Source organism: Massilia sp. DJPM01, from assembly GCF_030348125.1.
GTDB lineage: Bacteria > Pseudomonadota > Gammaproteobacteria > Burkholderiales > Burkholderiaceae_D > Telluria_A > Telluria_A frigida.
The window spans coordinates 1-48,618 of sequence record NZ_JAQOZV010000057.1 but is presented as its reverse complement, the minus strand read 5'-3'; the positions used below and the strand labels follow the sequence as shown (position 1 = coordinate 48,618).

Annotated in this window: 41 protein-coding genes; 24 read left to right on the top strand and 17 right to left on the bottom strand. The window is 64.9% G+C overall.

Features of this window, described 5'->3' with window-relative positions; genetic code table 11:
* The coding region (locus tag PO883_RS27655) for a TonB-dependent receptor domain-containing protein (protein ID WP_289312624.1) at positions 1-654 on the top strand (654 nt) is incomplete at its 5' end.
* Positions 655-669: 15 nt separating this feature from the next.
* Here PO883_RS27655 and ppnN read toward each other — a convergent pair.
* Complete coding sequence (gene ppnN, locus PO883_RS27650) at positions 670-2,040, bottom strand: nucleotide 5'-monophosphate nucleosidase PpnN (protein ID WP_289312623.1); 1,371 nt, start codon at positions 2,038-2,040, stop codon at positions 670-672.
* A gap of 193 nt (positions 2,041-2,233) precedes the next feature.
* On the bottom strand, positions 2,234-2,362 hold the full coding sequence (locus PO883_RS27645) for a hypothetical protein (RefSeq protein ID WP_289312622.1): 129 nt from the start codon (positions 2,360-2,362) through the stop codon (positions 2,234-2,236).
* Between the two features lie 15 nt (positions 2,363-2,377).
* On the opposite strand from PO883_RS27645, the gene PO883_RS27640 reads away from it, so the two are divergent.
* Positions 2,378-3,832, top strand: coding sequence for a peptide MFS transporter (locus PO883_RS27640; protein ID WP_289312621.1), 1,455 nt, complete (start codon positions 2,378-2,380; stop codon positions 3,830-3,832).
* A 48-nt stretch (positions 3,833-3,880) separates the two neighbouring features.
* On the opposite strand, the gene PO883_RS27635 is transcribed toward PO883_RS27640, so the two are convergent.
* Complete coding sequence (locus PO883_RS27635; RefSeq protein ID WP_289312620.1) at positions 3,881-4,783, bottom strand: LysR substrate-binding domain-containing protein; 903 nt, start codon at positions 4,781-4,783, stop codon at positions 3,881-3,883.
* Positions 4,784-4,905: 122 nt separating this feature from the next.
* Between PO883_RS27635 and PO883_RS27630 the strand changes: the two genes are divergently transcribed.
* The 11 genes from PO883_RS27630 (at position 4,906) to serB (ending at position 22,756) form a co-directional block, all read left to right on the top strand.
* The gene (locus PO883_RS27630; RefSeq protein WP_289312619.1) at positions 4,906-5,817 is read left to right on the top strand and encodes an NAD-dependent epimerase/dehydratase family protein; all 912 of its coding nucleotides are present in this window, start codon (positions 4,906-4,908) and stop codon (positions 5,815-5,817) included.
* A gap of 174 nt (positions 5,818-5,991) precedes the next feature.
* On the top strand, positions 5,992-8,340 hold the full coding sequence (locus tag PO883_RS27625) for a penicillin-binding protein 1A (RefSeq protein ID WP_289312627.1): 2,349 nt from the start codon (positions 5,992-5,994) through the stop codon (positions 8,338-8,340).
* Positions 8,341-8,483: 143 nt separating this feature from the next.
* Positions 8,484-10,466 carry an OPT family oligopeptide transporter gene (locus tag PO883_RS27620; RefSeq protein ID WP_289312618.1) on the top strand — a complete coding sequence of 661 codons (1,983 nt, stop codon included), beginning with the start codon at positions 8,484-8,486 and terminating at the stop codon, positions 10,464-10,466.
* 129 nt (positions 10,467-10,595) lie between these two features.
* Positions 10,596-11,324: a hypothetical protein gene (locus tag PO883_RS27615; RefSeq protein WP_289312617.1), complete on the top strand. Its 729-nt coding sequence runs from the start codon at positions 10,596-10,598 to the stop codon at positions 11,322-11,324.
* The gene (locus PO883_RS27610; protein ID WP_289312616.1) at positions 11,321-12,925 is read left to right on the top strand and encodes an MFS transporter; all 1,605 of its coding nucleotides are present in this window, start codon (positions 11,321-11,323) and stop codon (positions 12,923-12,925) included. Before PO883_RS27615 ends, PO883_RS27610 begins: the two co-directional genes overlap by 4 nt.
* Positions 12,926-13,061: 136 nt before the next feature.
* Positions 13,062-15,233: a DUF4157 domain-containing protein gene (locus PO883_RS27605; RefSeq protein ID WP_289312615.1), complete on the top strand. Its 2,172-nt coding sequence runs from the start codon at positions 13,062-13,064 to the stop codon at positions 15,231-15,233.
* A 253-nt stretch (positions 15,234-15,486) separates the two neighbouring features.
* Positions 15,487-16,275 carry a PP2C family serine/threonine-protein phosphatase gene (locus tag PO883_RS27600; protein WP_289312614.1) on the top strand — a complete coding sequence of 263 codons (789 nt, stop codon included), beginning with the start codon at positions 15,487-15,489 and terminating at the stop codon, positions 16,273-16,275.
* Between the two features lie 140 nt (positions 16,276-16,415).
* The gene (locus tag PO883_RS27595) at positions 16,416-17,417 is read left to right on the top strand and encodes an HDOD domain-containing protein (RefSeq protein ID WP_289312613.1); all 1,002 of its coding nucleotides are present in this window, start codon (positions 16,416-16,418) and stop codon (positions 17,415-17,417) included.
* On the top strand, positions 17,417-18,355 hold the full coding sequence (locus tag PO883_RS27590; RefSeq protein ID WP_289312612.1) for a 5'-nucleotidase: 939 nt from the start codon (positions 17,417-17,419) through the stop codon (positions 18,353-18,355). Before PO883_RS27595 ends, PO883_RS27590 begins: the two co-directional genes overlap by 1 nt.
* 86 nt (positions 18,356-18,441) lie before the next feature.
* Positions 18,442-21,897 (top strand): transcription-repair coupling factor, encoded by a 3,456-nt coding sequence (gene mfd / locus PO883_RS27585; RefSeq protein ID WP_289312611.1) that lies wholly within the window; start codon positions 18,442-18,444, stop codon positions 21,895-21,897.
* A 16-nt stretch (positions 21,898-21,913) separates the two neighbouring features.
* Entirely contained in the window at positions 21,914-22,756 is an 843-nt protein-coding gene (gene serB, locus PO883_RS27580; RefSeq protein ID WP_289312626.1) for a phosphoserine phosphatase SerB, read from the top strand.
* Positions 22,757-22,760: 4 nt separating this feature from the next.
* Here the strand turns inward: serB and PO883_RS27575 are convergent, their stop codons facing one another.
* Positions 22,761-23,291 carry a GNAT family N-acetyltransferase gene (locus PO883_RS27575; RefSeq protein ID WP_289312610.1) on the bottom strand — a complete coding sequence of 177 codons (531 nt, stop codon included), beginning with the start codon at positions 23,289-23,291 and terminating at the stop codon, positions 22,761-22,763.
* A gap of 247 nt (positions 23,292-23,538) precedes the next feature.
* Between PO883_RS27575 and PO883_RS27570 the strand changes: the two genes are divergently transcribed.
* Together PO883_RS27570 and PO883_RS27565 are read left to right on the top strand one after the other, a co-directional pair.
* The gene (locus PO883_RS27570) at positions 23,539-25,203 is read left to right on the top strand and encodes a hypothetical protein (RefSeq protein WP_289312609.1); all 1,665 of its coding nucleotides are present in this window, start codon (positions 23,539-23,541) and stop codon (positions 25,201-25,203) included.
* Positions 25,200-26,216 carry a serine protease gene (locus PO883_RS27565; RefSeq protein ID WP_289312608.1) on the top strand — a complete coding sequence of 339 codons (1,017 nt, stop codon included), beginning with the start codon at positions 25,200-25,202 and terminating at the stop codon, positions 26,214-26,216. Before PO883_RS27570 ends, PO883_RS27565 begins: the two co-directional genes overlap by 4 nt.
* Positions 26,217-26,314: 98 nt before the next feature.
* Here the strand turns inward: PO883_RS27565 and PO883_RS27560 are convergent, their stop codons facing one another.
* Positions 26,315-27,541 carry a hypothetical protein gene (locus tag PO883_RS27560; protein ID WP_289312607.1) on the bottom strand — a complete coding sequence of 409 codons (1,227 nt, stop codon included), beginning with the start codon at positions 27,539-27,541 and terminating at the stop codon, positions 26,315-26,317.
* Positions 27,528-28,352, bottom strand: coding sequence for a hypothetical protein (locus PO883_RS27555; RefSeq protein ID WP_289312606.1), 825 nt, complete (start codon positions 28,350-28,352; stop codon positions 27,528-27,530). The genes PO883_RS27560 and PO883_RS27555 overlap by 14 nt, the downstream gene beginning before the upstream one ends.
* 317 nt (positions 28,353-28,669) lie before the next feature.
* Here PO883_RS27555 and PO883_RS27550 point away from each other — a divergent pair, with 317 nt between their 5' ends.
* Positions 28,670-30,223, top strand: coding sequence for a sigma 54-interacting transcriptional regulator (locus PO883_RS27550; protein WP_289312605.1), 1,554 nt, complete (start codon positions 28,670-28,672; stop codon positions 30,221-30,223).
* 10 nt (positions 30,224-30,233) lie between these two features.
* Here PO883_RS27550 and PO883_RS27545 read toward each other — a convergent pair whose 3' ends face one another.
* On the bottom strand, positions 30,234-30,857 hold the full coding sequence (locus PO883_RS27545; protein WP_289312604.1) for a hypothetical protein: 624 nt from the start codon (positions 30,855-30,857) through the stop codon (positions 30,234-30,236).
* Positions 30,854-33,010, bottom strand: a complete 2,157-nt coding sequence (locus PO883_RS27540; RefSeq protein ID WP_289312625.1) for a serine/threonine-protein kinase — start codon at positions 33,008-33,010, stop codon at positions 30,854-30,856. The genes PO883_RS27545 and PO883_RS27540 overlap by 4 nt, the downstream gene beginning before the upstream one ends.
* Before the next feature lie 177 nt (positions 33,011-33,187).
* Between PO883_RS27540 and PO883_RS27535 the strand changes: the two genes are divergently transcribed.
* Positions 33,188-33,568, top strand: coding sequence for a hypothetical protein (locus PO883_RS27535; protein ID WP_289312603.1), 381 nt, complete (start codon positions 33,188-33,190; stop codon positions 33,566-33,568).
* A 17-nt stretch (positions 33,569-33,585) separates the two neighbouring features.
* On the opposite strand, the gene PO883_RS27530 is transcribed toward PO883_RS27535, so the two are convergent.
* A complete protein-coding gene (locus tag PO883_RS27530; protein WP_289312602.1) occupies positions 33,586-33,984 on the bottom strand; it encodes a GFA family protein in 399 nt (132 codons plus the stop codon).
* A gap of 129 nt (positions 33,985-34,113) precedes the next feature.
* On the opposite strand from PO883_RS27530, the gene PO883_RS27525 reads away from it, so the two are divergent.
* Positions 34,114-34,368 (top strand): hypothetical protein, encoded by a 255-nt coding sequence (locus tag PO883_RS27525; protein ID WP_289312601.1) that lies wholly within the window; start codon positions 34,114-34,116, stop codon positions 34,366-34,368.
* A 112-nt stretch (positions 34,369-34,480) separates the two neighbouring features.
* Positions 34,481-36,676, top strand: coding sequence for an ATP-binding protein (locus PO883_RS27520; RefSeq protein WP_289312600.1), 2,196 nt, complete (start codon positions 34,481-34,483; stop codon positions 36,674-36,676).
* Here the strand turns inward: PO883_RS27520 and PO883_RS27515 are convergent.
* Positions 36,642-37,430: a DUF72 domain-containing protein gene (locus tag PO883_RS27515; protein ID WP_289312599.1), complete on the bottom strand. Its 789-nt coding sequence runs from the start codon at positions 37,428-37,430 to the stop codon at positions 36,642-36,644. The two genes, PO883_RS27520 and PO883_RS27515, sit on opposite strands and share 35 nt — an antisense overlap.
* Positions 37,431-37,527: 97 nt before the next feature.
* Between PO883_RS27515 and trxC the strand changes: the two genes are divergently transcribed.
* Positions 37,528-37,971 carry a thioredoxin TrxC gene (gene trxC / locus PO883_RS27510; RefSeq protein WP_289312598.1) on the top strand — a complete coding sequence of 148 codons (444 nt, stop codon included), beginning with the start codon at positions 37,528-37,530 and terminating at the stop codon, positions 37,969-37,971.
* 75 nt (positions 37,972-38,046) lie between these two features.
* Positions 38,047-38,424, top strand: coding sequence for a hypothetical protein (locus tag PO883_RS27505; protein ID WP_289312597.1), 378 nt, complete (start codon positions 38,047-38,049; stop codon positions 38,422-38,424).
* A gap of 149 nt (positions 38,425-38,573) precedes the next feature.
* On the opposite strand, the gene PO883_RS27500 is transcribed toward PO883_RS27505, so the two are convergent.
* The 4 genes from PO883_RS27500 to phaC form a co-directional block, all read right to left on the bottom strand.
* Positions 38,574-39,734 carry a cystathionine beta-lyase gene (locus tag PO883_RS27500; RefSeq protein ID WP_289312596.1) on the bottom strand — a complete coding sequence of 387 codons (1,161 nt, stop codon included), beginning with the start codon at positions 39,732-39,734 and terminating at the stop codon, positions 38,574-38,576.
* A gap of 61 nt (positions 39,735-39,795) precedes the next feature.
* Complete coding sequence (gene rimO, locus PO883_RS27495; RefSeq protein ID WP_054267831.1) at positions 39,796-41,175, bottom strand: 30S ribosomal protein S12 methylthiotransferase RimO; 1,380 nt, start codon at positions 41,173-41,175, stop codon at positions 39,796-39,798.
* Between the two features lie 172 nt (positions 41,176-41,347).
* Positions 41,348-41,902 (bottom strand): polyhydroxyalkanoate synthesis repressor PhaR, encoded by a 555-nt coding sequence (gene phaR, locus PO883_RS27490; RefSeq protein ID WP_099879662.1) that lies wholly within the window; start codon positions 41,900-41,902, stop codon positions 41,348-41,350.
* Positions 41,903-42,112: 210 nt separating this feature from the next.
* The gene (phaC, locus tag PO883_RS27485; protein WP_289312595.1) at positions 42,113-43,891 is read right to left on the bottom strand and encodes a class I poly(R)-hydroxyalkanoic acid synthase; all 1,779 of its coding nucleotides are present in this window, start codon (positions 43,889-43,891) and stop codon (positions 42,113-42,115) included.
* On the opposite strand from phaC, the gene PO883_RS27480 reads away from it, so the two are divergent.
* Complete coding sequence (locus tag PO883_RS27480) at positions 43,890-44,291, top strand: hypothetical protein (RefSeq protein WP_289312594.1); 402 nt, start codon at positions 43,890-43,892, stop codon at positions 44,289-44,291. The genes phaC and PO883_RS27480 overlap by 2 nt on opposite strands.
* Before the next feature lie 11 nt (positions 44,292-44,302).
* On the opposite strand, the gene pgeF is transcribed toward PO883_RS27480, so the two are convergent.
* Positions 44,303-45,091 carry a peptidoglycan editing factor PgeF gene (gene pgeF, locus PO883_RS27475; RefSeq protein ID WP_289312593.1) on the bottom strand — a complete coding sequence of 263 codons (789 nt, stop codon included), beginning with the start codon at positions 45,089-45,091 and terminating at the stop codon, positions 44,303-44,305.
* Positions 45,091-46,107, bottom strand: coding sequence for an RluA family pseudouridine synthase (locus PO883_RS27470; RefSeq protein ID WP_308606356.1), 1,017 nt, complete (start codon positions 46,105-46,107; stop codon positions 45,091-45,093). The genes pgeF and PO883_RS27470 overlap by 1 nt, the downstream gene beginning before the upstream one ends.
* 98 nt (positions 46,108-46,205) lie before the next feature.
* Here PO883_RS27470 and PO883_RS27465 point away from each other — a divergent pair, with 98 nt between their 5' ends.
* A complete protein-coding gene (locus PO883_RS27465; protein WP_289312591.1) occupies positions 46,206-47,048 on the top strand; it encodes an outer membrane protein assembly factor BamD in 843 nt (280 codons plus the stop codon).
* Positions 47,049-47,214: 166 nt separating this feature from the next.
* Here the strand turns inward: PO883_RS27465 and yaaA are convergent, their stop codons facing one another.
* Positions 47,215-47,985: a peroxide stress protein YaaA gene (gene yaaA, locus PO883_RS27460; RefSeq protein ID WP_289312590.1), complete on the bottom strand. Its 771-nt coding sequence runs from the start codon at positions 47,983-47,985 to the stop codon at positions 47,215-47,217.
* A gap of 37 nt (positions 47,986-48,022) precedes the next feature.
* Here yaaA and PO883_RS27455 point away from each other — a divergent pair, with 37 nt between their 5' ends.
* Complete coding sequence (locus tag PO883_RS27455) at positions 48,023-48,484, top strand: putative toxin-antitoxin system toxin component, PIN family (RefSeq protein WP_289312589.1); 462 nt, start codon at positions 48,023-48,025, stop codon at positions 48,482-48,484.
* Positions 48,485-48,618 lie beyond the last annotated feature (134 nt).

The window sequence follows — 48,618 nt, the reverse complement described above, 5'->3', positions numbered from 1 at the left end:
TTGAATCCGTTCACCACCTACGTCGATGCGCAAAACCTCAGCCGGGGCAATCCCGGCCTCAAGCCGCAGCTTCTGACCTCATGGGAGATCGGCGCCAACGCGGACATGGAGCATCTGAGCGGCAGTGTGAGTACCTTCTACCGAACCAGCCGCGATACGGTGGCCGATGCGCGCAGTTTCGCCGACAACGTGCTGGTCACCTCAAAGCAGAATGGCGGGCAGGCGCGCTCGGCAGGCGTCACAGGCTCTCTCGATTGGACCCCTGATGCGAAGCTGAGTCTGGGCATGGATGGCGGCGCCTATCGCGTGGTGCTGTCCACCCCCGATTTGTATGGTGCTGTGCGCCAGGACGGCATCGCGGGCTATATCAACCTGAGGGCAAGTTACAGCGCAGGACCAGACAATCTGTCGCTCGACGCGCATGGCCAGTCGTCGGCAATCACGCCACTCGGCCGGCATGGCGCGACCAGCAATGTGAACCTGAGCTGGAAGCGCCAGTTGAGCAAGACGCTCAGCCTGACGGTCAACGCCAGCGATATCTTCGATGGCAGCAAGCGCACCTACCGCACCGATGCGAGCACCTTCCGCCAGGACGGCTACGATCATTTCCTCGCACGGCGCATCTACCTGGGCTTTGTCAAAAAGTTCGAGTGACGCGCACCATGCAGCTTAGGTAATCACACGGTAACAAGGCGTATAAGCCTTGCCCGGCAATTTCATCCGGCTTTGCGCGACGAACGACGACAGCAGCGCATCCATCGGTCCCATGATGGCGGCGTCGCCGTGGATTTCGAAGTGCCCGAATTTCTCGATTGCGCGGATGCCCTCATCCTTGACGTTACCCGCCACCACGCCCGAAAACGCGCGCCGCAGGTTGGCCGCCAGCAGATGCTTTTCCTGGTTCTTGTGCAGGGAGAGGTTACGCATGTTTTCGTGCGTCGGCCGGAACGGACGCTGGAATTCCTCGTCGATCTTGAGCAGCCAGTTGAAATAATAGGCATCGCTGCGCGATTTGCGGAATTCGCGCACCTGGCGGATCCCCAGCTGCATCTCCCTGGCCACCATTTCCGGATCGTCGATGATGATCTTGTAGCGTTTCTGCGCTTCCTCGCCCAGGGTATCGGCGATGAACTGGTTAATCTGGATGAAATAGTCGCGCGCCGTCTCCGGTCCCGTGAAAATGAGCGGATACGGCATGTCGGCATTGTCCGGATGGAGCAGGATGCCGAGAATGTACAAAATCTCTTCGGCGGTGCCGGCGCCGCCCGGGAACACGATGATCCCGTGTCCCGTGCGCACGAACGCTTCGAGCCGCTTTTCGATATCCGGCATGATCACCAGGTAGTTGACGATCGGATTGGGCGATTCGGCGGCGATGATGCCCGGCTCCGAAATGCCCAGGTAGCGCCCGCCCGCCAGGCGCTGCTTGGCGTGGCCGATGGTGGCCCCTTTCATCGGCCCCTTCATCGCGCCCGGCCCGCAGCCGGTGCAGATGTCGAGGTCGCGCAAGCCCATCTGGTAGCCGACTTCCTTCGAATAGTTGTATTCGATCCGGTTGATCGAGTGCCCGCCCCAGCACACCACCAGGTTCGGGTTGCGCTGCGGCTGCAGCACATTGGCGTTGCGCAGGATATGGAACACCGAATCGGTGATCCCTTCCGTGCGCGACATGTCGAACTTGGGATTGTCCGTCACTTCGCTGCTGATGAAAATAATGTCGCGCAGCACCGCGAACAGGTGCTCGTGGATGCCCTTGATCATTTTGCCATCGACGAAGGCAATCGCCGGGGCGCCCCGGATCTCCAGCTTGATGCCGCGCTCGCGCTGCACGATGCTGATATCGAAGGATTTATAACGTTCCAGCAGTTCTTTTCCATCGTCGATGGTGCTGCCGCAGTTCAGGACCGCCAGTGCGCAGTTGCGGAAGATTTGATACAGGCCGCCCTGGCTGGTGTCGAGCAGCTTATAGACTTCGGCTTTCGAGAGCACTTCCAGCTGGCCTTCCGGCGAAATCAGGGTATCGACAACGTCATGTTCCATAGTACAAATCCTTTTCGATTCTGTGTAACAAACAAGCCTGCAATGCCAATATACGACAACTCGCCGCTCTTGGGGGGCACAAGTTCCGCTGTGCTTGCACCGCCTCGTTTCATGGCTTAATTAGCACATCTGGCAAAAATTCGCTGGGCGTAGTCGATTTACATTAAAATGCGACCCTATTGGAAATCCGGGGTCACGAGCCACGGCTGTCCATATGATTTATCCAACCATAACCATATTCAGGAGAAACCGCATGAGCGGTGCCGCTACCACACCCCACCAGGAAGTTGTAATCCCGGAGTTCAAGCAGATCTTGGGTCATCCAAGTCCGCTTTGGATGTTGTTCATGACCGAATTCTGGGAGCGTTTTGCTTTCTATGGCATCCGCTGGGCGCTCGTGCTATATATAGTCACGCAGTTCTACGGCGGCAACGCCGTCGGCGAAAAAGAAGCCGGCCTGACTTATGGTTCCTACCTCGCGCTGGTGTATGCCGGCGCCGTCTTCGGCGGCTATGTCGCCGACAAAGTCATCGGCTACCAGCGTTCGATCCTGATCGGCGCCGCCTTCATGGCCGCCGGCCTGTTCGCCATCACCATCCCCGACCAGGACATCTTCAAGCTCGGCCTGGCCACGATCATTGTCGGTAACGGCCTGTTCAAACCGAATATCTCCACCATGGTTGGCAAGCTGTACACGATGAACGACCCGCGCCGCGATTCGGGCTTCACCGTGTTCTACATGGGTATCAATGCCGGTGCGTTCATCGCTCCGATCCTGACCCAGATCCTGGCCCAGAAAGTGTTCAATACCGGCGATATCCCATCCTACAAGATCGTGTTCTTTGCTTCCGGCATCGGCATGCTGATCAGCCTGGTATGGTTCGCCATCGGCCGCGCCGCCCTCAAGGGCATCGGCGCACCGCCGGCGCAGGGCCAGAGTCCGAAGCGCGTGTTCATGGTGATCGGTGGCGCACTGCTGGTGATTCCGGTCGTGTACATGCTGCTCAGAGTCGGCGCCAACACGCTGCAAGCGGTCCTGACCGTGCTGTTCCTGGTCCTGGCCGGCATGCTGATGGCCGAAGGTATCCGCGACGGCAAGGTCGCACGCGACAAGACCATCGCCATGATGATCATCTTCGCCTTCAATATCCTGTTCTGGATGTTCTTCGAACAGGCCGGCAGTTCGTTTACCTTCCTGGCCGAGAGCATCGTCGAGCGCAAGGGCGCGCTGTCGATCATCACCGCGCCGTTCGGCATGAGCGAGTTCCCGACCGCCTGGTTCCAGAGCGTGAACTCGGTCGCCATCATCGTCTGCGCCCCGATCATCGCCTGGATCTGGGTGGTCATGGCCAAGCGTAACGTGAACCCGTCGATCCCGCGCAAATTCGGCATCGGCATCATCTTCAATGGCCTGGCCTTCGGCCTGCTGATGTACGCGTTGTCGCAACTGGTCGATCCGGTGTCGATGAAAGTGCCGTTCTGGACCCTGTTCGCGGTGTACTGCATCCAATCCATCGGTGAGCTGTGCCTGTCCCCGATCGGCCTGTCGATGGTCACCAAGCTGGCGCCAACCCGCCTGGTCGGCCTGGGCATGGGCGGCTGGTTCCTCTCGACCGGCATCGGCAACAACCTGTCCGGCATTTTCGCCGGTCACGTCAGCGGCGATTCGGGCTTGTCGGTCGCTTCGGCACTGAACGGCTACACCTTCGGGTTCTGGTCGCTGATGGTCGGCGGCGTGCTGCTGTTCCTGCTCGCACCGGTGATCCAGAAGCTGATGCACGGCGTGAAGTAAGCGCTGTAGCACCATGAACAACGGCGGCCCGCGGGCCGCCGTTGTCGTTTACCCGATCTGATCGAGCGCGCGCTGCATCTCGTTCATTTCCGCCACCAGCCAGGCGCGGAAGCGCTGCACCTTCGGCATGTTCTCCTTGCTGCGGTTGACCAGGAAGCGGTAGCCGCTGCCGAATGGCGCGCTGCGGCAGTTGATCTGCCGCAGCGACCCTTTCAGGATATCCTGGAACGCGATCCCGTACGCCACCAGCGCGATCCCCTGCCCCGCCACTGCCGCCTGCGCCAGCACGCCCCAGTGGCTGTACCCGCGCGAAAAATCGTATTTACCCTTCAGGGCCTTGTTCTCGTTGAGCAGCTGGAGCCAGGACTCGGTCGAATTTTCGTACAGCAGCGGGAAATTGGGCAGGTCGGCCAGGGTCAATTCGGCCTGGCCCGGCGCCAGCAGGTCCGGACTGTAGACCGCGATCAGGCGCTCGCGAAACAGCAGCGCCGGGTCGCCATCGCCCACCGGCCCGTAGCGCACCGCCACGTCGCTGCTGTCGTCTTCCAGGTCGACCGGCGCATCGTTCGAGTCGAGCCGGATATCGAGTTCCGGATACAGCTTGGTAAACCGGTGCATGCGCGGCACCAGCCACTTGATCGCGAACGAATGGGTGGTCGAGATGCGCAGCACCGATTCCTCGTCGCCGCCTTGCAGCGCGCCGATCTTGGCGCGCAGTTCGGCCAGCATGCGCGCCACCACCACCGCCAGTTCCTGGCCCTTGGCGGTCAAGGTCACATGGCGCGCATGGCGGATGAACAGGGAAAAACCCAGGTTTTCTTCAAGCTGCTTGACCTGCTGGCTGATCGCCGCCGGCGTCTTGTGCAGCTCCTGGGCCGCCAGCTTGAAGCTGCCCCAGCGCGCCGCGCAGTCGAAGTCCAGCAGCCCGGAAAGCGTGCGCAATGGCTTCATGCATATTCCATGAATAAGATTTTCTTGCTCATCGGTTCAATTTTTCTCGGTTGTTGAATCGCCATACTAAGCAGAAAATATACTGGAATCAACAAGGGAATGCGATGCGCAAGAATATATTGGTGATAGGCGGTACCCGCTACTTCGGCAAGCTGCTGGTGCAGCGTTTGCTTAACGCGGGTCACCAGGTGACGATTGCCACGCGCGGCATCACCCCCGACCCGTTCGGCGCGCGCATCGCCCGCATCCGGGTCGACCGCCGCAGCGAACATGCCATGCGCGCCGCCTTCGCCGCCACCGGCGGCTACGACATCGTCTACGACCAGATGTGCTACAGCCCCCTGGACGCGGCCATCGCCGTCAAGGTCTTCGCCGGCAAGGTCAAACGCTACATCGTCGCCTCCACCATCGACGTCTACCGCGATCTGCTCGGCCGCCAGGATGCGCCGTTCGCGGAAGACGACATCAATATGCTCGCCCAGCCGATCGACACGCGCTACCCGTGGCACGACACCCGGCTCGCCACCCAGAGCTACGTGATGGGTAAACTCCAGGCCGAAGCCTATCTGTACCGCGACGGCTCGCTGCCGCTGGTAACGGTGCGCATCGGCCACGTGCTGGCCGGGGCGGAAGACTTTACCGGGCGCCTGGCCCACTACGTCGACCTGGTGCGCCAGCACGCGCCGCTGCGCTACGCGAATGCGGCCGCCGCCAGCTCCTTCATGAGCGCCCAGGGCACCAGCAATTTCCTGCTGTGGGCCGGCGCCCAGGACTTCCTGGGACCGGTCAACGCGGCCTGCGACGGCGGCCTGTCCGCGTTCGACCTGTACCAGCGCATCGGCATGCTGCTCGACGTGCCGGTGCGCGCCCTGCCCGTCAAACCGCCGGTGCCGGCCGGCGAACTGAGTCCCTTCGACTACCCGGCCCCATATATGATGGATACCGCGCGCGCCGCGCAGCTGGGCTACCGCTTCGGCCACAGCGACGACTGGCTCGATCACCTGATCCTGCAGCACGACCTGGCCTTCGTCTGAGCGGACGCGGGGCCGCCAAAGCGATCGACTATAATTCGCCGGACAGGGCCGTCACTCTTGGCACGGCCCGCTCTGGCGGACACCGTTTTGACTACAGACACCTTCCTGCAGCGCTGGCTGACGCGCAAATACATCCTTCGCGCCCTGCTGCTGGCGCTTGGCGCAGGCCTGCTGATGGTCCTTGGCCTGCTCGGCTATTTTTACGGCGTGATCGTGCCGCGCGTGCCCGCCATCGACGCGGTCACCGACTACCGCCCCAAGATCCCGCTGCGCATCTACACCGCCGACAATGTGCTGATCGGCGAATTCGGCGAAGAACACCGCGACTTCATCCCGATCGGGCAAGTGCCCGACATGATGAAGAACGCCGTGCTGTCCATCGAAGACACGCGCTTCTACCAGCACGGCGGCGTCGACTGGATCCGCGCGGCCGGGGCGGCGCGGGCCAACCTGCGCGGCGGCTTTCGCGAAGGGGCGTCGACCATCACCATGCAGGTCGCCCGTAATTTCTTCCTCACGCGCGACAAGGTCCTGGGCCGCAAGGCCGATGAAGTCGCCCTGGCCTTCAAGATCGAGAGCGCGCTCAAGAAAGACAAGATTCTCGAACTGTATATGAACCAGATTTTCCTGGGACGGCGCTCGTACGGCTTTTCCAGCGCCGCCCAGGCCTACTTCGGCAAACGCCTCGACCAGCTCTCGATCGCCGAAATGGCCATGCTGGCCGGCGTCCCGCGCGACCCGGTCAGCAACAACCCGGTCGTCAACCCGCGCAACGCCAGGCAGCGGCAGTTGGTCGTGCTCAAGCGCATGCGCGAGCTGGGCTACCTGAACGACGCCCAGTATGCGAGCGCGAAAGAAGAACCGATCCGCATCGCGGCCAAGCGCCAGGAGTTCGACACCCACGCCGAGTACGTGGCCGAACTGGCGCGCCAGATGGTCTTCGACCAATACAGGGATGACGCCTACACGCGCGGCATCACCGTCCACACCACCATCCTCAAGGCCGAACAGGACGCCGCCTACGATTCGGTGCGCCGCAATGTGCTGGCCTACGACCAGCGGCACGGCTACCGCGGTCCGGAATCGCTCATCGACCTGCCGTCGAATCCCGAGGAACGCGCCGACGACATCCGTGAAGAATTGCGCAAGCGCCCGGTTAGCGACGGCCTGATGCCGGCCGTGGTAACGGAGGTATCGGCCAAACTGGTCGCCGTCGAAACCATGGACGGCGAGCGCATCGAGATCAGCGGCGCCGGTTTGCGTTTCGCCGCGCCAGCGCTGGCGGCCAGCGCCAAGGCCGCTATCAAGCTGCGCCCGGGCGCGGTGGTGCGCATCGCCCAGGACAAGGCCAAAGACAAAGAGAAGGACAAGGACGACAAACCGTGGTCAATCGTGCAGCTGCCGCAGGTGGCGGCCGGTTTCGTGGCGATCGATTCGGCCACCGGGGCCTACCACGCGCTGGTGGGCGGCTTCGATTACGGCCTGAATAAATACAACCACGTCACCCAGGCCTGGCGCCAGCCCGGCTCCTCGATCAAGCCTTTCATCTACTCGGCTTCCATCGAAAAAGGGTATTCGCCGGGCACCCGCATTCTCGACGAAGCGCTGGCGATGCCTAGCGGCGGCGGCAACACCTGGACCCCGCAGAACGACGACGGCAAATTCGACGGCGAAGTAAGCATGCGGCGCGCGCTGGTGCACTCGAAAAACGTGCCGTCGGTGCGCCTGCTGCGCGCCATCGAGGTCGGCTACGGCCATGAATTCCTGGGCAAGTTCGGCTTCGACCTGGCCCGCCACCCGAAAAACCTGACCATGGCGCTCGGCACGGGCGCGGTCACGCCGCTGCAGCTGGCGGGCGCGTATGCGGTGTTTGCCAACGGCGGGTTCGCCGTCAAGCCCTACCTGATCGCCACGATCAAGGACGGCAACGGCACCATCCTGCTTGAGACGCCGGTGCCCGCCGGCGGCGACGAGACCATGCGCGTGATTGACCAGCGCAACGCCTTTTTGGTCGACAGCATGCTGCGCGACGTGACCCGCTTCGGCACCGCCGCCGGCGCCACCAGGCAGCTTGGCCGCAGCGACCTGGCCGGCAAGACCGGCACCACCAGCGACGCCTTCGACGGCTGGTTCGCCGGCTATGCCGGCAACGTGGTGGGCGTGGCCTGGATGGGCTACGACGACCCGCGTTCGCTGGGCGGGCGCGAGTTCGGCGCCACCCTGGCCATGCCGATCTGGGTCGACTACATGCGCGCCGCGCTCGACAAGCGTCCCGGCAAGGAACGCGCCGTGCCGGAAGGCGTGCTGCGCGAGGACGACGACTGGATCTATGCCGAATACGCGGGCAGCACCGAGTTCAAGACGATCGACATGGATGCGCTGCCGGCGCTGCCGGGCGACCCTGCGGAGCCGGGCGAAGCGGCCGTGCCGGGCCAGCCGCCGGTGCCGGGCTTGCCCGCCGTGCCGCCGGTGCCGCAACAATCGCCGCCGGTGCACGGCGCCGAATCGCAGGCTGGCGGTTAGCGGGAACGACGGATCAAAACTCAACGCCATTACGGTCAGATGCAAATCGAGCGAAGTGGCTCGCATTTCACTTCCGCGTTTGCGCTTTGCCAGCTATGATGAGACGCTTTTTTAGCACCCCCTTTCTCATACTGGAGCAGTCGATGGCGAACGTCGTACAAGCCGGACCAAAAGAAATCACGATCAGGGGAGTCCTCCTCGGAATCGTCATCACCCTCGTCTTTACAGCCGCACAGGTCTACCTCGGCCTGAAAGTCGGCCTTACCTTTGCCACCTCGATCCCGGCCGCCGTCATCTCGATGGCGCTGCTGAGCGCCTTCAAGGACGCCACCATCCAGGAAAACAACATCGTCCAGACCATCGCTTCGGCGGCGGGTACCCTGGCATCGGTGATCTTCGTGCTGCCAGGGCTGTTGATGATCGGCTGGTGGGCGCACGTGCCGTTCTGGCCGACCTTCGGCGCCTGCGCCATCGGCGGCGTGTTGGGCGTCATGTATACAGTACCGCTGCGGCGCGCGCTGGTATCGCAGTCCGACCTGCCCTATCCCGAAGGCGTGGCCGCGGCCGAAGTGCTCAAGGTCGGCACCTCGTCGCGCAGCGGCGCGGCCGAAGGCAAGCTCGGTCTGATGGCCGTCATCTGGGGCAGCGTGACGTCCGCGCTGTTCGCGGCCGCCGCCGGCGCCAAGCTGATGGCCGCTGAAGTAGCCGTGTATTTCAAGGCCGGCACCGGCGCCAGCGGTATCGGCGCCGCCAGTTCGCTCGCGCTGCTGGGCGCCGGCCACCTGATGGGCATCACCGTCGGCATCGCCATGCTGGTCGGCCTGATCATCGCCTGGGGCGTGCTGGTGCCCGTATTGACGTCGATCGACCCGATGCCGGCCCTGTCGGCCGCCGACCATGCGCTCGGCGTATGGAGCAAACAGGTGCGCATCATCGGCGCCGGCACCATCGGCGCGGCCGCCATCGTAACCCTGGCCGGTCTCGGCAAACCGGTGCTGGGCGGCCTCAAGTCGGCCCTGGAGACGGCCCGCAAGGCCAAGATGAGCGGCGCCGAGATTCCGCGCGCCGACCAGGACCTGCCGATTTTCATCGTCGGCCTGGTGACCCTGCTGGCCATGGTGCCCGCCGGCTGGCTGCTGGCCAGCTTCCTGCAGGGCGGCGTCCTGTCGAGCCTCGCGCTGCCGCTGGTGCTGGTCGGTGTCGGCTACATCCTGGTGGCCGGCGTGTTCGCCGCCGCCGTGTGCGGCTACATGGCGGGCCTGATCGGCTCGTCCAATTCGCCGGTGTCCGGCATCGCCATCCTCACCATCCTGGGTGCCTCGCTGAGCGTCGGTTTCGTCGGCAAGCACATGATGGGTCCGGAAGTGGCCCACGCCCTGGTCGCCTATGCGCTGTTCGTCACCACCGTGGTGCTGGCGGTGGCCGTCATCGGCAACGACAACCTGCAAGACCTGAAAACCGGCCAACTGGTAGGCGCCACCCCGTGGAAGCAGCAGGTAGGCCTGCTGATCGGCGTCGGCGCCGGGTCGGCCGTGGTGCCGCTGGTGCTGGAACTGCTCAACCGCGCCAATGGCTTTGCCGGCGCGCCGAATATCGGCGTGATCTCGGACAATCCCCTTGCGGCGCCCCAGGCCACCCTGATTTCAACCCTGGCCAAAGGCGTCATCAGCCACAACCTCGAATGGAACCTGGTCGGTTACGGCGCGGCGCTCGGCCTGCTGCTGGTGGTCGTCAATTTCATCATCAAGAAGGCCAGCGCCGACCGCTACAGCCTGCCACCGCTCGGCGTGGGCCTGGCCATCTACCTGCCAAGCGCGGTGACCGCGCCGGTGGTGGTCGGCGCCGTCGCCGGCTGGCTGTTCGAACGCGCCGTGCACAATGCGACCTGGGGCGAAACGGCCAAGCGCATCGGCGTGCTGATCATGTCCGGATTTATCGTCGGCGAGAGCTTGTTCAACGTCGGCCTGGCCGGCCTGATCGTCGCCTCGGGCGTGGGCGAACCGCTGGCCATCCCCAACGGCATGGGCGAAGGTACCCAGATGCTGGTCGCGCTGGTGCTGGGCGGCGCGATCGTCAGCGGCCTGTATCGCTGGGCCGCACGCAACGCCGAAAAAGTGGCCGCCTGACCGGCCCGGCGCCGCTCCCTGCGGCGCCTTTTGTTCCCGGGACGCCGGCCGGCGTCCTGGCGAACAGTGGATGAGCTCGTTCGATGCTACACTTGTTGTCGTTCGAATACTATTCCACGTACCACGCCTATGGCGCCTTCCCGACTCAGTCTCTTCATTGCCGCGCCCATCGTGCTGGTGTCCGTCATGGCATTGGGCCTGGGCGTGGCGCTGCAAGCGGACCGCCTTGACGACACCACCCGCGCCATCGAGGAATCGCGGCTGCGCTTCACGCTCGACGACTTGCGCGAGCGGTTCGAGGCGCGCATGGCGCTCGGCCTGCCGCTCAAGGCCCTGCCCGACGCCGCCGCCGCGCTCGAACGCGAACTGCGGCGCGATCCCGACATCGTCTTCATCAGCGTGATCGACAACGCCGCCGCCCCTGTGTTTGGCGCGGGCGCGGGCGGCACCGATCCGCCGGCGCTGCTGCGCCAGGCCGCCGCGCGCGACTGGCTGCTGCGCGAACCGGGTTTCGTCACCCTCGGCGCGCGCCTGTCGCGGCCGGGCGGCGTCCCGGCCGGCACGCTGCTGCTGCGCCATGCCACGCAGCGCCAGGCCGGCGCCGTCGCGATGGTGGCGCGCGAACTGACCCTGGCCACCGTGTGCGCGGTGCTGCTCACCACCTTTTGTATCGTGGTCGGCGTCGACCTGCTGGTACGGCGCATGGACGGCACGCTGGCGCGCATGAACGCGGCGCTCGGCCTGCCCCATTCCGGCGACGGCGCCGCCGCGCTGGTGGACGACGTCAACCAGACGGCCGCCAGCGCGCTGCACGACCTGGCGGCGGCGCGCGACACGCTGGCCCCGGGCGCCAGATGATGCAAGTGCAGCGGCGCGACCGTGAACTCTATGCGCGCCCCATGCGCCAGCTGTGCGCTTTCATACTGGCCGTGATGCTGCTCACGCAAGTGGCGCTGGCGGCCTACGCCTGGTCGCTGGCGGACCAGCGCTTCCTGCCCGCGCTCGAACGCAAGGCCCAGACCATCGGCGTGGCGCTGGCCGGACGGCTGACGCGCGCCATCGACCAGGGAACGCCGCTGGCGCAGGCTGCCACCGCCAGCGCCGCCTGGCAGGCCATCCTGGCGCGCCATGGCGACATCGCCTATATCCTGCTCACCGACGCCAGCGGCAAGGTGCTGTACCGCGGCGGCGCGGGCGCCGAAGTGATCGCGCCGGAGAACTACCTCGACACCCGTGCCGACATCGTGCACCGCTATGTGCGGCACGGGCAGGTGCACGTGGGCGTGGAGCGCGGCTACGTGCGCACGCGCCTGCTGGCGCTGCGCTACGACCTGGCGATCCTGCTGCTGGCCAGTCTTTGCATCGCCTTCGAGGCGCTGTGGTTCATCATCACGCTCAATTTCTCGGCCCCGGTGCGCCAGGTGATCGCGGTCATGCGCCACATGGCGGCCGGCGACTTTCGTCACCGCACCAGCGCCGGCCCGCCCGAAGCCCTGGCGGCGCGCCTGAACGCGCTTGAAACGCGCGTCAACGACGGCTTTCGCGAGGTCGCGCAGCGCGCTGCCGTGCCAGGGCAGCAAGCGGTCGGCGCCATCGTGCTGCGGCGCCTGCGCGCGCGCTACCGCTTCGACGAAGACGACAGCGGCGTGGCGCTGCCCCGCCTGCGCATCGTCACGGTGCGCCTGCTCACCTTCTTGTGCGTGTTTGCCGCGATGGTGGCGCAGCCGGTGCTGGCGCAGCACGGCGCCGCGTCAGCCCTGCCGGTCAGCGCCTTCGTGCTGGCACTGGCATTGACGCTGGCCTGGGCCGGGCCGTGGTCGGACCGCGTCGGACGGCGGCGCAGCTACGTGAGCGGTGCGCTGGTCGCAGGGGCGGCGCTGGCCTGTACCGCATTCGCGCCCGATCTGGCGCTGCTGATGCTCGCGCGCGCCACGGCCGGCGCCGGCGTGGGGCTGATGCTCAGCGCCTGCCATGGCTATGCGCACGACAACGCCGACGGCGGCGGTGCGCGTGCGCTGGCCCAACTGGCCGGCGGCGCGGCGGTGGCGGCCTGCTGCGCACCTGCCGCCGGGGCCGTGCTGGCGGACCACGTCGGTCATGCCGGTGCCTATCTCGCTGGCGCCGCGGCCGCGCTGGCCGGCGCAGCCCTGGCAGCGGCGGTGCTGGACGGGCGCGCCGGCCGCTCACGGCTATCCGGGCCGGCACCGCGCATGACACTGGCGTGCCTCGGCGTGATGGCGGCAGCCTTCCTGTACGCGGCCCTTGTCATGTTCCTGATTCCACTGTTTACAACGCAGCTCGACGGCGCCGGCCTGTTGCCCCTCCTCGGGGGGCTGGGCGCGGCGCTGCTGGCACGTCTGTTCGCACGCGCCAGCCAGCCGGGCCGGCGCTGGTGCATGCTTGCCGGGCTGGCCGGTGCGTGCGGACCGATTGCCGCCGCCCTTCTCGCGCCGTCCTGAATCTGCCTTCAGGGCGACAGATGCGACATTCTTGTCGCGGCTCCCGGTGAAAAGCTGTAGCCTATTGGATGTTGTAACACTTGGCAACACGCAACATCTGCATTGGATCCCTTTTAAAAAGGTGAAAAGAGTCAGGATGAAAACGCACACGACACGTGAAGCAGCGCTGGCGCCCCCGAACCGTCAGACGGCGGGGGCGAAACAAACTGCGCCATTGCGCCACTCCCCGCTCGGCACGATGGCCAACACCAGCACCAGCGCAGCGGCACTGCAACGCTTTCAACAACTGGCGAACAACTCGCCCCGGATCATGCAGTTGCAGGAGCGGGCCGCGCTGATGGCGTCGACAACGTCCGCCACGGCCATGCGCGCAATGCAAATGCACATGAACGCGCCAGTCCAGCGCGAAGCTAAGCCTGACGGCAACGGCCTGCCCACGCCGTTGAAGTCGGGGATCGAGTCGCTCTCCGGCATGAGCATGGATCATGTGAAGGTACGCTACAACTCGGATAAACCGGGGCAGTTGCAAGCGCATGCGTATGCGCAGGGCAGCGAGATCCACCTGGCGCCGGGCCAGGAACGGCATCTGCCGCATGAGGCCTGGCACGTGGTGCAGCAGGCGCAGGGGCGGGTACGTCCTACCATGCAGATGAAGCCGGGCGTGGCGGTCAATGACGATGCCGGCCTGGAGCGCGAGGCGGACGTGATGGGAGCGCGGGCGATGCAGGCGGGAAGCGACCCGCTCCAGCGCGTGCGTGCGTCCCGCGACGCGCGGGAGCCGGGCCTGGCGAGTGCAAACGGTAGCGTTCTCCAGCCGGTGTGGGTGCGCGCCGAGAATGGTGAGGTATCCTGGATCGAGACCGACGACCTGTCGGGCTTCGATGTCACCGGCGAGATGCACGCCGAAGCGCAGGGGCATCCCCACGGCAGCGTCCACGTCAGGAAACACGCCGGCTTGCAAGCGACAGCCTTGCCTTCAATGACCGGGGAATTAGACGTCCCGGACGCTGCGCAGAAGCTCGCCAGCGTCATCGCCAGCGATGCGTCGCTGTGCTACCGATTCCTCCTGCTCCTCGATACCGCGACACTGTGGGCCTACGCGCGGACCTCGCGCGTATCGCTGGCGATGACGCAGCGCTTTGTCGCCACCTACTTTCCGCGCTATGAAGACCGTTTCATCTTCAACCTCGCGACCAGGGGATTGCTGCTCCACACGCGCCCTACCGAAAAATACGGTGGGAAAGTCGAAAAGCCGTTCTATCCCGAACATGCGACCTCGGGCTTCAAGTGGTACTCCGCCGCACTGCACGGAAACGGCGTGATGGTACTCGGCGACCTGAAGGACTATAAACTCATGCGCGATTATGACAGCCTGTTCCACTCCAAGGAGCAGGCCCAGTCGGTCGAGCAGAATGCCAAATATCTCATGGCATGGCCCTGGTCCTTGCTCGTCAACTCCGCCCTGGTCACCGGGGCGATTCACGGCGGAAGGCAGGTGGTCGGTGCTTCTCCGATCACTGCGGCATCGGTCTACAAAAAACCCGATAACAAGGACACGTTCGGCATGACCGTGTATGCCAGGGAGATGATGCAGTTGATCCTGAAGCACAAATACAGCATCAAGACACAGACCGACCCGCACGAAGCGAGGGGCCTCGACTACCCCGATCCGGCCGACGGCGGCGGATTCCTGCTCACGCCCACCCTCGATCCCCGAAGGCATCCCAGCGCAAAGGCGCCCTATGCGACCATTTTTGACGTGGGCCCAGCCGACGAACAGCAATTCGGAAACGCAGACCAGGCCGCCGACCTGGTATCGGCATTGAACCCACCGGCATATCGTGCCATTAGCTTCGACGGCCAGAAGAAGCAAGCGGTCAGCGATGAAGCAAAAGAGGAGAAAAAAAAGTACGACACCTTGAGGATTGACATGAAGCGGACGCGGCAAAGATTCGACGATCTGGGCCGACCGGGCCCGCCGAAGCTCGCGGCGATGTTTGCCGAAATCTATCCGGGCGGCCCGGCGGCGCTTGCGAGCATTCCGCGCTGGAAGCGAGTGGAGTACGATCATTACTTGCAGTACCTTGCCGAGGCTGGCGATCAGTATACGCTCGACGAAGCTGCGGCGTCGAACGATCCCGATGTATCCCGCTACTACGACCTGGTCACCCGGAAGTCGCTCACGAGCATGCAAGACCAGGAAGAAGGAAACTTCGACGAATGGGCTGACGACGACGAGTATTTTGCGGGGGGCGACCTGGCGGATTGGCGGCGTCTGACCGCGCAATTCGGACCGATCTGGTTCTAGCCCGCCCCGGCTTTCCGAACGCTTGGCCGTAATTGCAACAAACTACGTAGCGTGCATCGCCCCTCCCGGGCCCGGCCGGCCCAGGTTTTTTCCCCTGGCAAGCCGGACAAAGCCCACCCTGCGTGCTAGCATGGCAGATATGCGATCGCCGCCCACCATCGGCGCCGGTCCACCTTCAGGAGCCGCCTTGTATTTTTGGAAGCAACTTTCACCGTCCGCACCGCACCGCCTCGCCGCCGGTACGGCTTTTGGCATGACCGACACCGGCACCGTCCGTCCCTCCAACGAGGATAATTTCCTGATTGACGCCGCCCTCGGCCTGGTGGCCGTGGCCGACGGCATGGGCGGGCACGAATCGGGCGAAGTCGCCAGCGCCGACGCGCTCACCTCGCTGGCCCACTTCCTGCACGCCAGCACCGACCCCGGCAGCAGCGGGGCGCCCCCCAACTTCCGTCCCAGCCGGTTCGACCCCGGCGCCACCGATCCGGATGGCGTGGCCAGCGAAGCGGCCCTGGCCGCCATGGTCACCCTGCACGATGCGGTCGAGTTCGCCAACCAGCGCATGTACCAGACCAATCTGGCCAACCGGCGCGGCGACGGCGGCGGCATGGGTACCACCCTCACCGGCCTGTGGCAGAGCGCGCCGGGCGGCCCGCTGCTGGTATTTCACGTCGGCGACAGCCGCCTGTACTGCTACCGGGCCGGCCGCCTGACCCAGCTCACGCGCGACCAGACCATGTACCAGGAAGCCATCGAAGCGGGCGCGACCGAACACTTGCCGCCACGCAATCTCTTGTTGCAAGCGCTCGGCCCCTCGTGCGATACCCATCCGGAGCTGCACATCCAGGCGGTGGAAGCGGGCGATGTGTATCTGCTGTGCAGCGACGGCTTGTACGGCGCGACCTCCGACGAGCGCATCGCCGCCGTGCTGGCCGGCGCCAGCGTGGAAGGGCTGGGCGACTGCTGCAAGCAATTGATCGCCACCGCCTTGCACGATGGCAGCCGCGATAATGTCACGGCCGTCCTGCTCCAGTGCGACTAGGCGGCCCAGCGCCGCCAACTTGCCGTTCACGCAACGTTCGTGCACCAGACGCGACGCTGGACACGGCAACCCTAAGTTTCTACTGAGTAATCATGTAAAATCCAGGGGACAGCCTTTGTGCAGGTAAAAAGAGAAACGCAATGAAACGGTGGTTAGATCGATTGTTGGGCAGCGACAGCGAAGAAAGCAAGCCTGCGCCCGCCCCTGTCGCGCCCGCGCCCGCCCCCGCGCGTATGCGCGCACCCGATCCCGCGCATGCGCAGCAGGTCGACGCGCTGTTTTACCGCTGGCTGGCCGGCATCACGCCCAATAGCGGCCCGTCGAGCGACGAAAAAATCATTCTGGTCGACCTGGCCTACATGGGCCAGCTGCCGATGGACGAGATCACCCTCGCGCCCAGCATGCCGCCCCTGTTCCCGCATTTGCTGCGCAGCATGCGCGACAGCACCGTGTCCGGCGCCGACCTGGCGCGCCAGCTGTCGCAGGACAAGGAACTGGTCGCCGAGATCCTGCGCGAAGCGAACCGGCCCTGCCACCACCCGCACTACCACACCAACGACCCGGTGACCACGGTCGAACGGGCCACCATGCTGCTCGGGGTGAACGGCTTGCGCATGCTGGTCGGGCGCGCCGCGCTGCTGCCGAACATCATCAGCATGACGCCGGGGCCGTTTTCGCAGTTGTCCACCCCGCTGCTGTGGCGCCAATGCGAAAAATGTGCGCTGGCGGCCAGTGTGCTGGCGCCGGCGGTGCGCGCCAACCCGGTCGAAGCGTATTTCGCCGGGCTGCTGTACAACCTGGGCCTGATCGTCTGCTTTCGCCTGCTCGACCAGGTCAATAGCGAACCGGCGCTGCCGCAAACGGACGGGTTCATCATCGCCCTGCACGCGCAGGCGCGCGCCCTGTCGGTGCGGATCGCCGAAGCGTGGGGCTTTCCTGATACAGTGGTCTGCGCCATCGAGCAGGCCGGCCAGCCGGACGGCACGCCGCTGTCGCAGGCGCTGGCCCTGGGCGACATGATCAGCCGCCTGCGCATGCTGGTCGACTCGGCCCACTTCGAGGCCGACGACCCGTTCGTGCTCGAAGGGCTGGACGCGGCCGGCCTGGCCTGTTTCGAAGAACTCCAGAATGAGGATGAGTGATGTCGTTTGAGATCGAGGGCAAGCTGGTGATCGGGGTGGCGTCCAGCGCCCTGTTCGACCTGACCGCCTCGCACCAGGTATACCTGGATAGCGGGCCGGATGAATACCGCAGGTACCAGGAGCGCAATCTCGACGTCATCCTCGGCAAGGGCGTGGCGTTTCCCTTCATCCGGCGCTTCCTGAACATCAACCAGGTATTCCCGCGCCACAATCCGGTCGAAGTCGTGCTCCTTTCACGCAATTCGCCCGAAACGGGGCTGCGTGTCATGCGTTCGATCGCCCACTACGGACTCGATATCTCGCGCGCCGCCTTCATCACCGGCAAGTCGCCTTACACCTATCTGCCGGCATTCAACGCGGCGCTGTTCCTGAGCGCGAACGAGGAAGACGTCAAGAGCGCCATCGCGGCCGATTATCCGGCCGGCCTGGTGCTGCCGTCGAAAATCGTCGACGACGATGACGACATCGAACTGCGCGTGGCCTTCGACTTCGACGGCGTGATCGCCGACGACGAATCGGAGAGCATCTTCAAGCGCAATAACGACGTTGAAGAATTCCACGCGCACGAAACCCTGCACATGGCCGTTCCGCACCAGCCGGGGCCCCTGGCGAAAATGTTCCGCAGGCTGTCGCTGATGCAGCGCCTGGAAGAGCGCGCGCAGCGGCGCGACCCGGCCTACAAGAAGGTGCTGCGCATCGCCATCATCACCGCGCGCAATGCGCCATCGCACGAGCGCGTGGTGACCACCCTCAAGAGCTGGGGCGTGTCGGCCAGCGAAACCTTCTTCCTGGGCGGGATGAACAAGACGCGCGTGCTGTCGATCTTCAAACCGCATATTTTCTTCGACGACCAGCTGACCCACCTGGCATCCTCGCCCGGAGGGACCATCCCGATGGTGCATGTGCCGTTCGGGATCGCCAACCGGCGCCCGGCGTAGGCCAACCGCGGGACGCTGGCCGGGCGCAGTCACCTTCATCCATATCCAGCTATAATTACCCGTCCCGCTCACAGCCCGCCGCCCGCATGCCTTTCGATTTAAAGAAATCACTCCCGAAATCCGGTAACCGCTTCGCCCTTCCGACCCTGTACGGATCATCGGACGCGTATGCGCTGGCGGTGGCGGCGCTCGAACTCAAATCGGCCAGGCAGATGCTGACCGTGATCGTGGCCAACGCCAGCGACGGCCAGCGCCTGCTCGATGAAATACCCTGGTTCGCCGACGGCAAGCTGGCCTGCCACCTGCTGCCCGACTGGGAAACGCTGCCCTACGACGCCTTTTCGCCGCACCAGGACCTGGTCTCGGAGCGCCTGGCCACCCTGCACGAAATCCAGAACGGCCAGTGCGACGTCCTGATCGTGCCGGCCACCACGGCGCTGGTGCGCCTGGCGCCGCCCTCGTTCCTGGCCGCTTACACCTTCTTCTTCAAGCAGGGCGAAAAGCTCGACGAAACGCGCCTGAAAGCGCAGCTCACGCTGGCCGGCTACACCCACAATTCGCAAGTGATGTCGCCCGGCGAATACTCGGTGCGCGGGGGCCTGATCGACCTGTTCCCGATGGGTTCCGCCCTGCCCTACCGGCTCGACCTGTTCGGCGACGAAATCGAAACCATCCGCACCTTCGACGCCGACACCCAGCGCTCGCTCTACCCGGTCAAGGAAGTGCGCCTGCTGCCCGGGCGCGAATTCCCGATGGACGAAGCGGCCCGCACCACCTTCCGCAGCCGCTGGCGCGAACGCTTCGAGGGCGATCCATCGCGCTCGGTGGTGTACAAGGACGTCAGCAGCGGCATCGCCTCGGCCGGTATCGAATACTACCTGCCACTGTTCTTCGAGCAGACCGCGACCCTGTTCGACTATTTGCCCGAAAAAGCCAGCCTGGCGCTGGTGGGCGACATCGACGGCGCCATCAAGCGCTTCTGGCTCGACACCGAATCGCGCTACCGTTTCCTCAAGGCCGACCGCGACCGCCCGATCCTGGCGCCCGATGAACTGTTCCTCAGCGACGAGAACTTCTTCACCCTGGCCAAATCGTACGGGCGCTGGGTGCTCACGAAAGACGCCGGCCTGCAGGCTTCCGAACTGTCGGCGCCGATTCCCAATATTGCGGTGAACCGCCGCATCGACGACCCGCTGACCAATCTGCGCGCCTACCTGCTGCAGCACCAGCTACACGACTCGCGCGTGATGATCTGCGCCGAATCGAACGGCCGCCGCGAAACGCTGCAGCAGTACTTCAACGAATACAACCTGGCGCTGGTGCCGGTCGAAGGCTTCGCCGGCTTCGTCCAGTCCGACGCCAGGCTGGCGCTGGGCGTGGCGCCCTTGCAGGCCGGCTTCGAGCTATCCGAAGCGGGCACCGGCAAGCTGATTTTCATCACCGAGACCGAGCTGTATGCGGGCTCGGGCCGGCGCGCCGGCAAGAAGAAGCAGGAAGGCGTGACCCAGGTCGAGTCGATGGTGCGCGACCTGTCGGAACTCAAAATCGGCGACCCGGTCGTGCACATCAACCACGGCATCGGGCGCTACATGGGCCTGACCAGCATGGACCTGGGCGAAGGCGAAACCGAATTCCTGCACCTCGAATACGCCAAGGACACCAAGCTGTATGTGCCGGTCTCGCAGCTGCACGTGATCTCGCGCTACTCGGGCGCCTCGCCCGAAGACGCGCCGCTGCATTCGCTCGGCTCGGGCCAGTGGGAAAAAGCCAAGCGCAAGGCGGCCGAACAGGTGCGCGACACCGCCGCCGAACTGCTTAACCTGTATGCGCGGCGCGCGCTGCGCCAGGGCCACGCCTTCGACTACTCGGCGCACGACTACCAGAACTTCGCCGACAGCTTCGGCTTCGAGGAAACGCCCGACCAGGCCGAGGCGATCAACAACGTCATCAAGGACATGACCGCTGGCAAACCGATGGACCGCCTGGTGTGCGGCGACGTCGGCTTCGGCAAGACCGAGGTGGCGCTGCGCGCCGCCTTCATCGCCGTCATGGGCGGCAAGCAGGTCGCGATCCTGGCGCCGACCACCCTGCTGGCCGAGCAGCATGCGCAAACCTTCGCCGACCGCTTCGCCGACTGGCCGGTGCGCATTGCCGAACTGTCGCGCTTCAGGACCGGCAAGGAGATCAACAACGCGATCAAGGGCATGGCCGACGGCACCCTCGACATCGTGATCGGCACCCACAAGCTGCTCTCGCCGGACGTGAAGTTCACCCGTCTGGGCCTGGTCATCATCGACGAAGAACACCGCTTCGGGGTGCGCCAGAAAGAAGCGCTCAAGGCCCTGCGCGCCGAAGTCGACGTGCTCACGCTCACCGCCACCCCGATTCCGCGCACGCTCGGCATGGCGCTGGAAGGCTTGCGCGACTTTTCGATCATCGCCACCGCGCCGCAAAAACGCCTGGCGATCAAGACCTTCGTGCGCAGCGAAGATGGCTCGATCATCCGCGAAGCGTGTCTGCGCGAACTCAAACGCGGTGGCCAGATCTACTTCCTGCACAACGAGGTCGAGACCATCCAGAACCGCTTCGCCATGCTCACCGAGCTGCTGCCGGAAGCGCGCATCGGCGTGGCCCACGGCCAGATGCACGAGCGCGACCTGGAAAAGGTGATGCGCGACTTCGTGGCGCAGCGCTATAACATCTTGCTGTGCACGACCATCATCGAAACCGGCATCGACGTGCCGACCGCGAACACCATCATCATGCACCGCGCCGACAAGTTCGGCCTGGCGCAGCTGCACCAGCTGCGCGGGCGGGTGGGCCGTTCGCACCACCAGGCCTATGCCTACCTGCTGGTCACCGACGTGAGCAGCCTGACCAAGCAGGCGCAGCGCCGGCTCGACGCCATCCAGCAGATGGAAGAACTGGGCAGCGGCTTTTTCCTGGCGATGCACGACCTGGAAATCCGCGGCGCCGGCGAAGTGCTGGGCGAGAACCAGTCCGGCGACATGCTCGAAATCGGCTTCCAGCTGTATTCCGACATGCTCAACGAGGCGGTGCGTTCGCTCAAGGCCGGCAAGGAGCCCGACCTGGCCGCGCCGCTGGCCACCACCACCGAAATCAACCTGCACGTGCCGGCGCTGCTGCCGGCCGACTTCTGCGGCGACGTGCACGAACGCCTGTCGATCTACAAGCGCCTGGCCAACTGCGGCGCGCAAGAAAAGATCGACGACATGCAGGAAGAGCTGATCGACCGCTTCGGCAAGCTGCCCGACCCGGTCAAGGCCCTGATCGAAACGCACCGGCTGCGCATCGCCGCCAAAGCGGTCGGCATCATCAAGATCGATGCCCACGGCGAAGCGGCCAGCCTGCAATTCATGGTCAATCCGCCGATCGACTCGATGCGCATCATCACGCTGATCCAGAAGAACCGGCACATCAAGCTGGCCGGCCAGGACAAGCTGAAAATCACGGCCAGCATGCCCGATCTCGCGGCGCGGGTCACGCAGGTCAAGCAAACGATCAAACAACTGTTAGCGTAAAACGAACATGACGACCATGAACCTGGTGCTGCAAGGCCCTGACACGAGCATCGACACCCTGCGCCGCATCGCCACCCTCGCCAATCCGGCGCGCGTGACGGAGCTGGGCGCGCGCGCCATCCGCTGCGAACAAGTCGACTTTTCCGAGGCCCTCAGGCAGACCATCGAGGCGGCCGCCGGCGCGGCCCGCGTCGACGCCACCTTCATCGCGCCCGGACGCACGCTGGCCGACTTCAAGCTGGTCGCGATGGACATGGACTCGACCCTCATCACCATCGAATGCATCGACGAAATCGCCGACATGCAGGGCCTCAAGCCCCAGGTGGCGGCCATCACCGAGGCGGCCATGCGCGGTGAGCTGGAGTTTTCCGAAAGCCTGACGCGGCGCGTGGCGCTGCTGGCGGGCCTGGACGCGGCGGCTTTGACCCGCGTGTACCAAGAACGCCTCGCCATCTCGATGGGCGGCGAAGCGATGCTGGCGCAGGTGCGCGCGGCCGGCCTGCGCACCCTGCTGGTGTCGGGCGGCTTCACCTTTTTCACCGAACGCCTGAAAACGCGCCTGGGCCTCGACTACACGCATGCGAACGTGCTCGACATCGTCGACGGCAAGCTGACCGGGCGCGTACTGGGCGGGATCGTCGACGCCGAAGAGAAAAAGCGCACGGTCGAACGCGTGTGCGCCGACATCGGCATCGACACTTCGCAAGCGATCGTCATGGGCGATGGCGCCAATGACCTGCGCATGATGAGCATTGCCGGCCTGTCGGTGGCATTCCGCGCCAAGCCCGTGGTGCGCGAGCAAGCCGACGTGGCGCTGACCTACACGGGCCTCGACGGCCTGCTCGCCATCCTCGCGTAAAACGCTACAGGCTGCGCCCCATGCGGGTCAGCCGGATCACCACGCCAGCGGGCAGCGGCAGCGCAATCGGCTCGATCGGCGCGAAGCCGTGCGCCCGGTACAGCGGCTCGCCCGGCATGGTCGACACCAGTTCCAGCGAACCGAAACCGGCCTGCGCCGCCGCCTCCATGCAATGCCGCAGCAGCAGGCTGCCAAGGCCGCGCCGCGCCATCGCCGGCTCCACGAAAAATGCGCGGATGCGCGCCGGCTCGGTGGCCGGGTCGAGCAGGCGGTCGTTGCCATGCTTGGCGCCATCGCCGCCGAAATCGGTGGCGCGCCGGCTCCAGCCGCCGCAGGCGACCACGGTGGCGCCCTCCTCGACCGCGAAATACGTCCCATCTTCCACCAGCGCGCTGTCGACGCCGAACACCTCGCGCGTGACGGCAGCGGCTTCCTGCGGCGTGTAGAAACCATCGGCCAAGCCAATTCCGGAGCGCGCGATGAGTGCTTCGAGCTGCGCTTTTTCGGACATGCGCGCCGGGCGGATAGTGAACATGGCGAATCGATTCCTGATAACAGAGCTTGGCCAAGGGACGGCGGGCGAATTGAGGCTCAAGTATAGCGACAGACGCATGGTCGCCTGAAGCTGAGCAAGAAATTCCCTTCGTTTTTGACGCGTACCTAGTACATTTTCAAGTCAGCCGATCTGATCTACGTCAACATTTAGCGACGTTATCAGCACGTCCTTGCTGTTAATCTGGCGTTCTGCCCGGCCCGGGCATCGATTATTTCCAGGAGGTAACGTGCGCATACTTTCCCGTTTCTTCGTCCTGCCGGCCTGCCTGATGGCCGTTTCGCTGTACGGGTATGCGCAAGCGCCTGCCGGCATGGCGCTGGAAGTCGGGGCCGGTCCTGGCCAGATCGGCCTGGAGATGCATCCCAACCAGGACTGCCAGGGACCGGCCGCCATGGTCGCCGCCGGTGACGATGCGACGGCGCTGCTCGACAAGGTCAACGGGAAGATCGTCGTGCTGGCAGCCGCCGGAAGGCACGACATCGCGCTACCGGCCGACCTCCTCGAACCGGTCGATGTCATTGCCACGTCACGCGGCTTCCTGGTTGTCGGAGCGCTTGGGGAGGTCGCGATGGTGAGCGCGAAGGGCGACGTGCTGGCGCGCACCCGCACCGGCCACGATCCCGAGGCGGGCGTGCCGCGCCTGATCGCGCTGGCGGACGGCTTCGCCCTCGACGACCTCAATGGCAAGCGGGTCAATGTGCCGCTTTCGGCACTGCAGACAGGCACGCCGCTGCTTGCGAACCTGGCCGCCGCCGCGTCGTATGCCGCGACGGCAGCGCGTACCGATCCGACGACCATCGTCATCGCATCGGCTCAAGTGGCCGGCCCGCTTTCAACACTGACGCTCAAGTCGCGCATGCGCGTCGTCGACGCCCGGGTCCTGTGGGTCAACGAAGGCGAAGGTGCGCTGGTGGCGCTGCACGAGAGCCGGCGCCTGCCTCACGAGGCTGCCTACGTGCGCCTGCTCAAGGTCGATGCCGCCGGCGCCGCGCACGCCGAAGCCTATGTCCGCCCTGCTGCCTTCGCCTGCGATACCCGCCGTCCATACGCGCGCCGCGCCGACGGAACGGTGGTCAGCCTGGTTTTCCAGGACAACACCATCGCGCTCGATACCATCCAGTTTTCGCCGCTGGGCAAAGCCGAGCCGCTGGCACTCGGACCCCATCTTGCCGCTGCGACGCTGATCGCGGAACACGACGACACCTTGCGCGCACTCGAACGCCTCAATGGCGTTTCCGGCGCCACAAATATCGCCATGACATCCATCAGCGCCAGCCAGATCCTGCAACGCGCCCGCGCGCCGCTGGAACTGGTGTGGCGCCTGAAGGCGAGCGCATTCGAGCACGCCGCCGCCGCCAACCGGTGCGCTCCACCGTCAAACATATGGCGTCGCCCGCTCCGCCTCGACGGCTTGCTCGGCAAGGATGTCAGCGGCGTGCCTTACCGCTGGGGCGGCTACATGAGTGCGCTGGCCAATTTCTCCAAGCACCTCGACGCGGGACGGCTCGCCGGGGACGACTGCACCTGCCGCAACGTCAACTGCGTTTATGCCAACAGTACGGGGATGGATTGCTCGGGTTTTGTTTCCTACGCATGGCAAACCGGGCGCTACTTCACCACCGGCAGCCTTCCCGACCGGGCCGTGAGCAGGCCGGTGCTCTGGCACGAACTGTCTCCGGCGGACATCGTCAACAAACCGCGCAGCCATGTGCGCCTGGTCGAGTCGGTTCACAACGGGCCAGCGGGACCGGTGGTGGTCGTCATCGAATCGGCGGCGAACAAATCGTGCGGGGGCGTGTGCCGCAGGTCGTACACGCAGGGCGAGTTGCAGCAGGCCGGATACAAGCCACTGCGGCGTATAACCCTGAGCAATGAAGGGGAGCGCAAATGAGCACGCGGATTCGCTTTTGCTGGACCGTGTCCGCTTTCCTGTCGCCCGGCGCGGCGGCCCAGGACATGCAGTGCCTGTTCACTGCCAACCAGGGCGCGACCGTGCATATCAAGTACGAGTACAGCACGCCCGACGGCACCGGCGTTGACTATGGCACCGGATTCATTGTCTCGCCGGCTGGTCATGTGCTGACCAACGCCCATGTCGTCAGCCCGCAACTGAAAGACCTGACGATCAATTCAGCGATGGTGACCGTGCGCCCCGGCTCCCTGCTCAACCCGCCCGTCGAAGCGAGCATTGTCTCGCGCGATCACGAATCCGACCTGGCCCTGCTGAAGCTGCCGGCGGCGCCGGCGAATGCGCCGTGGCCGGCCGTGACGATCGCCGCGCCGGGCGATATTGCCGTGGGCGCCGCATTGAGCGGACTCGGCTTTGCCGGTTCGGCGGATCTGGCGCTGGTACCCGGCGGACAGAAAACGGCGCAAAACACCATCGTGGAAGGTCAGATCAAGCCGTGGTGGCAAACCAATCTGGCATTTAGTCCGGGCAATAGCGGCAGCCCGGTGTTCGGGCAATATGGCACGGTGGTCGGGATGGCGGTGGCATTGAACGACCGTGGGCAATCGATCACCTACGTGATTCCGATGGCCCGCGCGCAGCATCTGTTGAGCGCGGCCGGGGTGGGATCGAAGAAATCCGCCGCCTGCGCCGCCTACCCCGTCTGCCAGCATCCCAGCCACGGGATCGAACGCTATGCCATCGATGAACACAAAAGCAATTGGGGCGAGTGGCGCGGAGGCGGCTTCAATCGCACGGCCGCCTGCAATGACTATCTGGAACGGCTTAAAAAGGACTATCCCGGCGCTGTGCTGACCTTCATCCGCAACGACGAAAAGAGCAAGGATAAAGGTTTCCGGCAATTCGAATACCGTTACTACTGCGAGTTCCGCAGGCAGGAAAATCCCGTGTACGTGTCCAAGCAGAGTTCAGCATGCATCGAACCGGAGAAATGATCGCCGTGGCCAGGCGCTAAAGAAAAAAAACGCGCACTCTGGGTGCGCGTAAAAGGAGACGAAGGGTGCAGCGGCAGGCGCGGTGGAACGCCGTCCGCCTATCGTCTGGCTGTAATCCTCGTTCGATCGAGGTTATGCGGGATCTTCGCCTGCTCCACTGGCACGGCGTTGATTGTCAGGATGCCCCAGATGAAATCGTTGGCGACGATGTCGGCCGGCAGTTTTACCGTGCCCATGGGGTGCGAAGTGAGTTGCTTGATGTACGCTCTGCCGTCGCGGCCGAAGCCGGCGCTGGCGTGGCAGGAAATGCACGAGGAACGCTTGATCGGAATCCCGGCCGCGACCCGCTCGGTGAACGAATTGCCGTGCATGAGCGGCGCGCCGTCACGCGCGACAAACGCGATCTCGGACGCCTTGAGGCAGTAGTTGTTCCAGGCCGGCGCCACGCGCTTGACCTCGAACAGCTTTTTCAGGGCCGCCGTCTTGGCGCAGTCGGCGTACTGGCCATTCTGCGCACCGGCCAGCGGGGCGATCCTGCGCCGCGCCGCGCCGTAGCTGTCGTTGCAGCCCATGGTGTCGCAGCGGCCCGGATTGAGGCGGTGCTCGAAGCTGGCCCAGACCCAGTTCGGCGCATCCTTGGAACTGATATGCATGGCCACCAGCGCGAAGCTGGTGCCCTGCGCCAGCGTGGTGTGGAACTGGGCCCGCACCTGCGCGGCGTTGATGCGCACGCCGTTGCGTCCCAGCCAGGCGACCAGGGTCTCGACCGGCACCCAGTCGGCCTTGACCTGGACCGCGTCTTCCGGTAGCGACACGCGCCAGCCGCCCTGCGCCTTCTGGTAGGCGGTGGCCAGCCCGGCCTGGGTATTGAGCTGGTTTTGCACGATGTAGCGGTAGGTGGCGAGGTTGCGCCTGACTTCTTCGGCAAAGCACGGCGCCTGGCCCGGCTGCGGAGCCTGGGGTGGGAAATTGCCCGACACGGCATCGGCCACCGCGCCGCAGTCGCCGCTGGGAATGTCGGCGCTGCCATGCGGCGCCAGCACGCGCTGCAGCACGCTGCTGCGCAGGCGCCGCGGAGCGTCCTCGCCCGGCCAGGCCGGGGTCTCGGTGTAAATGTTCTCGTCGGTGGCCCAGGTTTCGAATTCGACCCGGCCGCGTCCCGCCGGCGCCACGATGCCGGCGAAGTGCTGCCATGCCAGGCGGTCGGAGTGGACGCCGCTGGCCAGCACGCCGCCGCTGGCGCCAACTGCGCTGGCGCGCGCCGGCAAGTCCACCGCCATCGCCAGCAGCGCCAGGCCGATCAGGATCCAGTCACGCAGCTTCAAGCATGACTCCATACGCGGTAATGCCGCTCGGCGGGGCTGATTTTTGCACCTTGCGGGCGGCGAACCACCCGGTCAGGCGGCCGTCCTGGCTGCTGATGATGGGGCACGAGGCGCTCAGCATGGTGCCGCGTCCGTTCTCGCCCACCAGCGCGCCACCGCCGGCCACCACGGCATTGCCGTGCGGGGCCGCCACCAGCGCGCTCGGGTAGCCGGTCAGGAGGCTGGTGTTCGAGACGATGTGGGCTTCCAGCGCCACGTCCGGGCCGGTGCGGATGCCGATCACGAAGGCGGTCACGCGGGCCTGGTCAACCGCGTCGTGGTCGCGCCCGGCGGCGCTCCAGCCGCAAATCTTGCCGTCGGCCCCGATCAGCGGGTAGCTGGCGGTGAGCATATTGCCGTTCACCGGGGTGGCGTAGTTATCCTGGGCGCCGCCGCCGGTGCCGATCCAGCCGGCGCCGAGCTTGACGCTCACGCCGGGCTCGGACACCAGTGCGCTGGTGGCGGAAAACACTTGCTGCTCGACCTTGACCGGCACGCCGTCGCGGGTGATACGGATGCCGACCGCGTACACCGCCAGCGGCACCGGGTCGGCCAGGCCGAAATCGCGGCCGGCGGCGGTCCAGCCGTTGAAGACGCCGGCGTGGTTGCGGGTCGGGTAGCAGGCGGTCAGCGTGTTCGATGTGCCGCGGCCCATGTCGTAGGCGCCGCCGCCGGTCAGCGTAAAGCCGGGCGGCAGCCATACCTGGGCCGTCGGCCCGGTTGCCCGGGTTGCCACGCCAACAAATGCATAACTCTCGATCACGATGCCCATGTTTCCAACTCTCTCCGGCGGATTAGCCACTTGCAGCCCGACAAGGCCACGCTTAGGTACATAGCAACTCCCGTGCCACACTGATAATTGAGGAATTGGTATGCCAATTCCTTGATTTACAAGGAAAAACATGTCAACGGGCATGTAAATAAGCATCTATTTACATGTCTGATAGCAAGATGACACGGAAGCGCCCGGAGGGGATGCGACAGGAAACGTGTAAAACACGTGTAAAGCAGAGGTTCTTTACATGTCAACAATTGACAGCTTTCCTCTATAATTGGCAATTACTAAACGCTGTGCCATGGAGCCGAACGGTGAATGATGTTGACAACACGCTGACGACGCAGCTTTTCTCGCAAAAAAATGGCATCACCAGTGCCTTGCTGGGCCTGACGATCCTGTGGCACCCGGAAACCGAGCGCATCGGCGAGCAGTTCATCGGCCCGGCCGAGGAAGGTTACATCGAGGTGTGCCGCTACGCGCCACTGTTCTTCCGTCCCGGCCAGGATGGCATCGCGCTGGGGCACCGGGCCATCGCGCGCGCGCCGCTGATGGTCTACCGCACCGCCAGCGATGGCGTCGAACTGGCCGCGCCGGACAGCCGCATGGCGCTCGAAGTCAATGGCACGCTGCTGAGCGGCACGCGCAGCTTTAGCCGCGACGAGGTGGCCGCCGGCGTGGTGCTCGGCCTGGGCGGCCATGTGCTGCTGTGCCTGCACTGGATGACGAGTTTTCCCCGCCCTAACCTGTTTCCCGGCCTGCTGGGCGTGAGCAGCGGCGCGATCGCCACGCGCGAGCTGATCCGCCAGGTGGCGGGCACCGACCTGGCCGTGCTGTTGCTGGGCGAAACCGGCACCGGCAAGGATGTGGCGGCGCGCGCGATCCACCAGGCCAGCAAGCGCAGCGCCAATCCGCTGGTGGCGGTCAACATGGCGACCCTGAGCGAGTCGCTGGCGGCGGCCGACCTGTTCGGTGCGGCCAAGGGCGCCTACACCGGCGCGCAGGCGCCGCGCCAGGGCTTGTTCGCCGAAGCCGATGGCGGCACCCTGTTCCTCGACGAGCTGGGCGACACCCCGGCGTCGGTGCAGCCGATGCTGCTGCGGGTGCTGGAAACGGGTTGCTACCGGCCGCTGGGCGCGAGCCAGGATGCGCGCACCACGGCGCGCCTGATCGCCGCCACCGACCAGGACCTGGACGCGCGCGGGTTCAACCAGCCTTTGCTGCGCCGCATGGAAGCGTTCGTGATCCGGGTGCCGACCTTGCGCGAGCGGCGCGAAGATATCGGGGTGCTGCTGCTGCACATGTTAAAAGGCTGCGGCTTGAAAGCCGAGCAACTGGCCGCCTTCCCGCCGGCGCTGGTGAGCGAGATGTGCAATTACGATTGGCCGGGCAATATCCGCCAGTTGGCCAACGTGGCGCGGCGCATGGTGATGGCCCTGGATGCCGGCGAGCGGCCGCTGCTGGCGCAGTATGTGCACGCGCCGGCGGCGCTGCGCTCGGCCAGCGCCAGCCTCGCGGCCCCGTACGAACAGGCGCGCAGCGCCAGCCTGAAAACGCCGCAGGAGAGCGCCCCGCGCCGCAAGCTGGCCGAGATCAGCAACGACGACCTGCTCGGCGCGCTCGAAGAACATGGCTGGCAGATCAGCGGCGCGGCCCAGCAGCTGGGCTTGTCGCGGCCCTCGCTGTACAAGCTGATCGAAGCGCATCCGGCAATCCGCCCGGCGGCCCTGATCCCGCGCGATGAACTCGACGCCGCCCTGCGCGCCGATGGCGGCGACCTGGTCCGCTGCGCCTCGCGCCTCAAAACGCCGAGCGAGGCACTGCGCCGCCATTTGCGGGTGCTGGGGCTGGACGCCGGCACCAGCTAGCTTAGCCGGATCAGGCCGGCAAGCTGCCGATGACTTCGCCTTCGGGCATGCAGGCGATGCCGTCGCCGCCTTCGGCCATGTCGGGCGGGGTGACGCCGGCGCCGACCACGCCTTCCGGATCGAAGGCGAACACGCGCGTTTCCTGCTTGCCGGAGCAGCGCGTGATTTCGACGGTCAGCACGAACGACACTTCCCAGCGGCCGGTGTCTTTGCCGACGCTGAGGAAGTTGTCCCATTTGCGCGAGATCGTGTGGTATTTGCGCCCCTGTTCCTCGCTCGCATGGGCATGGCCCGGGCCGAATTCGTCCGGAGCAATCGCCACGCAGGCGCCGGCCACGCCGTCGAACGGCGAGGCACTGGCATACACGGCCAGCTGGCCGGGCGCGATGCAGACGATTTGCGGGCGCGTGATCAGGGAGCAATCGAGCACCTTGAACGACTCGATCTGCTCGTAGCCACCCGCGCGCACCTTGATGCGCACCAGTTCGCCCATGGTGAAGTAGATGGCGCCGGCGTAGCGCCCGGTGACGGGATTGCCGTCCCCATCCTTGCGGCTGAACTTCCATTCCAGCGTTTCGCCGATCTGGTTAATGTCGAAATTGGCTTCCAGGAGCATCGATGTCGGTTTCTTCATTTATCACTTTCTGTGGTGGAATCAAAGTACCGCGGGTCGCGCCGCAGCGCGATCAGGTCGGGCTCGGCGTTGATGAGATGGACGGGATAACCGCGCTGGCGCGCCGCCGCCAGCTCCGCCAGGGCAAGGTCGCGCTCGCCGAGCAGCTCGTACGCCATGAGCGCGCGAAAACGCAGGTTGGGGTCGTCCGGCCGCATGTCCACGGCGCGCCGGGTGTGTTCGAGCGCCGCCGCGCGCTCGCCCAGGCGTGCTCCGTACAGCCCCATGCGCGACTGCAAGGTGGCTTCGCCGGGGGCCTCCAGCAGCAGCGGCTTGAGCATCCCGAGCGCTTGCCGGTACGCCTTGCGCGAATCCTCCTCGCGCCCCGGAATCCAGCGCAGGGTATCGCCCAGGTTGGCCCAGCGCAGGTAATCGGAATTGGTCGTGAACGGGGGCGCGACGGCGCGCTGGAAGGCCTCGGCCGCGCCGACGTAATCGCCACGGTTGAACAAGGCATTACCCAGGTTGGTGTAGAGACCGCCCGTCGGGCGCACCTGCAAGCCTTGCTGCAACACTTGCAGGCTTTCATCCATGCGGTTCTGGCGCTGCAAGGCCAGGCTCAGGTTGGCGTAGGAACTGACCGTGTCCGGTTGCAGCTTGATGCTGTGCCGGAATGCTTGCTCGGCGTCCTTGAGCAAGCCCTGCTCGAAAAACAGGGTGCCCAGCAAATCTTGCAGCACGTGGTCGGTCGGATGGATCTTGATCGCATCGCGCAAGGTGCGCTCGGCCTCGCCATAGCGGCGCAAGCGCGTCAGGGAGTTGCTCTTGGTAATCAGGCCGAACCAGTTGAGCGGATCCAGGCGCAAGGCATGCTCGGCCAGCGCCAGCGCTTCCGGCAGCCTGCGCTGGCCGGAGCGCACGGTCGACTGGGCCGCGTAGCCGAGCGCCAGCTGGGGATTGAGCTTGATGGCCAGCTGGGCGCTGGCATCGGCGCGCTTGAGCCAGGCCTCGTCCCGGTGTTCGCTGGTTTGCTTGAAGCTGTAGGCGAACGACAAGCCGGCGGCGGCGGCGGCATGCTCCGGATCGTGCGCGAGAATGGCGGAAAAGCTGCGCACCGCCAGGTCCAGGCTCTCGGGCCGCTCGAAGGTCCGCAGCGCGGTCAGGCCGGTCTGCATCGCGGTCGCTTCGGAAAAGAAGGGATCGTTACGCTGGTACCAGTCGCTCAGGTTGCCGCCGCGCAGCACGCCGCCCAGCCCGGCCGCGAGCGCGAGCGCGAGCCCGGCCACGAGCATGGCGATGCGCACTTTGTTCCGGCCCAGCCAGCCCGCAGCGCGCGCGGGCGCGGCTGGCGCGGGCGCTGGCGGCGCTGGATGGCGCAGGCGCAACGCCGCCTCCTGGACCGCTTGCATCGAGGCGAGCCGGTCCTCGGCCTGGCGCGCCGTCATGGCGCGCACCAGCGCGATCACGGCGGGGCTGGTATCGGCCGGGAACGGCCACAGACCCGAGGATGACTGGATGTGGGCAGCGGCCAGCGCCAGCCCGCTCAGGTGCGAAAACGGGCGGGTGCCGGTGAGCAGTTCGTACATCACCACGCCGAGCGCGTACACATCGCTTTGCGCGCTGAGCGTGGAGCCCATCATCAATTCCGGCGCCAGGTAGGCGATGGTGCCCTCGGTCTGGTCGAACACCACCGATTCGGTCGCCTGCGGATCGATCTTGCGCGCCAGGCCGAAGTCCATGATGCGCACCTTGCCGGACGCCTCCAGCATCAGGTTGGCCGGCTTGATGTCGCCGTGGATCAAGCGGGCTGCGTGGGCTTCGCGCATGGCGTCGGCCACCTGGGCTACAATATCGAGCACGGTGTGCTCGGGCATCGGACCGCTCTTGCCCGCTTCGCGCAGGGTGCGGCCATCGACGAATTCCATCACGATCGATTGCTGGGCGCAATCGCCCTCGATCGAAAAGATGCGCACGAAGCCCGGATGGCGCAGGGACGCGGCCAGACGCGCTTCGTCGAGCAGGTTGTCCGGCCGTGACGACAGCAATTGCGGTTTGAGTCGCTTGATGGCGATGGTACGCTGGAGCTTGGAATCCCAGGCCTCGTATACCTGCCCGAAGCCACCCTCACCCAACAGACGCTTCAGCCGATAATGACCCAGTTCTTGCTCATCCACCTGCAAATCGCGCTCCACGTCACTTGGTTATGCAAACATTTCCATAGTGTACATGTAGGAAGGTGTCAATGACAAAAAAGTTTCATCTCTTGCCAACGTTGTAACAAGCTGTAAGTAGCAGCGCCGGCACCCACCGTTTGCCTATAGTGATAGCATCAGAATGAGGAGTTTCCCGCCATGAAAAACCTGTTACTTATCGGGGTAATGGCCGCACTGGGCGGCTGCGCCACCTATCCATCTTCACAGGGCCGTGTCCCGCCCTCCGATCCCTACCAGTGGCGGGTGGTGTCGGTGACACCGGTCGCGCCCGGCACGGGCGAGCGCGTGGCTGCGGCCTCGCCCACCGGGTCGCGCGTCGAGTATTCGTCGCGCCCGGTGCAGGTCGTCGAGCGGGTGTATGTGCCGCAAACCGTGTACCTGCCGGCGCCCGTGTACGTCGAGGAGCCCGCCTATTATTATCCGCCGATCTCGCTCAGCCTGGGATTCGGCTTCGGCCACTCCTGGGGCCACCGCGGCTACGGGCGCGCGCATGTCGGGCGCGGCTGGCGCCACCGCTGAGCGGGCGCCGTCACGCGCTACAGGTAGCCCGTTTCGGCGGGCGGCTGGTCCCACTGGTCGTTGCGGCCATCCACGTAGCGCACCGGCACCCACGACAGTTCTTCGTCGCTGACGCCATCCAGGCAGGCGATATTGACCCCGTAAAACTTGCCCAGCCGGGGCGACTGGCCGATGCCGAACGGGCGCACTCCGCAGTGGCGGCAAAACAGGTGGTGCTCGATGCGGCGCTGGAACTGGTAATCGCTCAGCTCCGACGCACCGCACAGCAGGCGGAACGATTCCGGCTTCACGATGGCCGCCCACCAGCGGATCTTTTTGCACATCGAACAGTTGCAGCGCACTGTTTCCTGGCTCAAGTCGATATCGGCCTCGAAGCGCACCGCGCCGCAATGGCAACTTCCAAGATACGTTTTCATCGTCGGTTCAGCGCCTCGCAGTGGGGTCTGGTTGGATCGTAGTTTCAGTCAAGCATTTGACGTGAGTGTACCAGCAAGCCTGCCCGCCTGGCATGGACATTCGCCATCCCAACAGGTATGCTGGGCCGCATGAACATTCACCAGCAAATCGCCCTGACCCTGAGCACCGCCGCCACCGCCCGCGCGGCCAACTGGCGCGCCTGGGCCGCCCTGGCCGCCATGCTCGTGACCATCGGCGGCATGCTGGCCATGATGTGGTTCCTGTCTTCCCAGCCCACGCTCGACCTGCGCGCCTGGCTGTGCGGCGGCGCCAGCGCGGCCAGCCTGGTCGTGTGGCGCGCGCTGCTGCCGCTGGCCGTGGAGCACGGGCGGCGCGCGCGCTGAAGCGATTGCCGGGACCCGCCGGCCAGTGCGGTAAAATCGCGTCCATCGTCCCCCTCCCCCGTTTACCCATGCCAGCAGCATTCCCCTCGCGCCGCAGCGGCGCCACACACTGATGCGCCTGCGTTCCCACTATCTCATCCTGGCCATCTCGATTGCCGTTCCGGTCGCCGTATTCGGCGCCATTGCGCTGCACATCCTGCAAGACACCCAGTACAGCTCGGCCATCGGCCGCATCGAGCACAGCGCCACGCTCACCGCGCGCGCCATCGATGCCGATATTTACCGCGCCCAGTCGGTGCTCAAGGTGCTCGGCCACTCGCATGCGCTGGCGGGCGGCGACCTGGCGCACTTCTATGAGGAAGCGCGCGAGGCCAGCGCCGCGCCGGGCGGCTGGATCATCCTGTACGACAGCAGCGGCCAGCAACTGCTCAACACGCGCCGTCCGTATGGCAGCGTGCTGCCCAAACGGCCCGATCCGGAACAGGTGACGGCGATGCTGGCATCGGGCCAGGGCCAGGTCACCGGCATCAAATGGGGCCAGGCGCTGAAAAACCATTTTGTCATGGTCGAACAACCGATCCAGACCCCGGGCGGCCAGCGCTACGTGATCGGACAAGCATTTTCGCCAGCCTTCTTTGCCCATTCCTTCGCCGGACGCACCCTGCCGCCCGGCTGGCGCGTGGCGATCCTCGACCGTGCCGGCGTCATCATCGCGCGCAGCGAGAATGCCGACAAGTTCGTCGGGCTCACGGCGCGTCCCGCCACGCTGGCCGCCATCAGCAAGCTGCGCAGCGGCGTGTTCACCCATCTGCCGGGCGACGACAAGGACATGGTCGACGCCTTCACCCGTTCCGAGCGTTCGGGCTGGGCTATCAACATCGGCGCGCCGGTGGCCGAGATCGACGCGGCGGTCTGGCGCGGGGTGCCGGTGATGGGCGCCGGCCTGGTGATCGCCCTGGTCGCGGCGCTGGCCTTGGCCATGCTGGCCGGACGCCACCTGGTGCGCTTCGTGGCGCGCGCCTCGCAGGCGGCCGCCCTGCTGGGCCGGGGCGGCGCAGTCGATGCGCTGCCGCGCTCGGGCATCCATGAACTGGAATGCCTGAACGAGGCGATCCGCGAAGCGAGCAAGCGCCTGCAAGCGGAAATGCGCTCGCGCACCGATGCCGAGAACGAGCGCAATGCGCTGCTGGTATCGGAAAAGAGCGCGCGCGCGCGCGCCGAGGAACAGAACGCCGCCAAGGACGAATTCCTGGCGATGCTGGGCCACGAGCTGCGCAATCCGCTCAGCGCGGTGGCCAGCGCCGTCTCCATCCTCGACAACGGGCGCAACATCGACGACGCCATGGCCCAGCGCGCGCGCGACGTGCTGCGGCGCCAGACCGACCACCTGCGCAAGCTGGTCGACGACCTGCTCGAAGTGAACCGCGCCCTGATGGGCAAGCTGGAACTGGACAAGGCGCCGGTCGACCTGGCCGAGGTAGTGCGGCGCTGCGTCGACACGCTCAAGGCGAGCGGGCGCACGGCCGCCTTCACGCTGCGCGTCGAGACCGTGCCAGCCACCGTCAACGCCGATCCGACCCGCCTGCTGCAAGTGATCGACAACCTGCTCGACAACGCCATCAAGTACAGCCCGGGCGGCGGCGAGATCGTGCTGTCGGTGCGCCAGGTGGGCGACGCCGCCGAACTGAGCGTGCGCGATTCCGGGCTGGGCATCCCGGCCGACCTGCTGCCGCACGTGTTCGACATTTTCGTGCAGGGCAAGCAGGGCCTGCAGCGCGCCCATGGCGGGCTGGGGATCGGCCTGTCGCTGGTGCGCCGGCTGGTCGAGCTGCATGGCGGCTATGTGCGCATCGACAGCGAAGGCAGCGGCAAGGGCAGCAGCGCCACCGTCACCCTGCCGCGCCTGGCCGGGCACGCGGCCGTGGCGCCCGATGCGCCATCGGCCCCATCGGCGCGCCTGCGCCGCGTGCTGCTGGTGGAAGACAATGCGGATGCGCGCGAGATGATGGCGATGCTGCTGCAATTGCGCTCGTGCGACGTGACCAGCGCCGCCAGCGGACAGGAAGCGCTTGCCGCAGCGCTGGCCGGGCAGCCGGAGCTTGCTTTTATCGATATCGGCCTGCCCGGCATGGATGGCTATGCGGTGGCGCGCGCGCTCAAGGCCGACCAGCGCACCGCCGGCATCGAACTCATTGCGCTGACCGGCTACGGCAGCGAAAAGGACCGCACGCTGGCGCTGGACGCCGGGTTTGCCCGGCACTTCACCAAGCCGATCAGGCTGGAAGACCTGGATCTGGCGCTGGCGTAGGGCTTGCCAGGCCCAGCGCGGCGCGCAGGTCGAGCGCATTGGGCAGCGCCGCGCCGGACGCGGTGTTGTCGAAAATACACCAGACATCGCGCCCGTGCGCCGCGTGGGTCGCCATGTCGCGCGCCAGCTGCGCCAGATAGTCGTTTGGATACGAAGAGTAATAGATGCGCGGCGCGCCGTGCAGGCGCACGTAGATGCTCTCCGTGGTCGGTACGTGCGGCCCTTCCTGGCCCTTGGCCGGATCGGCAATCACGCGCGTGATGGTGTCGCGCCGCAGCAGCGCGCTGGCATCGTCGCCGAACCAGCCCGGATGGCGCGCTTCGCAGGCGACCATGCAGCCGAAGGCGTCGTTCAGGCGCGCGAAAAAGTCGCTGGCGACGGCGGCGTCGAAACCGAGCGTGGGCGGCAGTTGCACCAGCAGGCAACCGAGCTTGTCGCCGAGGGCGCCGGCTTCGGCTGCGAACTGGCGCAGCGGCGCGTCGATGCCGGACAGGCGCGCCTCGTGCGTGATGGTGCGCGGCAGCTTGACCGCGAAGCGGAAGGCTGGCGGCACGCTATGCGCCCAGCGCGCGTAGGTCTTGGCCTGGTGCGGACGATAGAACGAGGAGTTGATTTCGACCGTGCCGAGCACCCGCGCATAGCGTTCCAGGTGGCTGCCTTCGGTCTCGAACGCGGGCGCCGCCTCGCGCGAAATGGTCCAGCCGGCGCAGCCGATGCGCAGCCTGCCGCCCGGGTGTTGTGTACGATTTGTCATGGTGAGAAAGTGTAGCAGCGTGCGGCGCGCGCATCGAACACGGTTGACGCGCACGCACTACAATGGCGTTTTACCAAACTGTACGCAGGAGGATTTCATGACCGACCCCGTCCACATCGTCTGCCCGCATTGCGAAGCGGTCAACCGGCTGGCGCACGAGCGCCTGAACGACACGCCCGTATGCGGCAAATGCGCGCGCGAGCTGTTCGTCGGCATGCCGATCGACGTCAACACGGCGCGTTTCAACAAGCATGTCGAGCGCAACGATATTCCGGTGCTGGTCGATTTCTGGGCTGAATGGTGCGGGCCGTGCAAGATGATGGCGCCGGCCTACCAGCAGGCCGCCAAGCGGCTCGAACCCCGCGTGCGCCTGCTCAAGGTCGATACCGAACACCTGCAGGACCTGGCGGCGCGCTACAACATCCGCAGCATTCCCACGCTGGCACTGTTTCGCAATGGCCGGGAGGTCGCGCGCCAGCCGGGCGCGATGGATGTGAACGGGATTGTTTCCTGGGTGGATGCTCTCATGCGCCACGCGTGATATGCATGCGAAACAAGCGGATGGGTTACGGCGGGACTGCTACAATCGGGCCATATTGCTAAAGGAGCATGAATCATGACGCAAGAGCTGATACTCGATTCCAATCTGGAAGAACAAAAAAACGTGGCGCGCATCCTGTACATCGTGCATGCGCTGGCCCTGGTTTTCTCGCTGGGCCTGCTGTCGGTGATACCTTTGATCGCGAACTATATCAAGCGGCCGGAGACGCAGGGGTCGTATTTGTACAGCCATCACAGCTGGATGATCCGCTCGTTCTGGTGGTTTTTCGTGTGGGCCGTGGTTGCCGCGTTTTTCTGGATCGCGCTGTGGTGGGTGTTCGGCCTCGGCATCCTTATCGCGTGGGTCATTGGTGGACTGGCGTGGATCTGGAAGGCCTATCGCTTGCTGAAAGGGTTTTTCGATCTGGAGAAGAATCAGGCGATGCCGGGTTAACGGTCAGGGGCGTTCCCGCCTCTCCAGGAACTGTTCTCTGGACGCAATGGCGTTAGGTTCAGCATTTTCTGACCACAAACTTCGAAACCGTCTTTCCTGCCATTGGCAGAAACGACGGGGTAGTGGCGCGAACGACGGTGGCTGGCGGCTCAGAGCCGCGCCAACCCCTGCGCCAGGTCGGCAATCAGATCATCGGCATCTTCCAGCCCGATATTGAAGCGCACCAGCACCCCGGCATCCTTCCAATCCTTGCGCATCGCCTGCATCCGGTACGGCATGACCAGGCTGTTCGCCCCGCCCCAGCTGTAGCCAATGCCGAACAGCGCCAGGCTGTCGACGAAGCGGTCGGTCTGCGCCTCGCTGTAACGCGCATCGAACACCACCGAAAACAAGCCGCCCGCGCCGCTAAAGTCGCGCTTCCAGTGCGCGTGCCCCGGACAATCGGCAAACGCCGGATGCAGCACCCGCGCAATCTCCGGACGCGATGTGAGCCAGAGCGCCACTTTCCGGGCCGCCGCGTCGTGCGCCTCGAAGCGCAGCTTCATGCCGGGCAGGCTGCGCAGCACCAGGTAGGCATCATCGGCGCTCACGCCGAGCCCCAGGCGCATGTGCGCCATCGCAAGGCGGTCGTTGAGGGCGCGCTCGCGCGTGATCACGGCACCCATGAGCACGTCCGAACCGCCCGACTGGTACTTGGTCAGCGCCTGCATGATGATGTCGACGCCATGCTCGAAGCCACGCAATGCCAGCCCGGCGGACCAGGTGTTGTCCAGCGCCACCAGCGCGCCCGCATCATGCGCCGCCTTGCAGATCGCCGGCAAATCCGGCACTTCCATCGAGACCGATCCGGGCGCCTCGGTCCAGACCAGCTTGGTATTCGGTTGCATCAATTGCGCAATACCGGCCCCGATCATCGGATCGTAATAGCGCGCGGTAATGCCGAAATCGGCGCTGAGCCAGCGGCCCAGTTCGCGGTTCGGGTTGTACACATTGTCGGGCAGCAGCACGTCGTCGCCGCTTTTGAGCAGCGCAAAATCGACCATGGCGATCGCCGCCAGCCCGCTCGGCGCCAGCAGGCAGAACTGGCCGTCTTCGATCGCCGCCAGCCGCGCTTCCAGGGTGAAGGTGGTCGGCGTGCCGTGCAAGCCGTAGGTGTAGGCGTTCTTGTCTTTCCACTCGCCCGAGCGCATTGCCGCAACATCCTTGAACAGGACCGTCGAGGCGTGATGGATCGGGGTGGGGAAAGCCGCGAAGCCGGCGGGCGGCTCGTAGGCGTGATGAATCAGTTGGGTCTGCGGGGAAGTTTTCATCGGCTGGCAGGCTTTCCGGTGGCAGCGCGGCCACCGGGGCGGCCGTGCCAGCCGTGGTGAACTAGACGACCGAGGCCCAGAGATCGTGGGCGTCGGCGGCGGTGATGGTGACCTCGGCGAATTCGCCAACGGTGAGCTTCTTGCCCGGCACCAGCGAGCGCTTGATGTGCACCACGCCGTCGATTTCGGGCGCGTCGGCCCACGAACGGCCGATGGCTTCCTTGCCGCCGACTTCATCGACCAGCACGCGCATGGTCTTGCCGACCTTGGCCTGCAAGCGCTTGGCCGAGATTTCTTCTTGCAGCAGCATGACGCGGCCACGGCGTTCTTCGCGCACTTCTTCCGGCACCGGATTATCGAGCAGGTTGGCGGTGGCGCCTTCCACCGGCGAATACGCAAAGCAGCCGAGGCGGTCGATCTGGGCTTCCTTGAGGAAGTCCAGCAGGTACTCGAATTCGGCTTCGGTTTCGCCCGGGAAGCCGGCGATGAAGGTCGAGCGGATCGTCAGCTCCGGATTCATGGCGCGCCAGGCCTGGATGCGGTCGAGGTTTTTCTCGCCGCTGGCCGGACGCTTCATGCGCTTGAGCACGTCCGGATGGGCGTGCTGCATCGGAATGTCGAGGTAAGGCAGGACCGAGCCGCCGCTCATCATCGGAATGATCTGGTCGACGTGCGGGTACGGGTAGACGTAGTGCAGGCGCACCCAGGCGCCGAACTGGGCCGCCAGCTGGCCGAGCGCTTCGACCAGTTGCGTCATGTGGGTCTTGACCGGACGGCCGTTCCAGAAACCGGAGCGGAACTTGACGTCGACGCCATAGGCGCTGGTGTCCTGGGAAATGACGAGCAATTCCTTGACGCCGGCCTTGAACAGGTTTTCGGCTTCCAGCATCAGGTCGGCGATCGGGCGCGAGACGAGGTCGCCGCGCATCGATGGAATGATGCAGAAACTGCAACGGTGATTGCAGCCTTCGGAAATCTTGAGGTAAGCGTAATGTTTCGGGGTCAGCTTGATGCCTTGCGCCGGCACCAGGTCGAAGAACGGCTCATGCGGCTTGGGCAGGTGCAGGTGGACCGAGTCCATGACTTCGCCGAGGGCGTGGGGACCGGTAACGGCCAGCACTTTGGGGTGCACTTTCATGATGATGTCGTCGCCGGCAGCATCTTTTTTGGCGCCGAGGCAGCCGGTGACGATCACGCGGCCGTTTTCGGCCAGCGCTTCGCCGATGGCGTCGAGCGATTCCTGGACGGCGGCGTCGATGAAGCCGCAGGTGTTCACGATGACCAGGTCCGCGCCTTCGTACGACTTGGCGGTTTCGTAACCTTCGGCGCGCAGCTGGGTCAGGATCTGTTCGGAGTCGACCAGCGCTTTAGGGCAACCGAGCGAGACAAAGCCGACTTTTGGAGCGGCACCAGGAAGGGGAATACGACGGAGTTCGGACATGTTGGAGGCACAATAAGGCAGGGTAATCTGCGATTATACCTGTTTGGGGCTGGGTGTTGGTGGTTTAGGTGTTGCCCCTGCGCTACCGTTGGCGCCGGCAACCCACCCCGTCGTCTCTGGCATTGCCAGAGACGACGGAAGTTGAGGCGATCGCTACCTAACTACCTCAGTCTCACTTCTTTTCCACCGGCGGAAACGGAAACGCCGCGCCAAAAATGCTCTTGCTCTGGTTCTGCATCTGTTCCTGCATCTGCACGAACAGGTTTTTGCTCTGGTCGATGTAGTTGTTCATCATCCCCTGCATCATCGGTCCCTGCACATTCATGAACTGGGTCCACATTTCGGGACTGAAAGGTTTGCCCTCGAACGCCCCGGTGGAGCCGGTGGTGAATTTGTTCTGGATATCCGTGAACGCCTGGACATTTTTCTCCAGGTAAGACCCCATCATCCCCTGCATGGCATGGCCGTAGTAGCGGATGATTTGCGACAGCACACCGCTCGAAAACATCGGCGCGCCGTTCGCTTCCTCTTCCAGGATGATCTGGAGCAGGATGCTGCGGGTCAGGTCTTCATTCGTCTTGGCGTCGATCACGGTGAACTCGTCCGCGTCGAGCACCAGCTGCTTGACGTCGGTCAGAGTGATATACGAACTGGTCTGGGTATCGTACAGACGACGATTCGGGTACTTCTTGATCAGGCGTTCCGTACTCTTTTTTGCACTACTCATCTCAAGGTTCCACTTATTGCGCCGCAGCGCATGTTGACTGATCACGAAAAAAAAGCGGACTGAAGGTCCGCTCCTGACACGCCTACTTTTTGCATTATAGAGTGGATATTCGCAAAAATACCACTTTACCGGGCCGTGTGCAGCAAATAGTGCGCCGCACCCAAATCATAAGTGGAGGGCAACCCCCGTTGCCCTGCCCCATTGCCCGCCTCAGTCCGCCCGGACCTTGACGTAACGCCCTGGCGCCGGCTCGATCGGCTGGTAGGCCTTGCTGCCCGCCTTGGCCGGCGCCTTGACCTGCTTGCCGCCATGGTCAGCCAGGAAAGCGGCCCATTCCGGCCACCAGCTCCCCTTGTGCTCGGTCGCGCCGTCGAGCCACTCCTGGGCCGGCGTGACGCTGGCCTTGGCCTCGGCCTCGGCCTTGGCCTTGCTCTTGCCTTTGCCGGCCGGGGCGGCCGGGGCGGCGTCATTGGTCCAGTAACTGCGCTTGTTCTTCGACGCCGGGTTGATCACGCCGGCAATGTGCCCGGACGCGCCCATCACGAACCGGTTGGCCTGCGCATTGCCGGGGTTCAGGATGTGCATCGAGCCATACGCCGCGCTCCACGGAACAATATGATCTTCCCTGGAACCGTAGACGAACACCGGCGCCTCGATCGCGCCCAGGTCGACCTTCGCCCCGGCCACGGTCAGCTTGCCCGGCACCTTGAGGCTGTTTTCCAGGTAGGTATTGCGCAGGTACCAGCAAAACATCGGCCCCGGCAGGTTGGTACTGTCGGAATTCCAATACAGCAAGTCGAACGGCGGCGGTTCCTTACCCTTCAGATAGTTCGACTGCACGTAATTCCACACCAGGTCGTTCGGACGCAGCGACGAAAAAGTGGTGGCCAGGTCGCGCCCCGGCATCAGCCCACCCTTGGCCAGCGCTTGTTCGCGCAGGGCGACCTGGGTTTCATCGATGAATACTTCCAGCACGCCGGTTTCCTCGAAGTCGAGCAAGGTGGTCAGCAAGGTCAGGCTGGCCGCCGGCTGTTCGCCGCGCGCCGCCAGTACCGCCAGCGCGGTGCTCATGATGGTGCCGCCGACGCAAAAACCGAAGGCGTTGACCTGGTCGGAGCCGGAAATGGCGCGCGTGACCTCGATCGCCTTGATCGCGCCGGTCTCGACGTAGTCGTCCCAGGTGGTCGCGCCCATAGCGGCGTCCGGATTGCGCCACGACACCAGGAACACGGTATTGCCCTGCTCCACCGCGTAGCGCACCACCGAGTTTTCGGGCTGCAAATCGAGAATGTAGAATTTATTGATGCAAGGCGGCATCATCAGCAACGGTACCTGGCGCACGGTCGGGGTGGCCGGGGTGTACTGGATCAGCTGGAACAGCTCGTTTTCAAACACCACCTGGCCCGGTGTGGTGGCCACGTTGCGGCCCACCTCGAACGCCGACTCGTCCGACAGCGAAATGCGCCCTTTCTGCATGTCGCCCAGCATATTGGCCAGGCCGCGGGTCAGGCTTTCCCCCTTGGTTTCGATGAGTTTTTGCTGCGCTTCCGGGTTTGTTGCCAGGAAATTGGCCGGCGACATGGCATCGACCATCTGCTGCACGGCGAAACGGATCTTTTGCCGTTCGCGCGGCGCGCTCTCGACGGCATCGGCCATGGCAGTCAAAAACTCGGCGTTTAACAGGTATGATGCGGCACTATAGGCCGACATCGGGTTGGACAGCCATTCCGGCGCGGCGAAGCGGCGGTCGGCGAGCGCGGGGGTTTTCCCTGCGAGAAATTCCTGCCACAATCCCGCGGCTTTTTGCAGGTAATCGTTGCGCAGCGATTCGAGCGCCTGGGGCGGGATGGTCGCGCCGGCATCCTTGAGCAGCTTGGCCACAGGGCTGGTGCCCTGCGGCACCGCCGTGAACATCGCCTGCCAGGCGGAGGGATCGGTCATCTGCGACATCCATGCGGAGGCCATCGCTTGCGGGTCGGGCATATTCATGTTTGCGTTCATTGTTTCAATCTTTTCCAAGGAAAGTTGTATGTGGCTTGTCGCTATTGCATGGATCTATGTGGTCGGACTGATGGCGGTGACCGAGGTTACCGAACACGGTATTGTCGCAGGGATTATGACGTTTTTGGGCTATTGTGTGTTGCCTTTGTCAATAGTCTGGTACATCGCCGGCTCCAAGATGCGGCGCATGAAGATCGCACGGAAAGAGGAACTGGCGCGCCGCGCACGCGCGCAGCGCCATGGCGGAGCGGCCCAGGGCGGCGCCGACGAGCAGCCGCGCCGCCGCGAAGCGCGCGACCGCAGCGATAGCGACAGCGGCGATAGCGACAGCAGTGACAGCGGCGGCAGTGACAGCGGCGGTGGCGACAGCGGTTCGAGCAGCGACTAGCGCCGCAGGCCTCACTTGATCCAGATCAGGCTAGCCTGGCGGCCGGTCACCTGGTCGCGCCGGTAAGAATAGAAACGGCCAGGCTCGCTGGCCGTGCAATAGCTTCCGCCGGAAACATCGGTCACGTTATCACGCGCCAGCATGATGCGCGCCAGCCCATAGATATCGGCCAGATACTTGCCCGGACGCCCAGGAAACGGCACGAAGCACTGCCCTGTCCGGCTTGCTTCATCGGGGCCCTGCGTCCCGGCCATAAAACTGTCGAACACATCGCTGCCGACCTCGAACTGGGCCGGACCGATTGCCGGACCCAGCCAGGCGGTGATGTCGCCGGCGCCGGCCGCGCGCATCGCCGCCACGGTCTCGGCCAAGACTCCGGCGGCCAAGCCGCGCCAGCCCGCGTGCGCGGCGCCCACCACCTTGCCATCGCGCGACGCGAACAGCACCGGCAGGCAATCGGCGGTCATGACCACGCACACCGCGCCGGGCACGCTGGCAATGCTGGCGTCGCCCACCCGGACCGGCTGGCCCGGCCGCACGGTGGCGGCGTCGACCACCGCCACCCCATGCACCTGCGACAGCCAGGCCGGCTCGCCCGGCAGTAACTGGCGCAGGCGGGCGCGGTTCAGGCCAACCTGCACCGGATCGTCGCCGACATGCTCGCCCAGGTTCAGCCCGCCGCCACCGGCCCCGTCGCCATACGGCGCCGGACTGACGCCGCCGAGCCGGGTGGTGGCAATGGCGCCCACGCCGGCCGGCATATCCGGCCAGTCGGGCGTCATGCCATGCTCGCCGGGCATCACACCTGCTCGGGCTCGGGAATGCCGGCGCGCTCGATCAGCTCGGCAAAATCATCGGCCAGCGGCACGATCCATTCCATATCCTCGCCCGTGGCCGGATGCACCAGGCCCAGACGGCGCGCCTGCAGCGCCTGGCGCGGGAAGACCGGCGTCAGGTGCTGCTTGCCGTATACAGCGTCGCCCACCAGCGCAAAGCCGATCGAGAGCATGTGCACGCGGATCTGGTGGGTGCGGCCGGTCTCGAGCTGGCATTGAACCAGACTGACGGGACGACGGTCCAACATACCGGTGGCGATGCGCTGGTAGTGGGTAATGGCCGGCTTGGCCGAAAAATTGGTCGACACAGCCATCTTGACCCGGTCTTTCGGGTGGCGGCCCATCGAGGCGTCGATGGTGCTGCTCAGCTGCGGCGTACCCCAGACCAGCGCAAAATACTCGCGCTTGACGCTGCGCGCCTGCAACTGGCGCACCAGGTCGGTTTGCGCCGCCAGGGTTTTGCCGATCACCATCAGGCCGCTGGTATCCTTGTCGAGCCGGTGCACGATGCCCGCGCGCGGCACGCCGGCCAGTTGCGGACAGTGGTGCAGCAAGCCGTTGAGCAAGGTCCCGGCCCAGTTGCCGGCGCCCGGATGCACCACCAAACCGGCTGGTTTGTTGATGACGATGATATGCTCGTCCTCGTAGACGATGTTCAGTTCCATCGCTTCTGGCGTGTAGGCCTCGTCTTCCGGCGCACTTTGTGGCAGGATGACGACCGCTTCGTCGCCATAGGCGGTGTCTTTGCCGCGCGCGGGCTTGCCGTCGACCAGCACGTGGCCCGCTTCGAACCACAGTTGCAGGCGGCTGCGCGAAAATTGCGGGACCAGGCCGGCAATGACCTTGTCCAGACGGTGGCCGCAAGCGTCCGGCGTCAGTTCAAGGTGGATCGGAGAGAGGTCGATGCCGGGGGCGGCAGGCACGTAGCCGTCGCCTGCCTCGTCGTCGAGGTCGATCTCCAGATCGGGGTCTAAGGGCAAATCCGCCGAATTCGGCGTTGGAGTTAATATCACAGCAGTCCCATCGGCTATAATCAGCCTTTCGTTGAATCTCAGTTAATACTCTCTTGCAAAAAGTTATGCAAAAAAAATTATCGCGTGTTGTTGCCCGTACTGTTGCTACTACCGTTGCTGCTACTCTTCTGCTCGGTTTGTCCGCTTGCAGCTTGTTGCCGGAAAAAACCGACGAGACCAAAAACTGGCCGGTGACGAAATTATACGCTGAGGCACGCGAAGAAATGGCGGGTGGTCACTACGAGGCGGCAATCAAGCTGTTCGAGCGCCTCGAAACCAACTACCCGTTCGGCAATTATGCGGTGCAGGCACAGATGGAAATTGCCTACGCCTACTACAAGAGCCAGGACCAGGCCCAGGCGCTGGCGGCGGTGGAGCGCTTCATCAAGCTGCACCCGAACCATGCCAACGTCGACTACATGTACTACCTGCGCGGGCTGATCAACTTCAACGACCAGATCGGCTTCCTGAGCTTCGTCTACGAGCAAGACCCGACCGAGCGCGACCCGAAAGCGACGCGCGAAGCCTTCGCCGCCTTCAAGGCCCTGGTCGACAAATTCCCTCAGAGCATCTACGCGGCCGATGCGATCGCCCGCATGAAGTATCTGGTGAATGCGATGGCGCAGTACGAAGTGCACGTGGCCAACTACTACCATGACCGCGGAGCCTACCTGGCCTCGCTGAACCGTGCGATGGCGGCGGTCTCGGACTACCAGGATGCGCCGGCGCGGGAAGAAGCGCTGTTCCTGATGATGCGCAACTACGACAAGCTCGGCATGCCCGAACTGCGCGACGACACCAAGCGCATTTTCGTACGCAACTACCCGGGCAGCAAGTTCCTCGACCCGAACGCCAGCGGCAAATCGTGGTGGAAGTTCTGGGCCAAATCGGACCGCGCGGCGCAGTAAGGCCCGCTGAGGACAATGCAAAAGACCGGGGAGACCCGGTTTTTTGTTGTTACCCCTAGAGGAATTTTCGCTGCCCCGGCGGTTATCGTCCGTCGCCCCCGCGCCGCGTGCCACCTTGGCGCGGGGGCGACGGTTTTAAAGTGAGCGCAATTCGGGATGTTCCGAGTCAGCCCTCGACCTTGCGCCGGAACATCCAGGTGCGGTCGTCGGAATCGTGCTTGTCGAAGGCGTAGCCGTCAACCTTGAAACTCTTGAGTTTTTCGGCATCGACAATGCCCTTGACCGCCGCGTAGCGCGCCATCAAGCCGCGCGCCCGCTTGGCGAAGAAGGAAATGATCTTGTACTTGCCTCCCTTCCAATCCTCGAACACGGGCGTGACGACCGGCACCGACAGCAGCTTGGGCTTGACCGACTTGAAGTATTCCTGCGACGCCAGGTTGACCAGCACCTTGGCGCCCTTGGCCGCAATCGCCTCGTTGAGCGCGCCGGTGACGGTCTCGCCCCAGAATGCGTACAGGTCCTTGCCGTGCGGCGTGGCCAGCTTGGTGCCCATCTCCAGCCGGTGCGGATGAATCAGGTCGAGCGGACGCAGCACGCCGTACAGCCCGGATAAAATACGCACGCTGTGCTGGGCGTAATCGAGCTGGCCCGGCTTGAGCGTGCGCGCGTCGAAACCGGCGTAGACGTCGCCATTGAAGGCCATGATCGCCTGGCGCGCCTCGCTGGTGTCCTTGCTCCAGCTCGCGTAGCGGCCGACGTTGAGGTCGGCCAGGGTGTCGGACAAGTGCATCAGGCTGGCCAGCTCGGGCGGCGAATAGTGGCGCAGCACGTCGATCAGCGCACTGGAACGGTCGAGAAAATCGGGCGTGGTGTGGAGTTTGGTGGTCGGCGGCGTTTCAAGGTCCAGCGATTTGGCGGGCGACAAGACAATCAGCATAAGATTCAATCAACTTACTACGAATAAACAGACCAATATGATACCCGCTCCAGCCAAACGCATCGTGCTCGACACCAATGTCTGCCTCGACCTGTTCGTCTTCCACGATCCGCGCTGGGCCAGCTTGCTGGCCGCCATCGAGAGCGGAGAGGTCGAAGCCGTCACCCGCGCCGATTGTCGCGAGGAATATCTGGTGGTACTGCACTACAAGCACCTGCCGCTGGACGAAGCGACCCGCCCGCTCTCGGCCGCGCGCTTCGACGCCCTCATTACCGTCGTCGCCCCCGACGCCAAGCCGGTGCGCCTGCCGGTCTGCACCGACCGCGACGACCAGAAATTCCTGGAACTGGCGCGCGATGCCGGCGCCGACATCCTCATCACCAAGGATAAGGCGCTGCTGAAACTTGCACGCAAGACGGCGCAGGCGGGCATGTTCCGCATCATGCTGCCCGAAGCCTGGGTCAAGCTGGCGGCTGCGCCGGCGGCCGCTCAAGCGTGACAGCTCCCCGCCGAATCCTGCCGAGCCAGCCCAACGTTCGACGCGGCGCTTTGGCGGTAGCTGCAGGAGTTACTGGACTTCAATACAAGGGATTCCCGGCGAATGGAATGTTGATTCGTCATGCGAACAAGCCT

What these genes read in the sequence shown, in the direction of transcription:
- PO883_RS27620 (WP_289312618.1), top strand. Translation starts at nt 8,484, where the DNA reads ATGGCGAACGTCGTACAAGCCGGACCAAAAGAAATCACGATCAGGGGA.
- mfd (WP_289312611.1), top strand. Translation starts at nt 18,442, where the DNA reads ATGCCTTTCGATTTAAAGAAATCACTCCCGAAATCCGGTAACCGCTTC.
- PO883_RS27520 (WP_289312600.1), top strand. Translation starts at nt 34,481, where the DNA reads ATGCGCCTGCGTTCCCACTATCTCATCCTGGCCATCTCGATTGCCGTT.
- PO883_RS27635 (WP_289312620.1), bottom strand. Translation starts at nt 4,783, where the DNA reads ATGAAGCCATTGCGCACGCTTTCCGGGCTGCTGGACTTCGACTGCGCG.
- PO883_RS27565 (WP_289312608.1), top strand. Translation starts at nt 25,200, where the DNA reads ATGAGCACGCGGATTCGCTTTTGCTGGACCGTGTCCGCTTTCCTGTCG.
- PO883_RS27640 (WP_289312621.1), top strand. Translation starts at nt 2,378, where the DNA reads ATGTTGTTCATGACCGAATTCTGGGAGCGTTTTGCTTTCTATGGCATC.
- PO883_RS27645 (WP_289312622.1), bottom strand. Translation starts at nt 2,362, where the DNA reads ATGACCCAAGATCTGCTTGAACTCCGGGATTACAACTTCCTGGTGGGG.
- PO883_RS27575 (WP_289312610.1), bottom strand. Translation starts at nt 23,291, where the DNA reads ATGTTCACTATCCGCCCGGCGCGCATGTCCGAAAAAGCGCAGCTCGAA.
- PO883_RS27530 (WP_289312602.1), bottom strand. Translation starts at nt 33,984, where the DNA reads ATGAAAACGTATCTTGGAAGTTGCCATTGCGGCGCGGTGCGCTTCGAG.
- PO883_RS27615 (WP_289312617.1), top strand. Translation starts at nt 10,596, where the DNA reads ATGGCGCCTTCCCGACTCAGTCTCTTCATTGCCGCGCCCATCGTGCTG.
- PO883_RS27595 (WP_289312613.1), top strand. Translation starts at nt 16,416, where the DNA reads ATGAAACGGTGGTTAGATCGATTGTTGGGCAGCGACAGCGAAGAAAGC.
- PO883_RS27535 (WP_289312603.1), top strand. Translation starts at nt 33,188, where the DNA reads ATGAAAAACCTGTTACTTATCGGGGTAATGGCCGCACTGGGCGGCTGC.
- phaR (WP_099879662.1), bottom strand. Translation starts at nt 41,902, where the DNA reads ATGAGTAGTGCAAAAAAGAGTACGGAACGCCTGATCAAGAAGTACCCG.
- ppnN (WP_289312623.1), bottom strand. Translation starts at nt 2,040, where the DNA reads ATGGAACATGACGTTGTCGATACCCTGATTTCGCCGGAAGGCCAGCTG.
- trxC (WP_289312598.1), top strand. Translation starts at nt 37,528, where the DNA reads ATGACCGACCCCGTCCACATCGTCTGCCCGCATTGCGAAGCGGTCAAC.
- PO883_RS27465 (WP_289312591.1), top strand. Translation starts at nt 46,206, where the DNA reads ATGCAAAAAAAATTATCGCGTGTTGTTGCCCGTACTGTTGCTACTACC.
- phaC (WP_289312595.1), bottom strand. Translation starts at nt 43,891, where the DNA reads ATGAATATGCCCGACCCGCAAGCGATGGCCTCCGCATGGATGTCGCAG.
- PO883_RS27515 (WP_289312599.1), bottom strand. Translation starts at nt 37,430, where the DNA reads ATGACAAATCGTACACAACACCCGGGCGGCAGGCTGCGCATCGGCTGC.
- PO883_RS27500 (WP_289312596.1), bottom strand. Translation starts at nt 39,734, where the DNA reads ATGAAAACTTCCCCGCAGACCCAACTGATTCATCACGCCTACGAGCCG.
- PO883_RS27555 (WP_289312606.1), bottom strand. Translation starts at nt 28,352, where the DNA reads ATGGGCATCGTGATCGAGAGTTATGCATTTGTTGGCGTGGCAACCCGG.
- PO883_RS27480 (WP_289312594.1), top strand. Translation starts at nt 43,890, where the DNA reads ATGTTTGCGTTCATTGTTTCAATCTTTTCCAAGGAAAGTTGTATGTGG.
- PO883_RS27505 (WP_289312597.1), top strand. Translation starts at nt 38,047, where the DNA reads ATGACGCAAGAGCTGATACTCGATTCCAATCTGGAAGAACAAAAAAAC.
- PO883_RS27605 (WP_289312615.1), top strand. Translation starts at nt 13,062, where the DNA reads ATGAAAACGCACACGACACGTGAAGCAGCGCTGGCGCCCCCGAACCGT.
- PO883_RS27625 (WP_289312627.1), top strand. Translation starts at nt 5,992, where the DNA reads ATGGTCCTTGGCCTGCTCGGCTATTTTTACGGCGTGATCGTGCCGCGC.
- PO883_RS27610 (WP_289312616.1), top strand. Translation starts at nt 11,321, where the DNA reads ATGATGCAAGTGCAGCGGCGCGACCGTGAACTCTATGCGCGCCCCATG.
- pgeF (WP_289312593.1), bottom strand. Translation starts at nt 45,091, where the DNA reads ATGCCCGGCGAGCATGGCATGACGCCCGACTGGCCGGATATGCCGGCC.
- PO883_RS27590 (WP_289312612.1), top strand. Translation starts at nt 17,417, where the DNA reads ATGTCGTTTGAGATCGAGGGCAAGCTGGTGATCGGGGTGGCGTCCAGC.
- PO883_RS27545 (WP_289312604.1), bottom strand. Translation starts at nt 30,857, where the DNA reads ATGAAGAAACCGACATCGATGCTCCTGGAAGCCAATTTCGACATTAAC.
- rimO (WP_054267831.1), bottom strand. Translation starts at nt 41,175, where the DNA reads ATGTCCGAACTCCGTCGTATTCCCCTTCCTGGTGCCGCTCCAAAAGTC.
- PO883_RS27600 (WP_289312614.1), top strand. Translation starts at nt 15,487, where the DNA reads ATGACCGACACCGGCACCGTCCGTCCCTCCAACGAGGATAATTTCCTG.
- PO883_RS27455 (WP_289312589.1), top strand. Translation starts at nt 48,023, where the DNA reads ATGATACCCGCTCCAGCCAAACGCATCGTGCTCGACACCAATGTCTGC.
- PO883_RS27525 (WP_289312601.1), top strand. Translation starts at nt 34,114, where the DNA reads ATGAACATTCACCAGCAAATCGCCCTGACCCTGAGCACCGCCGCCACC.
- serB (WP_289312626.1), top strand. Translation starts at nt 21,914, where the DNA reads ATGAACCTGGTGCTGCAAGGCCCTGACACGAGCATCGACACCCTGCGC.
- yaaA (WP_289312590.1), bottom strand. Translation starts at nt 47,985, where the DNA reads ATGCTGATTGTCTTGTCGCCCGCCAAATCGCTGGACCTTGAAACGCCG.